A 55,006-nucleotide genomic window follows, 5' to 3' on the forward strand; every position below is an offset into this window, starting at 1 on the left:
ATGACCGCGCGCAGGCGGCGGCGACGCGCGGTCGAGGCCGCGCGGCGGCAGAGCCGCACCTGCGCCGCGCGGCGCGCGCGGTACTGGTCGAGCAGCACCTCGCGGCGCGACGGGGCGACGCCGCCCGTGCGCGGGTTCGACAGGTGGCGAAGGTGGAGATCGGTGTCGTCGTACAACATGGCAAGTCCTTTCTGACCTTGTGCTGGTGCCGGGATCGAGACTAGCCGGTTGAGCGGCGCCGACATTTCGGGTAAAACCGAAACATGAACGGACTCACCGCCATTGCCGAGGTTGCCTGGCTGATCGGGGATCCCGCACGCGCCAATATCCTTTACGCGCTGAGGGACGACGGCCATGTCTCGGCAGGCGACCTCGCGGAAGTGGCGGGACTCGCGCCCTCGACGACGAGCGGCCATCTCGCGCGGCTGGCCGAGGCCGGGCTGGTGCGGATCGACGCGCGCGGGCGCAAGCGCTTCTACAGCCTCGGCGATCCGGCAGTGGCCGAGATCCTCGAAGGCATCGAGGCGCTGGTGCGCAGGTTGTCGGACCGGGAACCAGAGCCCCTGCCCTGGGACCGGGGCCGGGTGCATTCGCGGATGTGCCTCGACCATCTCGCCGGGCGGCTCGGCGCGCAGCTCGCGGGCGCGGCGATCGGCAAGGACTATATCCGCCATTCGGCACGCGGCCTCGCGCTGACCGGGACCGGCGCGGCCTGGCTCGGTTCGCTCGGCGTCGATGTCGCCCGGATCGAGGCCGAGCCGCGGCGGTTCCTCGGGCTCTGCCCCGACTGGTCGCGGCAGATGACGCATATCGGCGGCGCGGTCGGCGCGGCGATCTACCGCGGCCTCGTCGGCACCGGCTGGCTCAGGCGCGAGCCGGGGTCGGACCGTGTGGCGGTCACGCCGAAGGGCGTGGCGGGGTTCCGGGCGGAGTTCGGGCTGGATCTGAGAGAAGCGGCGGCCGGAGGCGCGGCCTAACCCGGCATGAGGCTGGCCAAGCCACCCGGTTCCGCCTAATGCTTTAGGGACAAAGCCGGACTTCCTGCCATCGCCTGCGAGGATCGACGCCATGTATCTTGACGCCAGAGGGCTGGTTCTTTCGACCAACAGCGGAAAGGCCGCGACCGCCTTCGACCATCTTGTCGCCGGTTACCTGACCCAGCGGGCCGATGCGGGCGAGCGGCTCGAGGCGGTGCTGGCCGCCGATCCGGACTTCGCGCTGGCGCAGTGCATGAAGGGCTATTTCGCGATGCTCGCCTTCAAGGAGGCGATGGTCCCCACCGCCGCCGAGCAGGCCCGCAAGGCGGCGGCGCTCTGCACGGACGTCACCGAGCGCGAGCGCAGCCATGTCGCGGCGCTGGCCGCCTGGGCGGAGGGCGATCTCGACCGCACGCTGGCGACCTGGGAGGCGATCCTGCGCGACCACCCGCTCGACGTCGTGGCCTTCCGTCTCGCGCATTTCCTCTACTTCTGGCTCGGCCGGCCCTATGAGTTGGTGGCCTCGGTCGACCGCGTGCTTCCGGCCTGGTCGGAGGAGGTTCCGGGCTATTCGGCGATGCTCGCCTGCCATGCCTTCGCGCATGAGGAGGTCGGCGACTATGTCGCGGCGGAGCCGTCGGGGCGCAGGGCGATCGAGCTTGATCCCGGCGATCTCTGGGCGGCCCATGCCGTCGCCCATGTGATGGAGAGCCAGGGCCGCAGGAGCGAGGGCATCCGCTGGCTGACCGCGCTCGCGCCGAACTGGGAGGGCAGCCACAACATGCAGCACCACCTCTGGTGGCACTGCGCGCTCTTCAAGCTGGAGCATGGCGACCATGCCGGGGTGCTGGAGCTTTACGATACCCGGTTTCGCAACCTCAATGCGCCACTGACGGTCGCCTCGCCCGATGTCTATATCGACGTGCAGAACGCGGCCTCGATGCTGTTCCGGCTGCAGCGGCTGGGCGTTGATGTCGGCACCCGCTGGGTCGAGCTTGCCGACAAGGCCGAGGCGCGGATCGGCGACTGCGTGTCGGCCTTTACCCTGCCGCACTGGATGATGGCGCTTACGGCGACCGGCCGCACCGAGGCCGCCGGGCGCATGATCGAGGCGATGCGGGGCTTCGCCAAGGGACAGGGCACGCTGCCGCCCCTGGTGCGGGACTACGTGCTACCGATCTCGGAGGCCTTGCTGGCCCATGCCGCCGGGCACCACGACAGGGCGGTCGAGCTGATGCGCCCGGCGCTTGGCGGCATGTACCAGCTTGGCGGCAGCCATGCCCAGCAGGACGTGCTGGAACAGCTCTTCGTCGATGCCGCGCTGAAGGCCGGGAGCCTCGACGACGTCCGCCTCGTCGTCGAGCGCGTCGCCGGGCGCCGAGCGATCCCGCCGGAACGCTTCCTCGGCTGGCGCGAGGCTGCGCGGCGCGCCGACCTTGCAGCACCCCCGGCCTGACCAGGTCAGACGATGACGTCGATCGCTTCCTGCTCGCCGACGCCGAAGACCCGCTTGTAGCGGGCAATCTGGTCGGCCGGACCCATCGCCTTCAGGGGATTGTCGGAAAGCTTCACGGTCGGCCGCCCCTCCGCCGCCACCGCCTTGCAGACAAGGCTGAACGGCGCGAGCGTGTCGCCGGGCGTGAGGCCGCGGAAATCGTTGGTGAGAAGCGTGCCCCAGCCGAAGGAGACCCGGACCTTGCCAGAGAAACGGGCTTGCAGCTCCTCGATCTTCTCGACGTCGAGCCCGTCGGAGAAGATCACCAGCTTCTGGGTCGGATCCTCGCCGCGCTCCTTCCACCAGCGGATCGCGGTCTCGGCGCCGGTCGCGGGATCGCCGCTGTCGATGCGAATCCCGGTCCAGCCGGCGAGCCAGTCGGGTGCGCGCTTGAGGAAGCCCTCGGTGCCGTAGGTGTCGGGCAGGATGATCCGCAGGTTGCCGGAATGCTCCTCGTGCCAGTCGGCGAGCACCCGGTAGGGGGCCTTGGCGAGGTCTTCGTCGGTTTCGGCGAGCGCGGAATAGACCATGGGCAGTTCGTGCGCGTTGGTGCCGATCGCCTCGATGTCACGGCGCATCGCGATGCGGCAGTTCGAGGTGCCGACGAAGGCCTCGCCCAGCCCCTCGATCATCGCCTGCACGCACCAGTCCTGCCAGAGGAACGAATGCCGCCGGCGCGAGCCGAAATCGGCGATGCGGAGACCCTCGATGGGCCGGAGCCGCTCGATCTTCTCCCAGAGCCGGGTCATGGCGCGGGCATAGAGCACTTCGAGCTCGAACTTGCCCATCGCGGCGAGCACCGCGCGCGAGCGCAGCTCCATCAGGATCGCGAGCGCGGGGATCTCCCAGAGCATCACCTCGGGCCACTTGCCTTCGAAGGTCAGCTCGTACTGGTCGCCCTTGCGTTCGAGATGGTAGGGCGGCAGGCGCAGCGCCTCGAACCACTCCATGAACGCGGGCGAGAACATCTGCCGCTTGCCGTAAAAGGTATTGCCGCGGAGCCAGGTCGACTCGCCGCGCGTGAGCGAGAGCGAGCGGACATGGTCGAGCTGCTCTCTCAGCTCGCCCTCGTCGATGAGCTTGGCGAGCGGGACCGATTTGGTTCGGTTGATGAGGCTGAAGGTGACGGTGGTGTCGGGCCGGTTCCGGTGCACCGACTGGCACATCAGGAGCTTGTAGAAATCGGTGTCGATCAGTGACCGGACGATCGGGTCGATCTTGAACGCGTGGTTGTAGACGCGGGTGGCGATGTCGACCATTCAGGCCTCCAGCCGCACACCGGCGGCACGCATTTCGGCGCGCGCCTTCGCGAGCGAGCCGTCGAGGTCAATGGCGCGGCATGCGCCTTCGAGCACGGTGACGTTGAAGCCGAGCTTCGCTGCGTCGATCGCCGAATAGGCGACGCAGAAATCGGTGGCGAGGCCGACGAGCGTCAGGTCGGTGACGCCGCGCGTTCGGAGATAGCCTTCAAGGCCCGTGGGCGTGGCGTGGTCGTTCTCGAAGAAGGCGGAATAGCTGTCGATGGCGGCGCGGAAGCCCTTGCGGATCACGAGGTCGGCAAGGTCGGTGGCGAGGCCGGCATGGAAGGCGGCCCCGTCCGATCCCTGGACGCAATGGATGGGCCAGAGCACCTGCGGCCCGTAGGGCATCTCGGTCAGGCTGAAAGTTTCGGCGCCGGGATGGTTCGCGGCGAAGGAAGCGTGATCCTCGGGGTGCCAGTCCTGGGTCAGCACCTTGACCGCGAAGTCGCCCATGAGCTCGTTGATGCGGGGGATGATCGCGTCGCCGTCGGCGACGGCAAGAGCGCCGCCGGGGCAGAAGTCGTTCTGCACGTCGATGACGATCAGGGCATGGCTGGTGTCGCGCATGGTGCCTCCGCTGCTGCCATTTCGATGCGTAAGCAGCGGCGGAGCACTCGTCAACCTGCGGGTTGACTCTTTGGTACCTTGGTACCAAAGTACTGTCATGAAGAAGATCGAACGCGTCCAGACCGGCCTCAGGCTGGAAAAGCGGCTCCTCAAGGTGATGAAGGGGCTGGCGGAGCATCTGGAGATGCCGGTAGCAGAGCTGGTCGAAGGCATGGCTCTGCATGCTTTCGAGGGAAAGGCGCCCTTCTCGGAGGAGACGCTCGGCAAGATCGCGCAGCTGAAGGGGGTCTACGGTCTCGACCTGACCGCCGCCGACAGCCATCGACTGACGGAGGGCCCGGCATGACCCCCGCAGAAACCCTCGCGGCCCTCGAAGCCGGCACGCTGGACCCGGCGGGCTTCACCCATCGCGACCATGTCCTTACCGCGTGGGAGGCCCTTCGGCGGGACGATTTCTTCATCGCGGCCTACCGCTACTCGTCGGCGATACGGCGGCTGGCGCAATCCTGCGGCCGACCCGAGAAATACTCCGCCACCATAACGTTCGCCTTCCTCTGCCTCATCGCGGAGCGCATGGAGCCGGCCTCCGACGACGCCGAAAGGTTCCTTGCCGAGAACCCCGACCTTCTCGCGGCGGGGATCCTGCAGCATTACTATTCGGCCGAACGGCTGGCTTCCGCGCGTGGCAGGCAGGTCGCGCTGCTGCCCGACCGCGCGGGCCAGAGGGTTGCGCCGCAGCCGCCGCTTTGATATCGGCGCGCTCCCTCATTCGCACCAGCAGGCAGAGCCATGTCCCCCGCGATCGGCATCGATTTCGGCACCTCGAACACCGCCGCCGCGACCTTTAGCGCGGGGCAGCCCCGGATCGTGCCGCTCGAGGCGGGGCGCGAGACGCTGCCCACCGCGATCTTCCTCGATTACGCCGCGCGGCGCACGGTGTTCGGCAGCGCCGCCGTCGGCGCGATGATCGACGGACAGGAGGGGCGCTTCATGCGGGCGCTGAAGAGCGTGCTCGGCACGCCGCTCGCCCGCGAGCGGCGGCAGTTCCTGAACCGGCGGCTGTCGCTGCTCGACGTGGTGGCGGAGTTCCTCGCGGAGATCCGCAGGCGGGCCGAGACCGAGGCCGGAACCGGGTTCCGCCGCGTCGTTTCGGGGCGGCCGGTGCGGTTCCACAGCGTCGACCCCGAACGCAATGCACAGGCGGAGATCGACCTGCGGGAATGCTACCATAACGCGGGCTTCGAGGAGATCCGCTTCGTCAACGAGCCGGAGGCGGCGGCCCGCGCCGCCGGTCCCGGCGCGGGCATCGGGCTCATCGTCGATATCGGCGGCGGCACCTCCGATTTCACGCTATTCGAGAGTCGGGAGGGTGCGATGCACGCCCTCGCGAGCCACGGGCTGCGGCTTGGCGGCACCGATTTCGACAAGGCATTGAGCCTTGAGAAGGTTATGCCGCTTCTCGGCCTCGGCGGCGAGCTGCGCAACGAGATCGGGCCCGGCCGCCATTCGGTGCCGCGCGCCATCTTCCTCGACCTCGCGTCCTGGGAGAAGATCGCCTTCCTCTACGGCCCCGCGACGCTGCGCAGCGTCCAGAAGATGGCCCGGCTCGCGGTGGAGCCGCAGCGGCTCGGCCGCCTCGCACGCGTGATCGAGAACGAGGTCGGCCATGATGTCGCCTTCGCGGTCGAGGCCGCCAAGATCGGCGCGAACGGCGCGGCCGAGGCGGGCATCGACCTGGCGCTCGTGGAGCGGGGATTGCGGCCGGTCCTGACCACGGGCGAGCTCGCCAGCACGCTCTTTCCCGCCGCGCGCGCCATCAGGGAAGCCATCGCGGAAGTGCTGGGGCAAGCCGGCCTTGGCCCCAAGGCGGTCGGGCGGGTGATCTTCGTCGGCGGGTCGAGCCTTCTCGCGGTCGTCGAGGCCGAGGTGCGCGCCGCCCTTCCCCACGCCGCCGCCGAGCGGTCGGACGTCTTCACCGCCGTCGTGCGCGGTCTCGCCATCTGCACCGCCGACAAAGCCTGACTTGCCTGCGCCGCGCGCTGACCGTATCACCCCGCCATGCTGACCGTCGCCGCACTCTACCAGTTCACCGCCTTCCCCGACCCGGCCGCGCTGCGCGCGCCGCTTCTCGCCCTTTGCGAAGAGCACGGGGTAAAGGGCTCGCTCCTCCTCGCGCGCGAGGGGATCAACGGCACCATCGCGGGTTCGCGCGAGGGGATCGACGCGGTCCTCGCCCATATCCGCGCCCTGCCCGGCTGCGCCAGTCTCGACTGGAAGGAAAGCCCGGCCGGGGAGATGCCGTTCGGGCGGATGAAGGTGCGGCTCAAGCGCGAGATCGTGACGATGGGCGAGCCGGAGGTCGATCCGACCGCCGGCACCGGGCGCTATGTGGCGCCGGAGGGCTGGAACGCGCTGATTTCGGCCGAGGATGTCGTGGTGATCGACACCCGCAACGATTACGAGGTGGCGATCGGCACGTTCGAGGGCGCGGTCGATCCCGGCACGAAGAGTTTCCGCGAGTTTCCCGGCTGGTGGCGCGACAATGCGGCGCGTTTCGCCGGCAAGCGTGTCGCGATGTTCTGCACCGGCGGCATTCGCTGCGAGAAATCGACCAACTTCCTGATCCGCGAGGGAGTGGAGGAGGTCTTCCACCTCAAGGGCGGGATCCTGAAATACCTCGAGGAGGTGCCCGAGGCCGAGAGCCTCTGGCACGGCGCCTGCTTCGTCTTCGACCAGCGCGTCAGCGTCGGGCACGGGCTGGTCCCCGGCGGGCACGGCATGTGCCACGCCTGCCGCCGGCCGCTCACCGGGGAGGCCGAGCGCCATCCCGATTACGAGGAAGGCGTCTCCTGCCCGGCCTGCATCGACGAGTATTCGCCCGAGCAGCGCGCCCGGTTCCGCGAACGCCAGCGCCAGGTCGCGCTGGCCGAGGACCGCGGCGAGCGGCATCTGGGGCCGCGCTAGGTCCGGTTCAACGGCCGGGGCGCTTTGGCTTGGCGGTCTGGCTCTCGGGACCGGATTCAGGCTCGAAACGCGTGTATCGGCTGGTCTGGCGCGCAACTTGGCCCGGCGGTGCCGGCGCCTCTTCGGTCGATGCCGTCCGGAGGGATGGATCCTCGGGCGTCCCGCGAGCGCGGCTGGCTTCGATCTCGCGTGCCCAGACGGTGCGGGGCGGCGGCCCTTTAGCGGAAACGTCATCCGCTCCCTGCGTGATCGCCTCTTCCGGGATGGTCGCGATCCACAACCCCGCGCCCATGAGAAAGAAGACGAAGGAATAGAGCGAAGTCCAGATATGGACCGTGGTCAGGGTGAAGCTGAGGCCGACGAAGGTGATCATCCAGGCCAACCGCAGGTCCGCCAGCGCGGAGCCCGGTTCGAGCCGTCGCCGCCCGACCCGGAAGATCGCATCGAGGTAACCCAGCATGATCAGCACGAATCCGGGGATCCCGTAGCGCACCGCGATCACCAGCCAGAAGTTGTCCATCGTCCCGCTGCGCATATAGGCCGGGCGCACCCAGTAGTTGAAGCCGAGGCCGAAGATCGGATTGTTCCAGACGTTGAACATGCCCCAGTCGAAGATGACGAGTCGGTAATAGGCGTTGTGCGCCGAAAAGGTCGCGTAGCTCATGAACACCCGGAGCGGCGACCGGTTGGAGGCGAGATCGACGGCGACATACATCAGCGCAAAGAGCAGGCCGAGCAGCAGCCAGCGTCCGCGGACCCGGCGCAGGACGATGCTCCATCCGATCAGCATCGCCTGCAGAACCACCGACAGGACCGCGCCGCTCGACACCGAAAACACGACGCAGATGCCGACGCCGACGCTGCGCCACAGGCGCCCTCCAAGGTCGATCACGCTGCGCAGCCCGACGAAGGTCAGCGCGAAGACCGAGGCGCAGAAGAGGCCGTAGTGGATCGGGTGGGCGAAGAAGACCTGGGCGCGGAACAGCCCGAGGCGCGGGTAGCGGTTGACATCCTCGACCGCGTCGAGGCCGAGCGCGCGCACAATCTGGATCGGCACCGAGCGGTCGGTCTGCGTTTCCACGAAGGCCAGCGGCAGCGACAGCAGGACCAACAGCAGGAGCACCCGGATCAGCGCGATGAACGTGCCCGGCGTGCGGATGTAGGCGCGCGCGATCGCGTAGCCGCCGAGGAACTCGATCGCTGTCGAGCCGGTGGCTTCGGTCGCCGTCCAAGGGCTCGTGATACGGAGCGCGATCGCCATCCAGATCACGTGCAGGACGAAGATCACGTCGACCGGAAGCACCTTGCCGTAGCTGCCCCTGAACAGATTGACGAGCAACGGCAGCGTGGTGAAAAGCAAGAGGAGCCGCAGGGGCGAGAGCTTGAGCGGCCCCAGGTCCACGGTGAAGGGCGTGATCAGCAGGAGCAGGTAGACCCAGACGAGAAGCGGAAGCCGGGGAACCGCCATCCGCCACCCTGCGTCGCGGGCGGAAGTGGCGGAACTGCGCGCGCTCCGCGCGCCTGTCGTTTCCGCAACCGTCACGCCGAATAGCCCTCACATTGGACCAAAATGTCCCGCGGCCGGCGGCCGGAGCTGGTCCCGTGCCGCCATTGTGCCATGTCAGTACCCTTTCATCCAGTCGCGCCGCGCCCGCCACAGCCGCACCCAGCTGTCGGCGCGTTGCCTCATGCGCCCGCCGAGGAGCCGCGCAGCGAGGCCATATCCCGCCGCCCGCGTCGCGGACCAGGTCCACATCATCGCCAGCCCGAACGGCACCCAGGCTCGCGGCCAGTGATCGCGGATCAGCGTCACCCGCGCCTTCGCCAGGAGCACCAGCTTGTCGCCCAGCGTCTTGCTGGAGGCGCCGACGAGATGCATGATCTCGGCATCAGGCGTCACCATCGGCCGGCAGCCGAGCCGCGCCGCGCGCAGGCAGAGGTCCGCCTCCTCGCCGTAGATGTAGTAGCGCAGGTCGAAGCCGCCGAGCCGCGCCCAGAGCTCGCGCCGGATCAGCATCAGGCAGCCGACGACGATATCGACCTCGCGCACCGTGTCGCGGCGCCAACTGCCCATCGCCTCGGGATGGAAGAGCGAGGTGCGCGGGAAGAGGGTGGTGAGCCCGGAGGCGGCACAGAAGATGCTCCAGGGCGTGATCTGCTGCCAGCACGAGGCGAAATTGAGCGAGCCATCGGGAAACACCGTCCGACCGCCGTAGATGCCCGCCTCGGGATTGGCCTTGGCGAAGGCGAGGAGCCGGTCGACGGCGCCATCATGGACCTCGGTGTCGGGGTTGAGCAGGAGCAGCCATTCGGTTTCCGCCTGCGCGGCGACAATGTTGTTGGCTCGCGCGAAACCGACGTTCTCGGGGCTGCGGATCAGCTCGACCTCGGGAAAGGCCGCGGCGATCGCGTCGGCGGAGCCGTCGGAGGAGGCGTTGTCGAAGACGACGGCGCGCAGGAACGGGTTCCGGGTCTCGGCGAAGAGCGTCCGCAGCGCCGCAAGGGTGAGCGCGCGGGTGTTGTAGCTGACCATGATCACGGTCAGGCTGTCGGTCGTCTCGAACTGGCTCAACGATGTTTCGAGGGTGTTCACTGTCTCCGACCCGGCACTGACGACGCACCAGGTCGTTATAGCGCGCCCGGCCCCAGCGTGCGAGCCGCGATCGGGCTGGCGCCGATGACGGCCGCGTCCCTCGCGACATCGGGCAACGAAACCCGGCGCGTAGATTGAATATTTCCAATTTGTTAACTATCCTGTGCCCCTGTCGGAGGACCGGTCCCGCCATGGCCGGATTGCCAGTTTCGGGAGAGTCCGGTGCCAGACCGCGACGTCACAATCGCCGATCCGCCGCCGGGACAGCAGGCGGCGCCCGCCACCTCTCCGGTGAAGGCGCGACGGCGCGGGCTCAACCGGCTCAGCGGACTGCGCAACCTCCTCGTGACCTTGCGCCGGGGCGCGCTGCGGCGGCTCTGGGGCATGGACATCGACCCGACGGCGCAGTTCTCGCTCTCGGCGAAATTCGATCGGACCTTTCCGATCGGCGTCCATGTCGGCCCGTATTCCTACATCGCGTTCGAGGCGCGGATCCTCACCCATGACCGCACGCGCGGGCTTTACCTGCACACCCGGATCGGCGCGAACTGCTTCATCGGCGGGCGCAGCATGATCCTGCCGGGGGTCGAGATCGGCGACAACTGCATCGTCGGCGCTGGCGCGGTCGTGACGAAATCGGTGCCGCCGGGCTGTGTCGTCGCCGGCAACCCGGCGCGGATCCTTCGGCACGACATCGAGGTCGGTCCCTACGGCCGGTTCCTCGATGCCGACGCGACCGAAAGCGACCTCGCGTCGCGGGGCCTGACCTGAGACCACCGGCTTGACGGTTTCCTGACCGAGCGAGCGCGCGGAGCTTGCGCGCCGCAACACCTGTCAGCGCGATGGTATCGAGGTCCTGTGACCTGCCGCGCGCGGCCAGGACCGAGTCGCCGCGCCCGCGGCGATCCCGGACCGGCGACGCGACGGCGCAAGCCATCCGGACGAGCGCCGCGGATCTTGTGCCTTCCGGCCGAGCCGACGGCGCCGTCCCGCAAGACGGAACTCCGCATGATCTCGCTCTCCTCGCTTTCCATCGACCAGACCCCGCCCCGCGACGGCGCGACGCCGCCGCCCGCCGGGGCGCTGTCGCTAAACCCGTTCAGCCGCGACCGTACGATCTTCGACAGCGGCGCGGGCTTCGGCCGCGCCTCGGCCGCGGTGCCCGTCGCAGGCACCGGCACGCCCGGCGCCGTGGTCGAGGCGCGGGCCCTCTCGCTCGACGACGGCGGTGCCGCGACCACCGCCTGGACCGAGGTCGCCACGATCGACGGCGCCGGTGCCTGGCGCAGCAGCCTCGCTGTACCGCGCAGTTCCTCGTGGTTCCGGCCCGAGGCGCGGCTCAAGGACCTGCCCGGCATCGCCGCCCAGGGCGCGGCGCGGTTCGGCGTCGGCCATGTCGTCGCGATCTGGGGCCAGTCGGAGCCCGACCGGATCCTCTCGACCTTCCACGACAACACGCCGCCGCCGCCCGTCGCCGATCCCGAGGCGGTGCAGATCTTCCAGGGCCCGGCCGGCAGCCCGACGCGACAGTTCATCTCCAATGCCCAGCCGCTGACCGCCGCCGCGGCAGCGCTCGCCGCGACCCTGATCGCGGCGCGGCCCGGCGAGAAGTTCGCGGTGATCTTCCAGACCGTCCCCGGCACCGATCCGCGCGACCTCGTGGACGACACCAACCCGGCGCGGTCCTGGGCCGCCGACCGCACGCTCCACGCCTTCGCCACCGCCGACGGCCAGCATGTCGGGCTCGCCGCGATGTCGTGGTTCGCCGCCCCCGGCAATCTCGGCGCGAATTACGGTGAGGCCCTGTTCCCGCTCTTTTCCGGCCAGAAGACCGACGGCACGGCGGTGAGCTTCCCCGCGACGATCACCTACGGCAGCGGCCAGAGCTACCGCGCCGGCCACTGGTTCGGAGAGCTCTACGACTATGCCCATACCCGCTGGGTCGGCTATGGCCCGCACCGCTTCGACATCGACGCCGACATGCGCGACGCCACGCACTACGCCGGCGGCGGCGACCAGTTCAATCTTGCCAACAAGGAGGCCGCCCGGAAAAGCTGGCGGGCGATGCTGGCGCTGCCGGGGGCGACGATGTTCCTGCCCGGCGGGATCGAGCCGGTGACCTATGTCAACGGCTATGCCGACGGCGCGGGCGGCTGGACCGACCCCTCGCATCCCGCCGGCAACACGCCCGATGGCTGCCAGGCCTGGGCGCGGCTCACCGCCCATGCGATCCTGCAGGCGGCGGGGCTCTCGGGCTGGACGGCGCCGGTCTTCGACCACTGCCTCTGGGAGCCCACGGGCGCCTGGGTCGAGCTCTGGTCGTCTGCCGGGCCGGTCACCACGACGCGGCTGAAGCGGGGCGACCCGGCGCTTGGCACCGGCCAGCCGCACTGGACCGAGGTGATGGGCTTCCAGATCAACGGGCTGCCCGCCGTGAAGGCGAGCATCGTTGCCGGAAGGGTGCGGATCCTGCCCAACGCGGGCAGCTTCAGCTATGCCGACACGGTGCAGTACGGCAATGGCGGCGCCACCGGCATGATCGCCTTCCCCGAGGATCAGATCGCCGGGACCTGGAAGAACCTGCCGATCGTCGATGTCGGCGCCGCGGGGCTCGACGGGGTGCCGGTGCGGCCGCTCGCCGATGCCGCGGTCGTCGCCAACACGCTGCCGGTCGTGGCGCCGCGCTTCACCACCTCGGCCACGGGGCCTTACTTCCTCGACCCGGTCAACCTGCCCGCGGGCACCGGCGCGCTCACCTTCGCCGGGCGTTTTCGCGTGGCCGCGCTGCCCGCGACGACGGCGATCCTGTTCAGCCAGGTCTCGACCGGCTTCGACGTCGAGCTGATGAACACCGGCGCGCTGCGGTTCACGATCGAGGACGGCGCCGGGACGAAGATGCTCAACGCCCATGTCGTGGCGACCGCGCTGGCCGCCAATGTCTGGTACGACGTCGTCTGCGCCGCCGATCAGGTCGCGGCGGTCCTGCGCGTGACGGTGAACGGTGTGTTGGTGGCGACGGTTCCGTTCACCGCCTCGGGCAATGGCGTCTTCCAGAGCACCCGCGCGCTCGGCTTCCTCGCCCGCAACACGGCGACGCTGCAATTCGTCGGCGACGTCGAGTACCTGCGGGCCTGGCGGAGCGCCACGGAGACCGGTGCCGCGCCGGCGACGACACCCTACAAGCAGATTCTCGGTCCGGCCTCCGTGGCGAATGCCGATGGCTGGAAGCTTGGCGCCAACGCGACCTGACCTGGGCGCGCGAACAGGAAGAGGGCCGGCGGGTTGATGCACCCGCCGGCCCTTCCGCTTGACTCGACTTCGGGCGCACCCGCCCCCGGCTCACCAGAGCGCGACAATCCCGGCGGCCGTCGTGCCGGTCGCGTTGACCCCCCGCGCCCGCACCGCGAGCACGCTACCGGAGGGCACGTTTCGGAACAGCACCGCCTGGCCTCCGGCGAGGCGGGCGGAGATATCGCCGCTCACGCCGACATAGAGCGCACGCGGCAGCATCGGCAGATCGGCCGCATCGTTCGGCACCACCGCCGCCGCATCGCGCGCCGGTGCTGTAAGGCTTGTCGGGTAGTCGGAAAACTTGTCCATCTCTCTCTTCCTGATCGCCGGGCCGGTTCCGTCCGGCCGGGCCTGCCTGTCCTGGTCATGTCCGGGAACCGCGCGCGTCGCGCAGTGCGCCGACCGACGAGTTATGACCGGCTTGTGTTAAGATCGGCGGAAACCGAAGCGCGCCGCCCGACTGTTTCTCATTTCCGAACACGCGAAAGCGGCGGATCAGCGGAAACACGCTGCCTTTTGGGCCCCCGGATTGTGTATTTGTGCCTAACTGGCCTAATCGGGCACATCGAGACTTCAATTGCGCCCAATGTTTGCCACTTTGTCGCGCATTGTTCCTAAAACAGACACACTCGCGGCACGAAAGAACACTTCTATGCACCTCCTACGCAACTTGATGGTTCTGAGTCTCAGCGCGGCATGTTGTGCCACTGCGGTCCAGGCGACCGACTTCTACGTTCAACCGGCCAATCCCGGCCCCGTCAAAGGCACCGCCCTGTCGGCGATTTCGCTGCAAGCGATGGGGGCCAGGCTCGGCCAGACCGACTTGGCCCTCGACCCGCTGGCGCTGCCCGAGCAGTCGCTGCGGGTCCGGCATAAAGAATCCTCGACCTCCGGCACCACCGCCGGCAAGTGGCTGCGCGCCCGCCGCCCCGGCAGCAGCAGCACGGACACCCAGCTCAACTCGAATGCCTGGAGCAGTGACCCGACGGCCGGCACCAGCACGAGCACCAGCACTTCGGTGCAGGAATCGAGCAGCGGCTCGACCGGGACCGGCACCGGCGACGGCAGCACGTCCGCGGACGGCAGCACCGGGACCGATGCGTCGACTTCAGAGTCGACGACACCGGTATCCGGCGCGACGAGCGAGTCCGCCGCGACGGAACCTGCGCCGGAAACCACGACGACAACGACGAAGACGGTCACGTCGGACACATCCAGCACGCAAACCGAGCCGACGGGAACCGACACCCAGACCTCGACGACGCAGCCGACCACCGCGACCAACACCTCGACCGCGGCGCCGGCGCCGGGCAGCACTTGGCAGAGCCTGTCGACGCTTCTGTCGTCTGGCCAGGTGAAGGGCGGCGACCGGATCTTCCTGATGGACGGCTATCACGGCGCGATCCTGATCCGTGACCAGCGGTTCACCTCGCCGGTCGTCATCGCACCGGTTCCGGGCCAGACCGCCCATGCCGAGTCGATTCAGATGAGGAATACGACGAACGTCGTGGTTCAGGGGCTCAAGGTCTGGGCGACCTCGTCCTCGGCCGGCGCCGGCATCCTGGTTCGCACCTACGGCGACACCGCAGACCTGTCCTTCCTCAATCTCGACGTACGCTCGGTCGCGGATGCCGCGAACTATGTGCAGTGGGACTCCTCCACCTGGCTCGCCAATAAGCGTAATGGCTTCCTCATCGACGGCAACCGCAACACGGTCTCCGGAAGCCGGATCACCGGGCTCTACCACGGGCTTCAGGGCTTCGGCACCAATGTGCTGCTGGAGAACAACATCATCGACGGCTTCTCCGGCGACGGGCTGCGGGCGCTCGGCGACAGCTCGATCGTACGCAACAACAAGGTCCAGAACTGCTTCCAGATCGACGGCAACCATGCAGACGGTTTCCAGTCGTTCTCGCGCGGCACCGACGGCAAGGTCGGCACCGGGACGGTAAGGAACCTGGTGATCGAGAACAACAAGCTGTTCGAATGGACGTCGTCGGCGACAAATCCGCTGCGCTGCAAGCTGCAAGGCATCGGCATGTTCGACGGCATGTTCGACGGCATCCTGATCCGCAACAACCTGATTACCTCGTCGGCCTATCACGGCATCACGATTGCGGGGGCGCTCAACTCGACCGTGGTGAACAACACGGTGATCCGCCCCGACGGTGCCGCCGACAAGGCGCCGTGGATCATGATCGGCTACCACAAGAACGGCACGCCGTCGAAGAACACGACGGTGGCAAACAACCTGGTGACGCGGATCAACACCAAGCCGGATACCGCCAACAACATCGTCGTGACCAACAATATCGAGGTCACGAACAGCTCGACCGAGTTCACCTCCGTCAACACGCAGAACTTCACGCTGAAGTCCGGCGCGCAGGCGATCGACGCGGGCACATCCAAGCACGCGCCGCCATCGGACATCGTGGGCGCGACCCGGCCGAAGGGTAAGGCACCGGACGCCGGCGCCTACGAGAACTTCTGACGCCACCGGAGGCGCGGACGACCTGGACCCCGCCGGTGCGCCGGTGGGGTTTTTCGTGCCCGGACGGTCAAATCACCGCGCCCAGCGCCTGGCGCAGCATCCACCAGCTGCGCAGGAGCCGCAGCCGCACCAGCGTTCCCGCGCCACGCAGCCGCTCGCCCGCTCCGTTGAGCTTCGGCGAGAAGAGGAGCTTCGGCAGATGCACGGCGATGCTCGCCGCCATCGACAGCGCCCGGAGAAACCAGATGAGCCGGCCGGCCGCGCCGGGGCGGGCCGCAACGTGCAGCGCGAACATCTCGCGCGCGATCCGGCGCCATTTGCGCTCCAGCGCCGGCCAGTCCGCGCGGGTCGGATGCGCCACCCGAAGGTTCTCGGCGAGAACCAGCCGGTACCCCATATCCCGCGCTCGCAGGCACCATTCGGCGTCTTCCGAGACGCCGGGGGTGAAGGGGCCGACCGCCTCCATCACCGCGCGGGACGTGACAAGATTGGCTGTGACGGAGAAGCCCTTGCGCTCGATATAGTCGCGGTAGTTGAAGGCGAAGACGGTCTCGAAGGCCTCCGCGCCGCTGCGCGGTCCCGGCGTCTCGTCGAAGACCTCGATCGCGCCGCCGGCGATGTCGGAGGTTTCCCCCGCATGACGTGCAGCGGCGAGCCAGCCCGGTGCCGGAACGCAGTCGGCATCGAGAAAGCAGAGCCGCCCGCCACGGCTTTCACGGACCCCGCGGTTGCGGGCAGCCGCGGCGCCGGGCGCCGGCTCGTCGATGAAGCGGACGGCGGCGAACTCGGCCTTCAGCGCGTCGAGCGGCTCGGTCGAGCCGTTGTCGACGACGAGGATCTCCGCCCCCGCCGTGTCCCCGGCCATCAGCGCCGCGAGACACCGGCGCAGCCGCCGCGCATCGTTGTAATGCGGAATGATGACGCTGTCGGCAGGCATTTCGCCCCCCTCGCCGCACGGCACCGCGGCGCCGGAACGGACCTCACCGGTGCCGATCTCCACGCGCGCCCTCAGCCGTAGGCTTCGTAGTTGTAGCCGACCGAGTCGTCGGAATAGCGGCACTTGTTCAGAACGATGCCGAGCACGTCGGTGAGCTGGGCGAGCTCCTTCTCGCAGATGTCGATATTCGCCAGCGTCGTGCTTTCGGCCGCCGCAACGAGCAGCGCGCAGTCGACGTTGCCGAGGAAGTTCACATAGTCGTCGCCCGCGTCCATCGGCGCGAGATCGAACAGCATCAGGTCAGGTTGCCAGCTGCGTTCGATCTCATCGAGTGCCCTGCGCGTTGCGGCGCTCTGCATCAGTTCGGCGGGGTTTTGCGCCTTGCTGGTGTTCAGCGCGATCACCAGATTGGCGCCGATCCGCAGCGCCTGTTCGCCAAAGGCGACCCGGCCCTCGAGAACCTCATGGAACGAGCTTTCGGGAACATGGCCGAGCATCTTGTGCAGCGAGGGCCGCCTGAGGTCGAGATCGAGCAGCATCACCCGCAGATCGCGCTGCCGCGCCAGGCTGATCGCCAAGTTCAGCGCGATCGTCGTCTTGCCGCAGGCAGTACCGGGCGAGGTGATGGCAAGGCGGCTCCAGCCCTTCTCTTTCATGAGCCGGTAGGTGCGCGAGCGCAAAAGGTCGTAGGGCGTCGCGTCGCGGCCGCCGGACAATGCGGAGATGCGGCCGCGGGTGATGATGTCGGGGGTCAGCGTGATCTCGGGCAGCGCCAGCCAGTCGTTTCCTGGCCGATCGCGCACGCCCCTCCGGTCCCGGACCGGGTGCGACGCCGACAGCGCCGAGCGGCGCATCTCGCGGGCCTTGGCCAATGCGGCTTCAAGTTTTTCCATCGCTACTTCACCTCCGCGCCAGCGGTCGCACCGCCCGTGCGATCACAGACTCAGCCCCAGTTTTTCCGCCACCTTCGCGAAGATCGCGTCGAGCGGCTGGTAGTAGATGTGCACCGCGTAGATGATCGCCGGAATCCCGACGATCGCGACCAGAAGAACCGCCGCGAAACCGGAGCGGCGGCGCATCGTCTCGGACGGTGTGCGGATATAGGGAATCGTCACGATCGGGGTGATCCCGAACTTGTCGATCAGATCCTTCGGGCGCCGGACCGATCGGTTCAGCACCTCCAGAAGCACGATCACCGCGATGCCGAGCACGATGCCGGCGAGCATGCCGCCGGCCACGATCAGGGTGCGGTTCGGGCTCACCGGACCATCCGGGACGGTCGGCGTTTCGACCAGCGAGATGCGCTCGCCCTGTTCCAGTACCTGGATCCGTTCGCCCGCCGCGGCCTGCGAGCGGCGCGCCACCGCGGCATCATATTGCTGCTGGATGTTGGCCTGGTCGCGCACCAGCGCGTCGAGTACGACCTGGTTGGCCGGCGTCCGGTCGATCGTGTCCTGCAGGACCGCGAGTTCGTCGATCAGCTTGGCCCGCTGCTCCTCGGCCAGCGCGATCCTCGTGTCGAGATCGGCGAGCTGGACGTCGAGCATCGTTGCGGCCTGATTGGCGCTGCCGTCGCCCGGAAGCTGGGCCTTCACCACCTCTTCGAGCTGGGCGATCTTCTGCTGCAACACCCGGACCTTCGGGTTCGACGGCGCGAACACGGCGAGCATGTCGCTCAGCTGCGAGCGCAGGGCGTCGAGCTGCTGCGCCTCGGGGGTCTGACCAGCGGTCGTGGCATTGCTGATCTGCCCGGTCGACTGGAAGATCGCGATCATCCGCGCCTTCTGGTCCTTCAGCGTGGCGATGTCGTTCTCGATCGTCGCGAGCCGTCCCTGCAGGAGCGTCTGCTGCCCGAGCCGGAACGTCAGCGTCGAAGGCAGCGCGTCCGCGTTCTTCTGCTGGAAATCGAGGATCCGGGCGCTCATCCGGTCGAGTTCGGCATCGAGCCGGTTCACCTCGTTCTCGAAGAATTCGAGCGTGCTCTCGGCGCTCGCCGTGCGCGAGGCGAGGTCGTAGTCGAGGATGAACTGGACGTAGTCGCCGACCACGGCGGCGGCGATCTCTCCGCTTTCGCCCTGGAACTCGATCCACATCGTCGTGGCCTCGCCGCGCCCGGTGCTCTTGTTGATCCGCGTGTTGCCACGCATGGCGTCGGCGGTCTGGTCCGGCGACATCGTCTCGACGTTCTCGAAGACCTGGTTCCGGCGCGCGATGTCGATCAGGTTGGCCCGCGTCATCAGGCGGTTCTCGACGGTCTGGAACTTCTCCATCGCCGCGGCCTGCACGGTCGGAGCAGCCAGCGCGTCGGGGATCCGCGAGCCTTCGAGAAGCAGCAGCGCCGAACTTGAATAGACGGGGGGCAGGAGCAGGGCCGCGGCGACGGATGCCGCGGTCACCAGCGCGAAGATCACGATGAAGTAATGCAGCCGCCGCAGGAAGATCGCGAAGTAGAAAGACAGGTCCAGATTCATTTGTGCTTCTCTTCCTCTGCCGCGATCTGAGCCGCAAAGAACACGCCGTCATCGAGAACCGACTGAACGACGCTTTCGTCCACATGGTGGTTGTCGGTGCTCCAGGCGTAAAGCAGTGCCATGTCGCAGAGCTGGTTGATCAGCCGCGGGATCCCGTGGGTCACCTTGTGGACCAGCTTCGCCGCCGCCACCGTCACCTCCGCGCCGGTGCCGCCCGCCGCCCTCAGCCGGTGCGCGATAAGCTCGACCACCGAGCGCTCGTCCAGGGGAACGAGGTGGAAGCTCGCCGCGATCCGCTGGGCAAGCTGGCGCAGCGACGGATCGAGCACCATCTCGCGCAGTTCCGGCTGGCCGACGAGAACGAGCTGCAGCACCTCGTCCTTGCCGGAATTGATGTTGGTCAGCATGCGCAGCTCTTCAAGGCTTTCGCGCGACAGGTTCTGCGCCTCGTCGAAGATCAGGACGACCCGGCGCCCGGCGGCATATTCATCGATCAGGTAATCCTGGAGCTGCTGGAACAGCTGCACATAGCCCTGCCCCGCATCGAAGCGCACCCCGAGCGCGTTGAGCACCCACTGGATCAGCTCGCCGCGGTTGCCCTGGCTGTTAGAGATCAACCCGACGGTTACGCTCTCTTCGAACTGCCGCAGGAGCTCGCGCAGGAGCGTGGTCTTGCCGCAGCCGACACCGCCGGTGACGAGGGTGATCGGCGCGCGGCTCAGGATGCCGAATTCGAGCACCGAATAGGCGCGGCGATGCTGGGGCGACCAGAACAGAAAGTCGGGATCGGGAACGAGCGTGAAGGGGCGCTCGCGGAACCCGAAGAAGTTCATGTAGAAGCCGACGCCACTCGTCTCTTCCGCTCTGGTCTCCACGACCTTGTTCATCCACAAACCATTCGAAGCCGGGCTCCGTTGCGCCGTGCGGCTGCCCGCAATGCCTTTTCCAATCGTAGCAGCCCTGAACTCATCGCGTAAATGGTGCTGCGATGACTCAACCTTTGGCCGTACCTCAATTATTCATAGCAAGTCTCGCACTGGTGCGTCGATTCGCAGCGCCGTGCGGACCTCAATAATCGTAAGCCAACCTCATCAATCGACGAAATCCCGTTCACTGTATCACATTCAGAAACAGATAGCGCGGCGCTTTGGGCGAAAAGGCGCGCAACCGGGCCGGGTACAGGCATTTCGCGCGGGCTGTGGCCGACCGGCTGGCGAATTGGGAAATGCCGATTTCGAAATTAGCCATTCAATGATATGAATGACTACGGGTGGTGACCGTCTCATGGACGGAAGGCACAGGCTATTCGGGCCCTGCCGGCCGCTCGCGCGCAGAATGCGCGCGTTCCGAAACGGAGCGGTGTGGCATGACGCTTCAGGTCAATGACGTGTCGGACGAATTCGACTTGTCGGGCAACAAGCCCGACGCAGCGGTTCGCGTGATGCGGACCGGCCTTTACCGGAACGGGCTCAAACGCGTCCTCGATCTCACCCTCGTTCTGCTCACGGCCGGCTTGGCGGTGCCGCTCGTGGCGTTCCTTGCGCTGCTCGTGGCGCTCGACGGATCCGCGCCGTTCTACTTCAGTCCGCGGGTCGGCCGCAGCGGGCGCGAGTTCCGCATGCTCAAGCTGCGCACGATGGTGCCCGACGCCGAACGCCGGCTCGAGCAATACCTGTCGCGCAACGCCGAGGCGCGGCTGGAATGGAACAGCACCCAGAAACTAAAGGACGATCCGCGGATCACCTGGATCGGGCGGATCCTGCGCAAGACCTCGCTCGACGAGCTGCCGCAGCTGTGGAACGTGGTGCTGGGGCAGATGTCGCTGGTCGGCCCGCGCCCCTTCATGCCGAGCCAGCGCGTGCTCTACGACGGAACCGCCTATTACACGCTGCGCCCCGGCGTTACCGGTCCCTGGCAGGTCTCCGCCCGCAACGAGACCACGTTCGCCAAACGCTCGGATTTCGACCGGCTCTACGATGAGACCCTGTCGCTCCAGACTGACGTAAAAATCCTCCTCGCGACCGTGCGGGTCGTCCTGAAAGGCACGGGATACTGACCTGTCGCGCAATAGCCGCAGGGTTGAATCATCTAGGCTGTCAGAAAGTTAACGATTTGACCTGACGGGGTTTCCCCGTACCCTTTTGATGATTCGTACCTCAATGGATGTGAGAAATGTTCAGAACACTGTTGGGCCTTTTAGTCGCTGTTCTCCTCGTTCCCGCCGCCTGGGCGCAGAGTGGTTATCGGATTCAGGCGGGCGATCTCCTGCAGATGGAGGTGCTCGAGGATCCGAGCCTCAACCGCAGCCTGCTGGTCCTTCCGGACGGCACCGTCAGCCTGCCGCTAGTCGGAACCGTGCGCGCCACCGGCCAGACGGTCGAGGGGCTGCGCTCGTCGATCACTAGCGCGCTCGCGTCGAACTTCGCCTCTCCGCCCACGGTGTTCCTCTCGGTCGGCCAGCTCAATCCCATGACCACGGCGGTGAATGCGGCCAACGCGCAAGCCGCCGCGGCAAGCATCGCGGTTGGCCCGACGATCGCGATCTACGCGCTCGGCGAGGTCACGACCCAGGGCCGCCGCGACGTCGCAAAGGGAACGACGCTGCTGCAGTTCCTTGCCGAGACCGGCGGCCTGACCAGGTTCGCGGCGGCCAAGCGCATCCAGCTGCGCCGCGTCGACAAGGCAACCGGGACGGAAAAGGTCTATCGCTACAACTACAATGCGGTGAAAGCGGGCGCCCAAGCCCCGTCGATCGTCCTTCGTGAGGGCGACGTCATCGTGGTACCCGAGCGCAGGCTCTTCGAGTAAAGGCAGGAAAAGTGGGGACAACCAGGACGGGGATCGCAACCCTCGCGGTAACAGCAACTCTCTGGCCCGGAGCCGCGCTCCCACAGCAGGGGAGCGCGGTTGCGATTCCGGGATCGCCCGCGGTGATCGGCGTGACGCCGGCACCCGGCACGGCAACGGTGACCGCGCCTGTCGCCGGCACAGCTCCGCCGGCCGCCAGCACGGCTCCGGCCGGGGGGCTCCAGGTCGACGTCAACATCGAATCCAAGGTGACGTACGACGACAACTTCGGGCTGGATCCCGTCAGCCCAGGCGACAGCACGGTCTTCGACAACACGCTCAGGGTCGGCGTGTCGAACATCACGGCGATCGACGATTTCAGGCTCGACGCGTCGGGGGTCTACCGCTTCGCCGATTTTGCCGGAAGCTCGGCAAGCGGCTTCGAAGACCCTACCGTAAAGTTTCGGTACCGGCGCGACACCGGCAACAGCGTGCTGACGGCCTACGGTCGCTTTCGTGATGTCGACAGGGATTTTCTCGACCCGTTCCTGGTCGAGCAGGTAGATCCAATCTCCAACGTGCTGCTCGGTGGCGGCGGACAGCTCAAGACGAAGTCTTACGGCGCCGCCTTGCAGACCGGCATCAACGATCCGATCGGTTTCAACCTCTCGGTCGATCATGACGAGCAGACCTACACGAATGTCACCGATCCCGCTCTGGTCGACAACCAGACCGACCAGGCGGCAGCGGGCGTGTCGATGCGCGTGTCGCCGATGACCCAACTGCGCCTCGGCGCCTCGATAGAGGACTATACCGCCGACGACACCGTCCAGACCGATCGCCGGACGCTCGACTACACGCTGGGCGTCACGCAGGATATAAACCCGGTTCTGCTGCTCGACGCCCAGATCGGCTGGACCGACGTGGAAACCGACACGGTCTTCGGCACGACCACGCGCGATGGTATCACCGGCTCTCTGCAACTGACCAAGGTGATGTCCAACGGCACCGCCTTCGTGTCGGCCGATTCCAGCATCAACGAGAACGGCAGGACCCAGACGCTCCGCTTCGGACGCGACCTGCAACTGCCCACCGGTACGCTCTCGGCGACACTGGGCGCCGCGGATTCGCCCTCGGGCGAGGTCTTCGTGATCGGCTCGCTCGCCTATGGGCAGCAGTTGCGCAACAGCACCGTCACCCTGGCGGTCGACCGCGGGCTCTCGACCGACTCGCTCAGCAACGACGTGATCGATACCCGGGTCCGGCTCGGCTACGGTTACATCATCGACAGCGTCTCGCGGATCAACATGTCGCTGAACTGGGGCCATTCCGAGCCCGCCGGTACGAATACCGCGCCGACGGTGACGCGGACCTCGTTCAACGCCAGCTATTCGCGCGCCCTCACCCAGGACTGGGACCTGACGGGCGGCGTCGTGCTGCGCGACCTGCAGGATTCCGGGGCTTCGGGCGACGCGCGTTCCAACGCCGTGTTCCTGTCGCTCGACCGGGATTTCAGTTTCCGGCCCTGAGCCGGAAACCGCCCCACGGTCAGCGGCCGATCTTCGCGAAGATCCGGTCATAGGCGGCGAGGAGCCGGGGCGCCGAATGCGCCCAGCTCAGCCGCTCCATGACCCGCGCGCGGCCGATCCGGCCCATCCGCGCCCGCTCCTCCGGCGCGTCGATCAGCGCGGCGATCTTCGACGCGAAATCCTCCGGCTCGTTGGCGCGGGCATAGAGCGACGCCTCCCCGGCCGAGGCGCGCCCCTCCTTCAGGTCGAACTGCACAACCGGCTTCTCCAGCGTCATGTATTCCATGACCTTGTTCATGGTGGAGATGTCGTTCATCGCGTTCTTCGGGTCGGGCGAGACGCCGATATCGCAGCTGTTGAGTGCGCGCAGCAGGTCCTCGCCATAGAGCGGCCCGGTGAAGGTGAAATGCGCCCCGAGCCCGCGACGCGCGACGTCGGCCTCGACGTTGGGAAGCTCCGGCCCGAAGCCGACGATGAGGAAATGCACGTCCCGATACCCGAACCCGCGGATCAGGTGATCGGCCGCGGCAACGAGGAGGTCCATCCCCTCCTGCTGGCCGATCACGCCGACATAGCCCATCACCGTGCCCGCGCCCTTGCGCATCACCGGATCGGCGGGGCGGATCTCGAACTTCTCGACCTTCGGGGCGGAGCGGACGACGAACACGTCCTCGGCCGCCATGCCGCCCCGGCGGATCGCGATCTCGCGGAAGCTCTCGTTGGTGGCGATCGAAACGGCGGCGCAGGCGAAGGTCATCCGCTCCCAGATCCGCATGACCCGGTACAGCAGGCCGCGCTTGCCGAACTTCGCCTCGAAGAGCTCGGGGCAGACGTCGTGATGGTCGAAGAGGTAACGCACGCCGCGCGGCCGGTACCAGAGCGCGAGCAGGAAGATGAGGTCGGGCGGGTTGCAGCCCTGGATCACGTCGAAGCCGCGTTCGCGCCGGACCTCGCGCGCGAGCCGGAACCAGTGATAGATCGAATGGAGGTATTCCCTGGCGTAGGCCACAGCGCCCGAATGCGCCTCGGGCGGTTCGGGATAGCGGTAGATGTGGATGCCCTCGATCACCTCGCGGTGAAGATCCCAGCCGCGCCCGGTCGGGCAGATCACGCTGACCTCGTAGCCCGCCGCGGCGAGCGTCGTCGCCTCGAGCCAGACCCGGCGGTCCAGCGGCACCGGCAGGTTCTCGACGACGATCAGGACGCGTCGCACGGCACTCGCACTCATCACTCTCTCCCGCGTCCCGTCATTCCCTCGGTTCGTTCTCCGCGACGATCCGTTCCGGATTGCGGCCATGCTAACGTTCGACCGAGCCGCCGGCCAGAGCCGCGCACGCGGAATGCCGGGGGCGGCGCAAGAACCGGTTTACCGGCGGCGCGATTTCCGCTCTCCTGCACGGGACGCTTCGGCCGCGAGATGACCGCATGACGAGTGACAGGATCCACAAGACCCGCACGAGCCGGCTGCAGCGGCTCGGCCGGCTCATCCGCGCGGCGCTCGACCCGCGCGCCTATGCCCATGCGGTCAAAGTGCTGAACTACTACAATTACACCCATGTCGCCGAACTGCGGAAAGTCACCCGTGGCCAGGGGGTGAGCATCAGCCCGACCGCGAGCTTTTCCAACGGCCAGAACATCGTGATCGGCGACCGCGTCCATGTCGGCGCGAACACCAGCCTCTGGGCCGGACCCGGCGCGGCGCGGATCGAGATCGGCTCCGACGCGCTGATTGCGCCCTCGGTGATGGTGACGGCGGCGAGCTATCGCTACAACGACGGCAGCCCGGTCACCGACCAGGCGATGAACGAGGCGACCGTCCGCATCGGTCGCGACGTCTGGCTCGGTTACGGCGCGGTGGTGCTGGCCGGGGTCACCATCGGCGATGGCGCGATCATCGGCGCGGGCGCGGTCGTGCGCACCGACATTCCCGCGAACGCGATCGTCGCCGGCAACCCCGCCGCGATCGTCGGCCAGCGCCGCATCCAATCGTAGCGCGGCCGGGGCGGGGCATTCGCACCGCGGCGCTCAGGCGGCGCGGTTGCGGATCTGCCGGAAGATGTAGCCCCGCAACGCCTTCATGGAGGCAAGCGCGGCCAGGCCGCAGACCATGACTACCAGAAGCGGCCAACGCAGCAGGTGACCGGCGAGATCGGGCAGCGTCGGTTCGAAGCCGTCAACCGCGAGCGCCGCGGCGCAGGTCAGCGCGGCGAGCAGCGAGGGCAGCACGACCGGGCCGAGCTTGAGCCCGGTGCGCCGCGCCGCGAGATGGAGCGACAGGAGATAGCCAAGGACCTCCGCGCCAACGGCAATCCAGATCAGGAGCATCACGTCGCCGGTACGGTGCACCACGAGCCAGGAGACCGGCAGCGACGACACCCTGAGCAGGTTCGCCGCGACCGCGTTGCCGGTGCGCTCGCGCGACAGCGCGACGGTCGTGCTGCCGGTCTTGGCCATACGGACCGCCTGCAGCACCGCGACGGGCACGAGAAGCGGCAGGATCGCCGCGTATTTCTCGCCAAGCAGCAGATGGACCACGGGGCCGCCCAAGAGGACGATTCCGAGCAGAAGGACGAGCCCCGCCGCCAGCCCCGCCTCCACCGCGGCGACGCCGAGCCACTGGAACGCGGCCGGGCGCTCGCGCGCCGAACTCAGATGCGGCAGGAAGGCCGACTGGTTGGCATTGGCCATGACCAGGGTCGGCGTCAGCGTCAGCGTGACCGCCATCGAAAAGACCCCGAGCGCCGCCATGCCGAGCTCGCGCCCGACGATCACCCGCTCGCCGTAGAAGACGCCGAACAGGAGCGCCCCGTTGATGAGGAGCGGCCAGCCGAACACCGTCGCGCGCCGGATCAGCGCGAGGTCGAAGCCGATCTGGTAGCGCCGCTCGGCCGCGAGATGCGACAGGAGCGCCATCGCCCCCGCCTGCACCAGAAGCGAGATCAGCATGATCCGGTAGTCGCCATAAAGAAGCGCCAGCGGCCAGATCGCGAGCAGCGCGACCAGCGGCGGAATCGACTGCGACAGGATGAACGGCCGGAAGTTCAGGTGGCGCTTGAGCCGGTGGATGTCGAAATGCTGCAAACCATTGATCAGCGGGACCACGGCGATGACCTGGTAGGCCCAGGCGACATGCTCGATGCCGAGAAAGCGCGCGGTCGGATGGGCGATCACCAACAGGACGAGGCTCGCGAAGACGCCGCGCGCCAGCTGGAAGCCCTGCATCACGCTCTGGAACCGCGGATCGTCGCCGTCCTTGTCGACGACGATCATCTGGCTCAGCCCGAACTGCGACAGCATCTCGACGACCGACATGACGATCGCGAAGGTCGCGGCGATGCCGTAGTCCTCGGGGCTCACGAGCCGCGCGACGATCAGGTTGCGTGCCAGCAGAAGCGCCGAGCCGAGCGCGTTACCCGATACAAGCATGGCGGCCTTCTTCAGCATGTTGTCCGGTCAGTCCCGCTCGGTACGCTCACATTGCCCACATTAAACACGCTTCATCTCGCGCTGTCTGCGCCGCCGACCGCCGCAGTGCCACATGTTGCGCCATTGTGGCCGATCCGCGCGGCAGGTGGGCTTTGCCACCGGACCGGGGTCAATCCTCCTCGACCTTCCCGCGCAGCGCCTTGACCTGGCCGCGCGCGGTCTTGGCCTGGAGCCGCCGCCGCTGGCTGCCGAGCGTCGGCCTAGTCGCGATCCGCCGCTTCGGCGCGACAAGCGCGGCGCGGATCAGCTCGACCAGCCGCTCGCGGGCCAGTTCGCGGTTGCGCATCTGGCTGCGGGTCTCCTCGGCGCGGATCACGATGGCGCCGTCATTGGTCCAGCGCCGACCGGCGAGCCGCTTCAGCCGCTTCTTGACCGGCTTCGCCAGATGCGGGCTGCGCTCGGCCTCGAAGCGGAGCTCGACCGCGGTCTCGACCTTGTTGACGTTCTGTCCGCCCGGCCCGGAAGAGCGGCTGAAGCTCTCGGTCAGTTCCCAGTCGGCGATGGTGATCTCGTCGTCGATGCGCAGCATGGTTCCGGTCTTAGGTGGGCGCCCGACCCGTGTCCATGCGTCGGCGCGAAGGGATCCCGCCAGCCGATCTTGAACGCCGGCGCCGGCCTTGCCAAGATCACTGCCTTGTCCGAGCGGAGATGATACGCGTGGTATCGACACCAACGGAAGCACGAGCCCCACGTCCCGGTGCGGCACGCGTCGGCAGGCCGGGCGCGTGAAGCTCGAACCTCTCCTCGACGAACCGCTCTTCTTCATCGATCATCTCGGCGGCGAGGGGGCGATCTGGTGATCGCCTTCTCCTTGATCGGCCACGATCCGGCGCGCCGGCCCTCTCCCGAATTCGTGGCGACCGCCATTGGCCGCGGCACCGGGGCCTCACCCCGACGGGCGCTGTTCGTCATGGACGAGAGCCGCAGTTGGGGCAACGATCCCGGTTTCGCCCCGGTGCTGCGGCGCGCTCTGGATCGCGTGGCGGCGCGGGCACCGGTCACACAGATCGCCACCACAGGCCAGTCGATGGGCGCCTTCTCGGCGCTCGTTGCGGCCCGGACCCTGCCGGTGGACGTGGTGGTCGACTTCTCTCCGCAATGGTCGGTGATGCCAGGCGTGGTCCCTGGCGAAGACCGCTGGGCGCGCTGGACCGCGCGCCTGTCCCGGATCGACTGGCCGACCGCGCCACTTCCCGCAGCCGGCGGCGATCGGACCTGCCTCTTCCACGGCGCGGTCGACGATCTGCCGCATGCGAGGCACTTTCCCTGCCAGACCGGGACCGACCAGTTGCTCTTTCCCGGTCTCGGGCATTTCGACCTCGTGCCGCACCTGAAGGTGCGCGGCGTGCTCTCGGGCGTGATGGAGGCTGCGCTCGCCGGGGATCGCCAACGTATCCTGCGGCAGCGCTTTGTCGATGCTCAGGATCGGCGGGATCTCGGGTAGCGGCGACAGGCGCGTCGCGCCCCAGGCAGCGATACGGAAAGGGCCGTTCCGATTAGGAACGGCCCTCCGAGATCTACGGAGATGGGCCAGTTAGGGTGTCGAAGATCGACCGGCCCAGTCAGGGTTCTTAACCCTAGGGTTTGCCCTCAGGCCACGGCCCCCCTGACTGTCCCGACACCTCTCTCCAATATCACTCTCGACACTGGATCACCTCCTTTCGCTGCGTTGCCGTTAACAGTAGCGTGCCACAGATTTGGTGTTTGTCAAAACTTTTCACACAACTTTTTCCGTCAATCTTGCAACAATCAGCCGAAACGGCACGAGCGCAACAAGCGCGAGCGCAAGCTTGACCAGCCAGTCGGCGACCGCCAGCGACATCCAGAGCGGCGCCTCCGGTCCGATCCCGAGCATCGGCAAGACCTCTCCCGCCCAGCTCACGTCATTGCCCGGCTCGAGAAACCCCAAGGCCCCGGAGAAGGCGACCGAGAAGAAGATCGCCGTGTCGAGCGAGGATCCCGCCAGCGTCGAGACCAGCGGCGCCCGCCACCAGCGGCCCTCGCGCAGGCGGTCGAAGATCCCGACATCGACCATCTGGGCGGTGAGGAAGGCGAGCCCCGATCCGATCGCGATCCGCCAGGTCACGAGCGGGCCGAACTCGCCCGCGATCTGCGTGCCGACGAGCGAGCAGGCGAGGCCGACGAGGAAGCCCGCCACAACCACCCGGCGCGCGGCGGCGGGACCCTGCAGGCGGTTCGCGAGGTCTGTAACGAGGAAGGCGAAGGGATAGGTGAAGGCGCCCCAGGTCAGCCACTGGCCGAAGAGGAACTGCACGAGGATGTTCGAGGCGACGACGATCGCCGCCATGGCGAGGATGCCGGGGATCAATCTGCGGGTCATGCGCGCTCCGTGTGCGTGCCGAGATGCAAGGGGGTCATTCCTCGATCCGGTAGTCCGCGATCTCGGTCCGTTGCACCGGCAGGAAATTGTCGTCCGCGATCATCGTCAGCCGGGTCGCCCCGGCGGGGTCGCGCCAGACCGCGATGCCCTCGAGATTGTCATGTACCCCGGCGCTGGTCTCGAGCACCGTCTCCTCGGCCGCGATGCGGTCGTCGGCGATCGTGAAGCGGCGGACCCGGCTCTTGAATCCGAGAGCTGGCCAGAAGTCGCGTTCGAGAAGATAGAGCCGCCCATCTGGTCCGAAATCGGCGCCGACCGGCAGCCAGCCGGGATCGCGGCGGATCGCGAACGGCTGGTCCCATGCCTCGTTGCGGTAGCGGAACACCGGGAACGGACGGCCCTTCGCGCCAGACCGTTCGGGCAAGGTGTAGAGCGTGCCCTCGGCGTCGATCGCCAGAGCCTCGAGGCCGGAATTGTATTCCAGGTCGGCAAAGACCTCCGCGCGGAGTTCGCGCTCCGACGGTTGGCGCCGGCCAGGGTAGTATGCGACCCGGTCGAAAAGCTCGAACGACAGGTAGAAGCCGCCGCCAGGCGCGAGGGCCACCCCCTCTGAATCTGCCTTTGCCGAGCGCAGTCGTTCTCCGTCCGGGGCCAGCAACTTCACGACCGGTCCGGCCGAGACGGCCGTCACCCTGCCATCCGGATCACGCTGGAACTGCCCCTCCACGGTCGCGCCGCTGTCGGAAACCGCAATGAACAGGACGCCGTCCGCGGAGATGTCCAGCCCGGAGAAGCCGCCGAAACCCGCGTCCGCCACCTCCCAGTCATAGGATCCGACAAGCTGCGCCCGCGGCGCGGCGGCAGCGGCCACGGCTTGCGCCGAGACCAGAGCCAGCGTCAGTCCGAGGCGAGTACGGCGGCGCATTGGCGCGGCAGATCGGCCATCGTGTAATCCCGCGCACCCCTCTTGCGCGGTCCCTTCGGCCCCTTCGGCGGGTTCTTCAGCTCATCGAGATAGGTGGTGACCCACCAGGTCAGGGTCTCGTCGCAGCCGTCGCCGCCCTTCGAAAGCTCGGCCACGGTCGGTGTCTGGGTCCGACAGCCGGGCGAGCCCTTGGGGCATTTCAGGCGAACATGGAAATGGCTGTCATGACCGTAGAGCGGGCGGATCTTCTGCAGCCACTTGCGGTCGGAGGCGCGCGCGCCCTTGCACATCTCGATCTTCACCGCGGCGGCGACGAAGATGCGGTCGACCCGCGGGTCCGAGGCCGCGGCGGCAAGCAGCCGATGGTGCGTCGCGCTCCAGTTCCCATTCACGCGCTTCTGGTCGGCGGTGCGGACCGAGGCCGAACTGACCTTCTCGCGCTCGCCCCGGCTGAGGTCGAGCCGCGCGGGCGGCAGCATCCAGATATCGGCATCGAGCCCGATCTGGTGGCTCGAATGTCCCGAGGTCATCGGCCCGCCCCTCGGCTGGCTCATGTCGCCGATATAGAGCCCGGCCCAGCCGAGCTTGCGGGCATGGGCCGAGAGGTCGACGACGAACTGCACCAGCGCCGGATGGCCCCAGTTGCGGTTGCGGCTGAGCCGCATCGCCTGCCACGTCGGGCCGCTCTCGGGCAGTTGCACAAGCCCCGCGCCGCAGCCCTTGGCATAGGTGCCGATCGAGGCCGGCTGATGCGCCGAGGCGGTGCGCTTGGCGCCGAATAGCTGGTTCGCCCGGGGCTCGGCCGCCGCCGGCGCCGCAAGTGTGCCAAGGATTGCCAGAATGCCGAAGGCCCGTCCGATCATGCCTGCCTCTCGCGCTTTATCGTTCACCCCGGGGATTGACCCAGCTCAGGAGCAGCATGCCAAGAAGGAAGAGCGCGATCAACGGTATCGCGATGCCGATCCGCTGCGAGCCGCTGAGTGTGGTGAAGACAGCGACCGAGAACGGCCCCACAAAGGCAGTGGCCTTGCCCGAGAGCGCGTAGAGCCCGAAGGCCTCGGTCGCGCGCGCAGCCGATGTGTGAAAGACCATCATCGTGCGGCTCGACGCCTGCAGCGTGCCGCCCGCCGCGCCGATCACGATGCCGCAGATGTAGAAGATGGTGTCCGGCGCCGTCGAGCCCGCCGCGAAGGGAACCCCGTAGAACGCCTCGCGCGACATGCCGGCGATGACGAGGCAGACCGCGATCAGAACGACCATCGACAGCATGATCACCGGTTTCGGCCCCTTCGCGCTGTCCACCTTGCCGCCGAGCCAGCTGAAGAGCGCGGCCGAGACCGCGGCGACGACGCCGAAGAGGCCGATCTTGCCGATCGACCAGCCGAGCACGCCCGAGGCATAGACGCCACCGAAGGCGTAGAGCGCATTGAGCGCGTCGCGGTAGAACATCGACGAGAGGAGATAGGCGGCGAGGCTTCGGCGCACCTTGAGCGATTTCAGGAGCTGCCAGAGGTCCGACATGGCCCGGCCGATATGAATGCCTCGGGAGGCGGTCCGGGGCTCGCGCACCCAGAGGAAGAACGGCACCATGAAGACCGCGTACCAGAGCGCCGTGAAGGGTCCGACCGCGCGCGCATCCTCACGCGCCGTGTAATCGAGCAGGCCAAGGCCTGGCGCGAGCCCGGCGCGGGTCTGGCCCGACGGTTCGGCGACGAAGAAGACCAGCATGATCGCGAGCGAGATGATCCCGCCGAGATAGCCGAAGGCGAAGCCCGAGCCCGAGACCCGGCCCATCTCGGCGTCCCCCGCCAGCCCCGGCATCAGCGAGTTGGTGAAGATCGTGGCGAATTCCATGCCGATCAGGCCGATGCCGAAGAAGACCATCGCGCGCAGGAGGTCGGGCTCGCCCGGCGCCAGGTTCCACAGCATCCAGGCGCCCACCACGTAGCAGGCCGAGAAGATCCAGATCCAGAGCATGCGCCGGCCCGACTGGTCGGCCACCGCGCCGAGGATCGGGGCGAGGCAGGCGATGAGGACGCCGGAGACGGTCTGGCCCCAGCCCCAATAGGCCTGCGCCGCCGCGCCCGCGGCCTCGGCATCCATGCCCTGACCCGCGAAATGCGCCCGCGCCACCTCGGCGAAATAGGGGCCGAAGACGAAGGTGAGAAGCAATGTCGCATAGGGCTGGCTTGCCCAGTCAAAGAACCACCAGCCCCAGATCCGCTTCCGCGCCGAAACCGTCATGCCTGCCCCCGCTCGCTTTAACGGGATCAAGACGGAAAAGCCGCGCGAACGCAAGTGACCCCGCGTCAGGCGGCGCTCCGGTCCGGAGGCCCCGACAGCGCGCGCTCGGGCGGCCAGGGCCGCGTCGCGTCGGCGGCGATCCAGGCCCGGACCCAGCCGGGCAGCTCCGGGCTTTCCTCGTCGCGGCCGAGGGCTGCCAGCACCTCCGCGGGCGGCACGATGCCGGCGCGCGAGGTCACCGCCGAGCGCAGGAGCATGTGGCTCGTGCAGTCGTCGCCGCGCCACATGCTCTGCTCCATGTAAAGAAAGCGCTCGTCCCAGCCGATGCAGCGGCTGACCATTTCCACCCGGTCGAACATCCGGACCCGGCGCCGGTAGCGCAGCGAGTTGCCCGCCACCGTGATCGACCAGCCCTTGCGCCTCAGCACGTCGACGAGACCGGTCCGCATCGCCAGCGGGATCCGCCCGAGATCGAACAGCGTCAGCGTCCGGCCGTTGTTGAGCTCGACCCAGAGATCGAGATCCCAGGGCCAGCAGATGTGATGCGAGACATGCGGCTCGGTCAGGCCGAGCCGCGGCTGGCGGCGGCTGGTCCAAAGCTCCTTGGCCATGCGGACGAAGGGGTACATCGGGGCTCTCCCGGCAGGTTTCCACCAGCACCTCGGGCAACACTGCCCGCAGGTCAAGCCGCGACGTGGCGTTACGAGGTTGCACAAGCCCGGCGGGCGGCTTACCTCTGGGCCGACCCAACCGGCCGGAGCCCCTCATGCAGTCGTTGTTTCAGGCGCTGATGCTGATCCTCAACGTGATCTGGTTCATCATGATCGCCCATATCATCATGTCGTGGCTGATCAACTTCCAGGTCCTGAACATCCGCCAGCCCATGGTCTCGCAGATCTGGTACGGGCTGAGCCGCCTGCTGGAGCCGGTCTACGCCCCGATCCGCCGGATCCTGCCACAGACGCCGGGGCTCGACCTCGCGCCCCTGGTCGCCTTCATCCTGCTGATCATCATCCAGCAGACGCTCGTCAACAACGCCGGCTTCTTCTACGGCTACTGAGCCTTGCCCCTTCCCGGCTCGTGTGAGAGGGTCGGGAAATCGAGCCAACAAGAACCGCGAGCCAATGACCCGCGCCGAGGGACTGCTTTCCTCCGTCTTCGGATTTGACGCCTTCCGTCCCGGCCAGTCGGAAATCGTGGCCGCTGTCGCGGGCGGCCAGAACACGCTCGCGATCATGCCGACGGGCGGCGGCAAGTCGCTCTGCTACCAGCTGCCGGCGCTCCTGCGCGAGGGCGTGACGGTGGTGATCTCGCCCCTCATCGCGCTGATGCGCGACCAGGTCCGGGCCCTGCGCGAGGCGGGCGTCGCGGCGGGCGCGCTCACGTCGGGCAATACCGAGGAGGAGACCGAGGCGGTCTTCGCGGCCCTCGACGAGGGGCGGCTGAAGCTTCTCTACATGGCGCCGGAGCGGCTCGCCTCGGGCGGCACGCTGACGCTTCTTCGCCGCATCGGCACCAGCCTGATCGCGGTCGACGAGGCGCATTGCGTCAGCCAGTGGGGCCATGACTTCCGCCCAGACTACCTCAGGATCGGCGAGCTGCGCCGCACGCTGAACGTGCCGCTTGCCGCCTTCACCGCCACCGCCGACGAGGAGACGCGGGCCGAGATCGTCACCCGGCTCTTCGACGGGGCCGAACCCGCGACCTTCCTGCGCGGCTTCGACCGGCCCAATATCCACCTCGCCTTCGAGGTGAAGGACCAGCCGCGCCGCCAGATCCTCGCCTTCGCCGCCGCGCGGCGCGGCCAGTCGGGAATTGTCTACACCGCGACGCGGGCCAAGACCGAGACGCTGTCGCAGGCCTTGCGTGAGGAGGGCCACGCCGCCTGCCACTATCACGGCGGCATGGATCCCGACGACCGCCGCGAGGTCGAGGCGCGGTTCCAGCGCGAGGACGGGCTGATCGTCGTCGCCACCGTGGCCTTCGGCATGGGGATCGACAAGCCCGACATCCGCTGGGTCGCCCATGCCGACCTGCCGAAGTCGATCGAGGCCTATTACCAGGAGATCGGCCGCGCCGGCCGCGATGGCGCCCCGGCCGAGACGCTGACGCTCTACGGCCCCGACGACATCCGCCTCCGCCGCGCCCAGGTCGACGAGGGGCTGGCGCCCGCCGACCGCAAGGCCGCCGACCATGCGCGGCTCAACGCGCTTCTCGGCCTCGCCGAGGCGACCTCCTGCCGGCGCCAGCGGCTTCTGGGGTATTTCGGCGAAGAGGCCGGACCCTGCGGCGCCTGCGACCTCTGCGACACCGCGCCGGAGGTGTTCGACGGCACCGATGCGGTCAGGAAGGCGCTTTCCGCGATCCTCAGGACCGGCGAGAGTTTCGGCGCGGGGCATCTCATCGACATCTTGACCGGTACCGCCACCGACAAGGTGCGGCAACGCCGCCATGACGATCTGCCCACCTTCGGCGTCGGCCGCGACCTGCCGAAGCCGCAGTGGCAGGCGGTGTTCCGCCAGATGATGGGTCACGACCTGATCCGCCCCGACCCCGAGCGCCACGGCGCTTTCCGCATGACCGACGACGCCCGCCCGATCCTGCGCGGCGAGGCGCAGATCACGCTCCGCCGCGACACGATCCGCAAGGCAGCCGGCAAGCCGGTGGTGAAAACCCTCGTCTCCGAGGAGGACGCGCCGCTCCTGTCCGCTCTCAAGGCCAAGCGCCGGGCACTGGCCGAGGCGGCGCGGGTGCCGGCCTATGTGATCTTCCCCGACCGCACGCTGATCGAGATGGCCGAGACCCGGCCCGAGACGCTCGACCAGATGGCGCGGGTGAGCGGGGTCGGGGCGAAGAAGCTCGAAAGCTATGGCGCCGCGTTCCTCGCGGTCATCACCGGCGCCGCCGAGGCGATGCATCCGGCGCGGATGAAGCTCGCCGGTCGCGCCGAGGGCGACGTCTTCGACCGGCTGATGAACGCGCAGGCCGAGCTTTCGCGCGGCGAGGACGGCACCGGAAAGTACCTCACCTGCACCCCTTCGACGCTCCGGAAGATCGCCGAGACCCGGCCGCGCTGCCTCGACGACCTCGAGCGGATCGGCGGCATGGGCGCGCTCAAGGCCGAGCGGTTCGGAACCGCCTTCCTCGAGATCCTCGGGGCAGGCTGACCCTCCCCACACCTTGCCTCTTGCACCCCCCGCGCCCGCATGGCTCCATGAGTCAAAGGGCGGAGAAGGACAGCATGTACACCGTGATCGGCACAGTCGGCAGCCGCGCCATGCGGGTCCTGTGGATGCTCGAGGAACTCGGGCTGCCGTTCGAGCACATCGCCGCGCCGCCGCGCTCGAAGGGCGTCACCGCCTTCAACCCGGCGGGCAAGGTTCCGGTGCTGATCGAGGACAGTACGCCCATCACCGATTCCACCGCGATCATCCAGTATCTCGCCGACAAGCACGGCCAGCTCACCCATCCCGCCGGCACGCTCGACCGCGCCCGGCAGGACAGCCTCACGCAGTTCCTGCTCGACGAGTTCGACGCCAATCTCTGGATGGCCGCGCGCCACAGCTTCGTGCTGCCCGAGGAGCTGCGCCACGCCGCGATCAAGAACACGCTGCGCTGGGAGTTCGAGCGCAGCCAGAAGACGCTCGTCCACCGCATCGGCGAGGGGCCGTTCGTCATGGGCGACATGATGACGGTGCCCGACATCATCCTGACCCATTGCGGCAACTGGGCGCTCGGCGCCAAGTTCCCGATCACCGAGCACAGGCTGACCGAATATCTCGACCGGATGCGCGCGCGCCCGGCCTACAGGCGCGCGATGGCCCGGACCGGGGAGTGACCCGGCCGCCGTGCCGGCGGTATATTTTCTTCGCACCTCGGTTCGCCATATTTGAGAAAGCCGACCGCGCTAGAGAGGCCCCACAGAGCCGGGGATTGGACCCGGTTCCTGGAGCAAAAAAAGTCCAGCATCAGCTTCTATGCCCGCGGCGATGAATCGTCCGCCAACAACGCTTCCTTGAACATCGAGAACACGACGAAACAGCCCACCGTGCTCTTGACCTTCAACAGCAGTGGCCCGTCGGGCGACATCGTTCTCGAATACAACGCGGGCAAGGTCGACCCCGACACCACGGTGACGATCAACGGCGCGACCTACAACTTCAAGGTCGAGATGACCGGCACCCTGCCCCTGGCAAACGGCAAGGTGCCCGACCCGCTTGAGGGCCACCAGATCACGGTGATCTCGGCGGTGATCAAGGACGTCACCGAGCGGTTCTATTTCGTCACCGACGGCAGCGGCACGCAAACGCTGATGAACCAGTTCGGCAACGGCGCGGTTCCCCTGAAGAACGTCAGCTTCGCGCCGACGCCGATCCACGTCTGCTTCTGCGCCGGCACCGACATCCTGACGCCCGGCGGCTGCCGCAAGATCGAGACGCTCAAGGCCGGCGATCTCGTCCTGACCGAGACGGGCGAGGCCAAGCCGATCCTCTGGATCGCCAGCAGCACCGTCAGCTTCGACGAGATGCTGCGCGCGCCCGAATTCCGGCCGATCCGCATTCCGGCGGGTACGATCGCTCCGGGCGTGCCGAATGCCGATCTCCAGGTCTCGGCCCGGCATCGGATCGTCATCGAGGATGCCGAGGCCATGCTCCTCTTCGGCGAGGCGCGGGTGCTCGTCGCCGCCAAGGACCTGGTCGGGACCGTGGCGGAACGGGTGATGCCGCTCGGAGACGTGAGCTATTACCACCTCTTGCTCGATGGCCACCACATGGTGGTGTCGAACGGCATGGTCACCGAAAGCTTCCAGCTTGCGTAGCGCAGCTTCGACGGCCTGTCGTCCGCGGCGCGAAGCGCGCTCCTGGCCGCATTGCCTGGCGACGCCCTGGTGGCCTGTTTCGCCCGCGAAGACGCGATGCCCAGCCTCAAGGCCCATGAGGCCGGGGTTCTGGCTCAGAGGATTTTCGGGGAGCCGGTGGAATCGGCGACCGTCGCGTGTACCGAATACGTGGAGGCGGCGCTCGTCGCGTGATGCCTGCCCGAACGAATTCGCCGCGCCGACGGGTCTCGTCGGCGCGGCGGTTTCGTTCCGGTCATTCGGGCGGCGCCGCCTTTCGATGCGCCCCCCGCGAACCTTTGTGTCAACTCATCGATGTGAGGTCAGCAGGAAGCCACATACTGGTTGCCGTTGGCGTCCCGATAGACGCAGTCGCCCGGCGTGTTGGCCTTGCCGATCAGGTTGCCGGCGAGCGCGCCGGCGGCCCCGCCGATCACCGCGCCCTTGACCGCGTTGTCCGACACCGCGGCGCCGAGCGCCGCACCGGCCAGCGCGCCGGTCGCGGTGCTCCGCTGCTCGGTCGTCTGGCAGGCCGCGAGCGACAGGGCGATGGGCAGCATCAGCATCAACTTCTTCATTATATCCTCCATTTCCGGACTATCCGTCCTTGTCAAAAGCGCGAGTTCACCGCCCAAACTGCCCCAGCCGCGCATCGGTTCCCTTGACGGGCATCAAGTCCGGCTGCCATTTGCCGCCGCTCGCCCAGCCCAGAGCCCGGTCGCAAGGCAGGCCGTCAGAAGGTATCCCCCTGTCGGCGCTTCCCAATCGAGCATCTCGCCGCAGGCGAAGATACCGGGAAGCCCTTGCAACTCCAAGCCTTCGCTCAACGCCGCGCGCCGAATCCCGCCGGCAACCGAGATCGCCTCGTCGAGCGGGCGCGGCCCGGCGTGGCGGACCGGCAGCGCCTTGATGAGCCGCGCCAGCCGTTCGCCCTTCGGCAGCGGCCGCCCCCATTCCTGCAGAAGCGCGATCCGCACCGGGTCGAGCTTCAGCGCCTTCCGCAGCCAGTTCGCCGCCGTCTCCTTGCCCGGCCCCGGCGCGAGTCGTCCCGCGACCTCGGCTAGGCTCCGCTCCGGCACGAGGTCGAGCGTCAGCGTCGCGCCCTCCCGGACCGCGCGCGACACCGCGTAGATGCCGCCGCCCTCGATGCCGCGCGCCGAGATCACGAACTCGCCCCGCTCGACGTGATTGCCCGCATGCAGCGCCACGCCCTTGACCGGCGTGCCGAAGAACCGCGCCATGTGCTCCGACCACTCGACCCGGAAACCCATGTTGGCGGGCTTGAACGGCGCGATGTCGACGCCCTTCGCCGCCAGCCACGGCACCCAGGCCGCGTCCGAGCCGAGCCGGGCCCAGCTCGCGCCGCCGAGCGCCAGCACCGTCACCGCTGGGTGCAGGAACTGCCGACCTTCCGGTGTCTCGAAGGCCAGCCCGTCCTCGTCGAACCCGGACCAGCGCCAGCGGGTGCGCAGCTCCACGCCCGCGCCCGCGAGGCGGGCAAGCCAGGCGCGCAGGAGCGGCGAGGCCTTCATCTCGACCGGAAAAACCCGCCCGGTGGAGCCCGCGAAGACCTCCTGGCCGAGCCCGCGCGCCCAGCCCATCACCGCATCGGGTCCGAACGCCTCCAGCATCGGCCGGAGCCAGTCGGTGTCGTAGCGCGCCGCGAAGTCGGCGAAGGGTTCGTCCTTGGTCAGGTTCAGCCCGGACTTGCCCGCCATCAGGAACTTGCGCGCGGGCGAGGGCTTGGCCTCGCAGATCACCACCCGCCGGCCCGCCGCGGCAAGCGCCTCGGCCGCCATCAGCCCGGCCGGCCCGGCGCCGACCACCAGCGCATCCGTCACCCGCCGCATCGCCATTCCCGCTCCATCGCCGCCTTGTTCCCCCGGCCCGCATTCGCCATCCTGTCGCAGGAAGCCCGCCATGACACAAGAGCCCGACCCGCCCCTCTGCCCGCTCTGCGGCCGCCCGATTCCGGCGGACGTGGCGCAGAGCCTGCACCATCTGGTGCCTAAGCTGCGGGGTGGCAAGGGCGGCCCGACGGTACTTCTCCACGCGATCTGCCACGCCGAGATCCACGCCACGTTGAGCGCGACCGAGCTTGCCCGCGGCTATGCCACGGTCGAGGCGCTGCGCACCCATCCGCGGCTGGCGAAGTTCATCGACTGGATCGCAAAGCGCCCGCCCGGCTTCCGCTCGCGCGTGCCGGGGCCGCGGCGGGGGCGCTAGGTCAGCCGGCGACGCGCGTGCCCGCCCCGGAGGCGACAGCGCTTTCGTAGGCCAGAGCCGCCAGCGCGAAATCCCCGACCGCGAGCCCCCGGAACACGAAGGCCGCGCGCCGGTCGGGCGCGAATCCGGCGGCGATCCGCCCCCCGATCATCTCGGTCAGGTCACCGGCAATGAGGCCGGGTTCGACCATCGGCCTGGCGCTTTCCGCCTCCTGCACGCGGTCGTCGATGATCACCGTGTCGAAAGCCGGCATGCCCGCGGGCTCCCACGGAATCGCAAGGTCGGTGATCGTCGCGAAGGCGCCGGGCTTCAGCCAGCGCGCGTCGAGGAAGGGCGCGACGGAATAGTCGAGCGTGATCGAGCTCACCACCAAATCGACGCCGTCAAGCGCCTCGCGGGCGTCGAGCGCGTGCGCCTCCAGCCCGAGGCCGCGCGCCGCGTCGCAAAGCGTGTCGACCTTGGCCCGGCCACGCCCGACCGCGCGGATCTCGCGCAGCGGGAAGAGTTCGGCGAAGGCGGCGAGGTGGCTGTGCGCCTGCACCCCGCAGCCGACGAAGGCGACGCTCTGCGCCTCCGGGTCGGCGAGCCGCCTGGCGACCACCGCGCTCAGGGCGGCGGTTCGGACCGCGGTGACCCAGTTGGCGTCCATCACCGCCTTCAGGACCCCGGTCACGCTGTCGAGGATGAGGATCGCGCCGTTGATGCCGGGCAGGCCGCGCGCGGCATTGTCGGGCGCGACCATCACCGACTTCACCACGATCACGCCCGGCTCGTCGGCCGCGGCGAGCGTCGCCATCATGTAGCGCCCGTCGCCCGGCATCACCGCCGTTTTCGGCGCGGTCCAGAGCCGCTCCTCCGTCCGCGCGAGCACCGCGCGCTCGACCGCCGCGACCACGTCCGCGGTCGAGATGCCGAGCCCGTCCAGAACCCGATCCGAAAGATAGACAAGCCCGCCTGCCTCACTCACCGCGCCACTCCCATCGTGTTACTCCGCCTCGTCCGCCGGCAGTGCGTTCAGGTGGCCGTACCGCTCCTCGCCAAGCCGGTCGAAAAGACCGATCTGGGTCTCGAGGAAATCGATATGCCCTTCCTCGTCGGCCATCAACTCCTCGAAGAGGTTCTTCGAGACATGGTCGCCCACCTTCTCGCAGTGATCGCGCGCCTCTATGTAGAGCTTGCGGGCATCGTGCTCGGCGGCGAGGTCGCTGTCGAGCGCCTCGCGGACGGTTTCGCCGATCCGCAGGGGGTCGAGCTTTTGCAGGTTCGGATGACCTTCGAGGAAGATGATGCGCTGGATCAGCTTGTCGGCGTGGTGCATCTCCTCAATGCTTTCGGCGCGCGACTTCCGCGCGAGCCGGCCGAAGCCCCAGTCTTCCTGCAATCGGTAGTGAAGCCAGAACTGGCTGACCGCGGTCAGCTCACTCCGCAGCGCGGAGTTCAGGTACTCGATGACCTTCTTGTCGCCTTTCATCGGATCCTCCCTTCGGCTCGCACCGGCGAACGCCGCGCAGGGGCGCGGGAACCTCAAGGCTGTCACAGCCCCGCATCGTCTCGACGAACAGCGGCAGGCAGCCGCCACAATCGGCGCGTTTGCCGAGCGCGTGGTAGATGCGGCCGGGCGTGATCACTGTACGCGCATCGGCGGCGCGCATCCAGTCGACCGCGGCACGGATGTCATGATCGCTGATGCACATGCAGTGGCAGACGATCATCGCGCCCCGCCTCCCGGCCGCCGATTTGTCCGTTCTGCGCGCATCGGTCCCCAAGGCTCGCGACAACGCCCCGGAACCGGGGCGCGCGTACTTCCTGACAAAAACAATCGGATTAGTCAAGCCCGGTGCGCGACCCTCAGCCGACCAGCCGCTTGATCGCGCCGACCAACGCCATGTCGGCGCCGAGCGCGTCGGCGGTCAGCTCCGCGACCGTGGCCGCCAGCGCCTCGGACGCGACGATCCGGTCGACGAGGCCCCAGTCGAGCGCCTCGGCGGCGCCGACCTTTACCCCGGCCATCAGGATCATCTTGGCCCGCGCCGGCCCGACGAGCCGCGCCATCCGCACCGGGTCGGAGGGCTGGGGCAGAAAGCCAAGCTTCATCACCGGGTAGAAGAACTTCGCCTCGGGCACCGCGATCCTGAGATCGCAGGCAAGCGCCATGCCGAAGGCGCCGCCCGCGAGCGTGCCGTTCAGCGCCGCGACCGTGAGGCAGGGCAGCGCCGCGATCGCGCCCGAGAGCCGCTCCCAGACCGGATCGGTGGCAAGCCCCGCGCGCGCCTCGTCGAGATCGGCGCCGGCGGAGAAGACCCCGCCCTCGCCGGTCAAGACCAGCGCCCGCGCCTCCTCGCGCCCGGCCGCCTCGGCAATTGCGGCCAGTTCCGCGAGCATCACTCTCGTCAGCGAGTTCGCCTTGTCCGGCCGCGCGATGACCGCCCGCCACAGCCCGCCGTTCTTCTCCAGCCGGATCATCCACGCCTCCGCTCACCTGATCGTGTACCTCTAGCAGCATCCCGGGGCGGAATTCCATACCGCCCCGACCCTTGACCCGGCCCGCTCGCGGGCCGATGGTACGGCCCGAAACGGGTAATGAAACGGGCAAAGACATGAGACATTGGACAGGCCGCAGCGCCGGCGCGCTGACCGCTCTTCTTCTCGGGACCACGGCGGTCCAGGCCGATGTGACCGCGGCCGAGGTCTGGCAGGGCCTCACCGACTACTATGGCGATCTCGGCCAGACCGTCACCACGGGGTCGAGCGCCATGGACGGCGACACGCTGGTGGTCACCGATGCGGTCTTCGCCTCAGAGACGCCCGAGGGCGGTACGAAGGCAACGGTTGCCGAGATCCGGCTGAAGGAGCTTGGCGACGGGCGGGTCGAGGTCACGATGTCCGAGGAGATCCCGGTCGCGATCACGGCCAAGCCGGCGACCGGCGAGGCGGTCGACATGGCGATGAAGATCACCCAGTCCGGCCTCGCGATGGTCGTTTCGGGGCAGGCGACAGACATGACCTTCGATTTCACCGCTGACACGATCGGCATCCGCACCGAGCAGACGGAAGTCGAGGGCGACACCGTCCCCATGACGCTCGACGCCACCCTGACCGGCAACGCCGGCAACTACCGGATCGTCACCGAGGGCGCGCGCAACGTGACCTCGACGATGACGGCCGACAAGCTCGACTTCGCCGTCTCTGGCAAGGACCCCAAGGCCGAGACCGATTTTTCTGCCTCGGGCTCGCTCGCCGGGCTGAGCGGCACCTCGACCGCGACGATGCCGGACGCGGTCGACTTCGCCGACATGGGCGCAGCGCTGCAGGCCGGGCTGGCGATGGAGGGCACCTTCGACTACACCAGCGGCGGCTACGTCATCGACGGCAAGGACGGTGCCGACACGGTGAGCATCCAGTCCACCGGCGGCGCCGGCGCGCTCAAGTTCGCGATGTCGCGCGACGGGCTGAGCTATGGCGGCACCGGCAAGGCCGCTCAGATCGCGATCCAGGCTTCCGCCCTGCCGATTCCGGTCGATCTCTCGGTCGCCGAGACCGCGTTCGACATGAAGATGCCGGTCTCCAAGAGCGAGGAGGCGCAGCCCTTCGGCCTTCTCGTGAAGCTGATCGATTTCGAGGTCTCCGAGGGGATCTGGGCGATGTTCGACCCGACGACCCAACTGCCGCGCGATCCGGCGACGCTGATCGTCGATCTCTCGGGCGCGGCGAAAGTCCTGTTCGACATCTTCGACCTGCATGAGCCGGCAGCGCCCGACGCAAGCCCCGGCGAGATCGAGTCGCTCGACATCAACGAAGTCAAGCTGTCGGCCGTCGGCGCCGAACTCACCGGTTCTGGCGCGATGACCTTCGACAACTCCGCCCCGGTACCGCAGCCGCGTGGCATGGTCGATCTGCAGCTTGTCGGCGGCAACGGTCTCATCGACAAGCTCGTGGCGATGGGCTTCGTGCCCGAGGACCAGGCGGCGGGCGCGAAGATGATGATGGGCCTCTTCGCGGTACCGTCGGGCGAGGACACGCTGACCTCGAAGATCGAGTTCAAGGAGGATGGCGGCGTCTACGCCAACGGCCAGCGCATCCAGTAACCTTGGCGGCAATGACCTAAACCTAAACCGCCCGCGCCCGCCGCGGGCGGTTTCGCCTTGGTCCCGCCGTCGTCACCAGTGGATCGTCGCCGGCGGACAATAGACCCCGTATTTCGTCTCGCGGTAGCTGCCGCCCTCCTTCGAACCGGTCGAGGTCCAGTACCGCTTGAAGTCAAGTTGCGCGTGGGCAAGCCCGCGCACCGTCACCTGTCCGAAGACCGAGACGATGATCCAGTGGGCTTTCTGCCGGTGGTTGGGCAGCGGCGTGAGTGGCGCGAGCTTCGGCAGCCAGCCGCCCCAGCGCGACTTGTCGATGTTCTGGCCGCCCTCGCCGATCGCCACGGCACTGGTGTATTGCGCGTCATGGTACTTGGGCGTGGGGTAGCCGAACGGCAACAGGCAAAGTCGCGCCGCCATCGCGACGCTGGCGAAACGGCTGGTGAGGAACCAGTCGTCGCTCCAGACCCGGTAGGCGCCATGTAGCCACGGCCGCGCGCTGCAGCTCCAGTCGCCATCGCCGAAAGGGATGTGCAGGAAATACCACTGGATCTCCATCCAGTCGAAGGAGTTGTATTCCGGAATGAACGAGAAATCGTAAAGCCCGGTGCCCTTTCCCCGGATGTCGAGAAAGAACTCCTGGCGTTCGGAATAGCCGGCCATCGTCCATGCATCCGGATTGGATGAGGCCTCGGCCGTGAAGCCGGCGATCGTATCCCGGTTCCGACCCACCGCGACGACGGCATAGGGATGCGCCGGCACCGTGCCGAGAGCGGGCACCGCCCTCAGCCCGAAACCGGGATCGTCGCTCTGCCGAGCCTGCCCGTCGAGGCGTGCGCCGGCATGCTGAAGATAGGCGGTCTCCTCGGCTTCGGCCTGCATCGCCAGTTCCTCATGCGTCAACCCGAGTTTTTCCAGCACGTCGCGGTCGAGCACCTTCCGTCGCGCCTCCAGCCAGGCCGTGCGGATCTCGGCGTCGCGTCCCTCCGCATGCTCGGCCTCGACCGCACCACTCACCAACCGCCGCGCCGCGGTGAAGCCCGCATATAGCTCTTCCGGCGAGAGCCCCGACAAACTGTGCTGATCCATGATCCGCCCTTCGCTCTGCGGCCCCCTGCCGGACCCGCGTGTTCAAAGTAGCGGTCCGTCCAGCCGCCGCATTGACGGTGGTCAGCCCCGCACCATCGCGCCCTTGCGCGTGATCCCGGCCCGGACTACCTCCTAGGAAACGTTCCGCGACACAGGATCCGACCGCATGACCGACCGGCTCGCCCCCCTGACCGAGGCCCTCCTCGCCGCCGCCACCAAGGCTGGCGCCGAGGCCGCCGACGCGATCGCCGTCGACGGCACCGCGCTCTCCGTCGACGTGCGCGGCGGGCGGCTCGAACAGGCCGAAAGGGCCGAGGGGATCGAGATCGGCCTCCGCGTCCTGATCGCCAAGCGCCAGGCCTGCGTCTCGGCCTCCGACATCTCCGAACGGACCATCGCCGAGATGGCCGAGCGCGCCGTCGCGATGGCCCGCGAGGCGCCCGAGGATCCGAGCCTCGGCCTCGCCGATCCGGGCGAGCTTGCGTCCGCCTGGGATCTCGCGGCGCTCGACCTCGCCGACCCCGCCGCCGAACCCGCCGCCGCCATGCTCGAGGACGATGCCCGCCGCGCCGAGGCAGCCGCCCTCGCCGTCAAGGGCGTGAGCCAGGTCCAGTCGGCCTCGGCGAGCTATTCGCACCGCCGCCTGCACCTTGCCGCGACGAACGGCTTCGCCGGGGGCTACGCGCGGACGTCGCGCTCGACCTCCGCCGTCGCCATCACCGGCGAGGGGCTGAGGATGGAGCGCGACTGGGCCGCCGAATCCCGCGTCTATCAGTCCGACCTGCCAAGCCCGGAGGAGATCGGGCGGCTCGCCGGCGAGCGGGCGGTGGCGCGCGCAGGCGCGCGAAAGCCGAAGACCGGCGCCTATCCGGTCGTCTTCGACGAACGCATCTCGGCCGGGCTGATCGGCCATCTCCTCGGCGCGATCAACGGCAGCGCGATCGTGCGCGGCGCTTCCTGGCTCCGCGACGCGATGGGTGAACAGGTCCTGCCCCGTGGCCTCTCGGTCTTCGAGAACCCGCACCGCCCGCGCATCACCGGCTCCCGCCCCTTCGACGCCGAAGGGCTGCCGACCGAAGCCCGCGACATCGTCCGCGACGGCGTGCTGCAGACCTGGACGCTCGACCTTGGCACCGCCCGCCGGCTTGGCCTTAAATCCACCGCCTCGGCCTCGCGCGGCACCTCCTCGCCGCCCTCGCCCTCGGCCTCCAACATCGCACTGACCCAAGGCGACAAGAGCCGCGACCAGCTCCTCGAGGAGATCGGCACCGGCCTTCTCGTCACCTCGATGATCGGCTCCTCGATCAACCCCACGACCGGCGACTATTCGCGCGGCGCCTCGGGATTCTGGGTCGAGAACGGTCAGCTCGCCTACCCGGTGAACGAATGCACCATCGCCGGCAACCTGCGCGAGATGCTGCTCAGGATCACCCCCGCGAACGACGCCCGCGCCCATCTCAGCCATGTCGTCCCCTCGCTCCTCGTCGAAGGGCTCACCCTTGCCGGCGAGTGACCTCGACCTCCTGACCGAGGCGGCGCGCGCCGCCGGCGCGATCGCCCGGCGCTTCTTCCGCGCCTCGCCCGGCATCTGGCACAAGCCCGGCGGCGCCGGCCCGGTGACGGAGGCCGACCTCGAGGTGAACCGGATGCTCCATGCCGAGCTCGGCGCCGCCCGCCCCGGGTACGGCTGGCTGAGCGAGGAGACCCCCGACGACCCCGCCCGGCTCGGCACCGAACGCACCTTCATCATCGACCCGATCGACGGCACCCGCGCCTTCATCGAAGGCGACACGAGCTTCGCCCATTCACTCGCCGTGGCCGAAGACGGCCGGATCACCGCCGCCGTCGTCTACCTGCCGATGAAGGACATGCTATACGCCGCAACCGCTGCGGGCCCGGCGACGCTGAACGGCACCCCGATCCGTGCCTCCGTGAAGACCGGGGCCGAAGGCGCCACGCTCCTCACGGCAAAGCCGAACCTCGCCTCCGAGCACTGGAAGGACGGTACCCCGCCGCCCTTTCAGCGCAAGTTCCGCGCTTCGCTGGCCTGGCGGCTCTGCCTCGTCGCCGAAGGCCGTTATGACGCGATGCTGACGCTCCGGCCGAGCTGGGAATGGGACATCGCCGCGGGCGACCTGATCGCGCGGCAGGCGGGCGCCACGGTGACCGACCGTAAGGGCCTGCCGCTCCGCTTCAACGCCGCCGATCCCCGCACCGCCGGCGTCATCGCCGCACCGGCCCCGCTCTGGACGGCACTCCGCAGCGCCCTCAACGCCTGAGCACCCAGTCCGTCTTTCATCCCGCCGAAACATCCTCGGAGGGAGATTGCCCGTTCCGGGCAATCCGGGGTGGCAGACGCCCCCGCCCTGCCCGCAAGCCGCCTTGAGGCGCCCCGCCCCTTGGCATAGGGTGGCGCGCGAAACCCAACCCCAAGCCCCGGAGCCCCCCATGACCCAGCGCCTGCATCTCGTTTTCGGCGGCGAGCTGGTGGACCCGACCAGGACCGTCTTCAGGGATCCAGAGCGGATCCACGTCGTGGGCGTCTTCCCCGACTACCAATCCGCCTACAACGCCTGGAAGGCCGAAGCCCAGCGCACCGTAGACGACGCCCATACCCGCTACTTCATCGCCCATATCCACCGCCTGCGGGACGAGGCGACGGCGGCCAGCCCGACCGAGGAACTCGGCCTCTGAGCCCTCGCCGGCATGGGACGCTCACTCGCCCTCGCGCTCTACCTCCTGACGGCGTCCCGCGCCGCGCCGGGCGAGGCGCCAACGCGCGCGCCGCGCCCCGACGGCCACCTCGCCTGGCTACATGTCGGCCGTGGCGCCAACCTGCGCAGCCTCGCCCAGCTGACCCAGCGGTTGCAGCGCGCCCGGCCGAAGCTCCGGCACCTCGTCACCGGCGAAGGACCGACACCGCCCGACCTCACCGGCTTTCCGGCCAACACCCGCTCCGACCTGCTGCCGCCCGACCGGTTACCAGCGCTCAGGCCCTTCCTCGACCACTGGCGCCCCGATCTCGCGATCCTCACCGGCGCCAGCCTGCCGCCCGCGCTGATCACCGAGGCCGCGGCACGTGCGATCCCGCTCATCCTCGCCGACATCCGCCTGACCCCGCAATCGGCGGCCGCCTGGCGCTGGCGGCCCGGCATGGCGGCCTCGCTTCTCGCCCGCTTCACCCGGATCCTCGCCCAGGACGCCGAGACCGCGGCCCGGCTCCGCGCCCTCGGCGGCCGGCGCCTGCCCGTCGACGTGGCCGGCCGGATCGAGGAAACCACCGATCCGCTACCTGGCAACGAGGCCGAGCGCGCCGCCCTCGCAGACCTCCTCCAGACCCGCCCGGTCTGGCTCGCCGTGGCCTGCCCGCAGGCCGAGGAGGAGGCGGTCATCGCCGCCCAGGCCCATGCGATGCGGCTGGCGCACCGCATGCTCCTGATCCTCGTCCCGTCGGAACCAGACCGCGCCCCGGCACTGGCCGAGCGGATTGCCCGCGAAGGCTGGATCACCGCGATACGGTCGCGCGAAGAGGAACCCGACCCTGAGGTCCAGGTCTTCATCGCCGACAGCGAGGAAGAGCTCGGCCTCTGGTACCGGCTCGCGCCGGTAACTTTCATGGGCGGCACGCTTGGCGAGGGCGGGACGAGCCGCAACCCGTTCGAACCGGCGGCACTGGGCTCGGCGATCCTGCACGGCCCCCATCCCGGCCCCTACCCCCATGCCTATGCCCGCCTCGCCGAGGCCCGCGCCGCCCGCCGCATCGCCACGCCCGAGGCTCTTGCCGCCGCGGTCGGCGACCTGATCGCACCCGACAAGGCGGCGGTCTTGGCTCACAATGCCTGGGCCGCCTCCTCCGGTGGCGCCGAGGTGGCCGAGCGCGTGGTGCAGCTTGCGCTGGCAACACTCGACGCCCGGCAAAAGCCGGAGACGCCCTGATGCGCGCGCCCGGATTCTGGCACGGCGATCCCGCCCGCCCGGCCTGGCAGGCCCGGCTCCTCGCCCCGCTCGGGCGGTTCTACGCCGCCGCCACCGCGCGCCGCCTCGCCGCCGGCTCGGCCGGCGCCGCCGATCCCGGCGTGCCGGTGATCTGCGTCGGCAACCTCAATGCCGGCGGTACCGGCAAGACGCCGACGGTAATTGCGCTCGCCCAGCGGCTCGCGGGGCGCGGCCTAACCGCCCATGTCGTGAGCCGCGGTCACGGCGGCCGCCTCGCCGGGCCAGTCCGCGTCGACGAGCGTCGCCACACCGCCACCGACTGCGGTGACGAACCCCTTCTGCTGGCGGGCTTCACCCCGACCTGGATCGCCCGCGACCGGGCTGCCGGTGCCCGCGCCGCCGTGAAAGCCGGCGCCGAGGTCATCCTGCTCGACGACGGATTCCAGAACCCCACCCTCGCCAAGCACCTCTCGATTGTCGTCGTCGATGCGGCGAAGGGCTTCGGCAACGGGCGTTGCCTGCCCGCCGGCCCCTTGCGCGAACCGGTCGCGACCGGTCTTTCCCGTGCCGACTTCCTGCTCTCGATCGGTCCCTCCGCCGCGCAGCAGAGCTTCGCCGCGACCTGGGGCCACGCGATCAGGGTCCCACACCTGACCGGCCAGCTCGCGCCGCTCCGGACCGGGATGGACTGGCCCGGCCTCAGGGTCCTCGCCTTCGCCGGCATCGGCCACCCCGAGAAGTTCTTTGCCACGCTCGAAACCCTCGGCGCCGAGATCGCCCGCGCCGAACCCTTCGACGACCACCAGCCCCTCAGCCCCGCGCTGCTGCGCCGGCTCGAGGCCGATGCCCTGGCGCTCGACGCCCAGCTCGTCACCACCGAGAAGGATGCCGTGCGCCTGCCGCCCGACTTCCGGCCCAATGTGCTGACCCTCCCGGTCCGGCTTGACCTCGACGACTGGTCGCCGCTCGACGCGGCACTCGACCGGCTGCTGCCGCGCCGCTGACCCGCCCGGATTTGGCGAGGGGCCGCATCCGGGGTATCCTGCCTTCGCACATGGAGGCCGCCATGAAACCGACCGCCCTTGTCCCCGCCTTCCTCATCGCCGCGCTTCCGGCCCTCGCCTGGGAGACCGAACAGACGCCCGATTCCGCTCGCACCTGGCAGTCCGTGAGCGGCCTTGCCGCCGAGTTCGGCTGCCGTCGCGGCCAGCAGGGCTATCTCGATTTCCGCCTGACCGACGCAGCCGGCGGCGGCCGCTTCGCCGGCATCCGCTCGCTGATGCTCTGGATCGAGCTCGCCGATGGCCGCACCGCCCGCTACCCTGTCGATGTGGCCATCGCGGGTCCGTCCCTCATCGGCCGTTTCTATGTCTCGGCCGAGATCCTCGACCACTTCCAGAACGGCACCGCGATGATCATCGACAGCGCGCTGCCACGGCAGGAATTCCTGCGCACCGACATGAAGGGCACCGGCGCCGCCCGCCTCGCCTTCCGCGAACGCTGCGGCCTCTGATCTTCATCTTACCGGAAGTATCCTCCGGGGGTCCGGGGGTGGACCCCCCCGGCGCCGCCGCCCTCAGCCGCGACCGGCCTTCACTTCCGCGTCATGCTCGCCAAGCATCGGCGACGGCCGCTCGAGCGCGAGCTCGGAGCCCGAGAACCGGAACGGCGAACGCACGCCCGGCACGCCGTCCAGTTCCACCCGCATCCCCCGCGCGACGACCTGGGGATCGGCGAAGACCTCGCCCATGTCGTTGATCGGCCCCGCCGGCACGCCCTCGGCCTCGCAGGCGGAGAGCAGATCGGCCTTCTGCCACGACACCGTCTTCTCTGTGATCAGCCGCGTCAGTTCCGCCCGGTTGGCGATCCGGTCGGCATTGGTGCGGTAGTCCGGCGCCTCGGCCAGCGCATCGAGCCCGAGGATCCGGCAGAGCCGCCGGTACTGGCCGTCATTGCCGGTGGCGATGATGATCCAGCCATCGGCGCAGTCGAAGACCGAATAGGGCACGATGTTGGGATGTGCATTGCCCATCCGCATCGGCGGCGTGCCGGAGGCGAGGTAGTTCATCGCCTGGTTGGCCATCACGCTCGTCGCCACGTCGAGCAGCGCCATGTCGATCTGCTGGCCCTCGCCGGTCCGCCCCCGCTGGTGCACCGCGGCGAGGATCGCCGCCACGGCATAGATGCCGGTAAAGACATCTGTGACCGCGACGCCCACCTTCTGTGGCTGGCCATCGGGCTCGCCGGTGATGCTCATCAGCCCCGACATGCCCTGGATGATGTAGTCGTAACCCGCCCTGTGGGCATAGGGTCCGTCCTGCCCGAACCCGGTAATCGAGCAATAGATGAGCCGCGGATTGACCGCCCGCAGGCTTTCGTAGTCGAGCCCGTATTTCTTCAGCCCGCCGACCTTGAAGTTCTCGATCAGGATATCGGCGTCCTTCACCAGATCGCGGACGAAGGCCTGCCCTTCGGGCGTGCGAAAATCGGCCGTCACCGATTTCTTGCCGCGGTTCGCAGCGTGGAAATAGGCGGCCGTCCGATCGCCCTCGCGCACGATGAAGGGCGGTCCCCATTGGCGGGTGTCGTCGCCCTCGGGCGCCTCCACCTTGATCACCTCAGCGCCGAGATCGGCGAGCATCTGGCCGGCCCAGGGACCGGCCAGAATCCGCGCGAGCTCGACGACCTTCAGCCCCTGAAGCGGCGCCATCGGCTCAGTTCGCGAGCTTTTCGTCGAGGATCTTGGCGAAATCCTCGTAGGACATGTTGGAATACTTCTGACCGTCGATCACGAAGGAGGGCGTGGAGTTGATCTCGTCCTTCGTGGCATTGTCCTGGTAGGTCGCGACCATGGCCTGAGCCATGTCGTTGTCGTTGAGGCAGGCTTCGAGCGCCTCCGCCCCGATCCCTGCCTTCAGCCCGACCTTGCGCAGGTTCTCGGCTATCCCGGCCGCTTCCCCGGGGGCGAGCCACTCCTTCTGCTGATCGAAAAGCATGTCGGCGATGCCGAAATACTTCTCCGCGCCGCCGCAGCGCGCCACCATACCCGCCCAGAGCCCGAACTTGTCGAAATAGACCTCGCGGTAGACGAAGCGGACCTTGCCGGTGTCGATGTAGTTGGCCTTGAGCTGGTCGAAGACGGTCTCGTGGAAATTCGCGCAATGCGGACAGGTGAAGGAGGCATATTCGATCACCTCGACCGGCGCCTCGGCCTCACCCAGCACCATGTCGGGCACGAGCGCGGCCTGCGAGCTTGCGGTGGCCTCCTGCGCGACGGCGGCGGTCGAGAAGGTGGTGACGTTGGCCTCGGGCGCGGAGGCGGACCGGGTCATCCAGAAGGCGCCGCCCGCGGCAGCGGCGAGCGCCACGGCGCCGGCAATCAGATAGGTCTTCGACATGGGATCAGCCTTTCCTCTTTCCGGGCCGAGATAAGACCTTTTCGCCCAGAGCTTCAAGCGCCGCCCGGAGCGTCGGGTCGCCGATCTCACCGGAAAGTGTACGCGCCGCGGCCACGCATCCTGGATCGGGCGGCGCGGGCGGCGCCTTCGGTGCGGGGCGGAACGCGACCTGGCCCTCGGCAAACCCCGTGGGCGCGGTCTGGGTGATCACCACCTTGGAGATCGCGTTGTAGCCGTAGCAGGCATTCACCCGCTCGCGGATCTTCGGAAGCTGCATCTGCAGGACCGGCGCGGCGGCGCCCGTCGTCAGGAGCGTCAGCGTCGCCCCGATCCCCTCACGCCCATAGCCGATCTTGACCGGCAAGGCCATCGCCGCGATCTCCTCGCCCACGACCTCGGCCCAATGGGTGAGAAGCCGCGACACCGCGAAGCCGCGCGATTCGCCGGCCACGCGGATCCGCTCCTTGAGAAGCCGCGCCGCCGACTGAAAGCCGCGCCCGCGCCGATCCGGAGTCGCAACGCTCATCCCTGTCCTTTCCCGTGCCCGTCGCTATTCTAGGCGCAGGGCGCGGGCTTGCCCACCGGATTGACGGCAACAGGAGAGAAAACTTGCGCGAAAGGGAGATCGGAACGGCCCTCCTGGCCTGGTACGACAGCCATGCCCGGGCGCTGCCCTGGCGCATCGGCCCGGCGGAGCGCCGCGCCGGCCACCGCCCCGATCCCTACCGGGTCTGGCTCTCGGAGGTCATGCTCCAGCAGACGACCGTCGCCGCCGTGCGCGACTATTTCCACCGCTTCACCAGCCGCTGGCCCGATGTCGCGGCGCTCGCCGAGGCCGACGACGGCGAGGTCATGGCCGAGTGGGCGGGGCTTGGCTACTACGCCCGCGCCCGCAATCTCCTGAAATGCGCCCGCGCCGTGGTCGCGGACCACGATGGTCGCTTCCCCGAGACGAGTGCCGCGCTCCTCACGCTGCCTGGCATCGGCCCCTATACCGCCGCCGCGATCGCCGCCATCGCCTGCGACGAGCCCGCGACCGTCGTCGACGGCAATGTCGAACGCGTCACCGCCCGTCTCTTTGCCGTCGAAACCCCGCTTCCCAACGCGAAGCCCGAGCTGACCGCGCTTGCCCGCCGCCTGACGCCGGAGACGCGCCCCGGCGACCACGCCCAGGCAATGATGGATCTCGGAGCCACGATCTGCACCCCGAGAAACCCTGCCTGCGGCATCTGCCCGCTCCGCCTCTTCTGCGCAGGGCACGCCTCAGGCATTGCGACCGAGCTGCCCCGCAAGCTTGCCAAGAAACCGAAACCCACCCGTTTCGGCATCGCCTATGTCGGCACCCGCGAGGATGGCGCGGCACTCCTCGAACGCCGGCCCGAGCGCGGCCTTCTCGGCGGCACGCTCGGCTGGCCCGGCAGCGCCTGGACCGAGGCCACGCCCGCCCCCGCCCCGCCCGCCGCCGCCGACTGGCGGGAGAGCCCGGGCGCGGTGCGCCACACCTTCACCCATTTCCACCTCGTCCTCACCGTCCTGACCGCCCGCCTGCCCGCCGGCTCCAATCCCGAGCGAGGCCATTTCGTCTCCCGCGACAACTTCCGCCCCGGCGACCTGCCGACCGTCATGCGCAAGGTCCATGACCTCGCGTCCCGCGCGCTTCTGACCGATTGAGCCGCCCCGCGCCCGCCCCTAGACTGCCGGCGATGACAGCGAGCGGAACACCCATGTCACAACCGATCTCCCGCTTCACTTCGGCGGCGCCGTTCTGGCTGTCGCTCGTCCTCGTGCCGCTCGCCGCGACCGGCGCGGGGATCGGCGGCTGGACCGTCTGGCTGTTGCCGATCTACGGCTGGATCGGCACGACGATCCTCGACCTGCTCGCCGGAAACGAGACCCGCAACCCGGATCCCGACACGCCCGAGGCCGATCTCTTCTGGTACCGCCTGATCACGATGATCTGGTTCCCGATACAGGCGGCCACGCTCTACGGCCTCATCTGGTACGTCACCCGCGCGGATCACCTCGCCACATGGGAAAAGATCGCGCTCTTCTTCGGTCTTGGCGTGATCTCGGGCTCGATCGGCATCACCTATGCCCATGAGCTCATGCACCAGAAGAACCGGCTCGAACGCTGGCTCGGCGACCTCCTCCTTGCCACCGTGCTCTACAGCCATTTCCGGACCGAGCACCTCCTCGTCCATCACCGCTATGTCGGCACCCCCCGCGACGCGGTCACGGCGCGCTACAACGAGGGCTTCCACCGCGCCTTCTTCCGGGTGCTGAAGGACGGCCCCGGCTCCGCCTGGCGGGCGGAGAGGCAGCTTCTGTCCCGCGCCGGCCGCACGGTGCTGCACCCGTCGAACCCGTTCTGGCGCTACGGCGCGCTGCAGCTCGCCGCCCTCGCGCTCGCCTATGCGGTGGGTGGCTGGGCGGGGCTCGCGCTCTTCGCATGGCAGGCCTTTGTCGCGGTCTGGCAGCTCGAACTTGTCAACTATGTCGAGCATTACGGCCTGACCCGCCGCCACCTCGGCGAGAGCAAGTACGAGCGCGTCCTGCCGCGCCACTCCTGGAATGCCGACCACAAGGTCACCAACTGGATGTTGATCAACCTGCAGCGCCATTCAGACCACCACTACAAGCCCGACCGCCGCTTCCCGCTGCTCCAGACCTACGGCGCCGACGAAGCTCCGCAGCTTCCCTTCGGCTACCCGGCGATGACAGCGCTGGCGATGGTTCCGCCGCTCTGGCGCAGACGCATGAACCCGCGCGTCCGGGCCTGGCGCAAGACCTACTATCCCGACATAACCGATTGGTCCGACTACAATTCCGGCCGCCTGCCGATGCCCTCGGGCGCGAGCTGACGCGCGCCGTCAGCGGGCTTCCGCGTGTCCGAACTGGTGGTCGTAGAGGGTTCGGAAGAGGCCGTCCCTGGCGAGGAGGCTGTCCGGGGCGCCCTCCTCGTCGACCTGGCCGTCCTTGATCACGACGATGCGGTCGGCGCTCATCACGGTCGAGAGCCGGTGCGCGATGACGATCGTG

The 55,006-nt window shown here is 68.5% G+C and carries 56 protein-coding genes (1 of these 56 cut by a window edge); 28 read left to right on the forward strand and 28 right to left on the reverse strand.

Features of this window, described 5'->3' with window-relative positions:
* Positions 1-263 precede the first annotated feature (263 nt).
* Together OM960_RS19850 and OM960_RS19855 are read left to right on the forward strand one after the other, a co-directional pair.
* The gene (locus OM960_RS19850) at positions 264-977 is read left to right on the forward strand and encodes an ArsR/SmtB family transcription factor (protein ID WP_263334930.1); all 714 of its coding nucleotides are present in this window, start codon (positions 264-266) and stop codon (positions 975-977) included.
* A gap of 91 nt (positions 978-1,068) precedes the next feature.
* Entirely contained in the window at positions 1,069-2,433 is a 1,365-nt protein-coding gene (locus OM960_RS19855) for a tetratricopeptide repeat protein (RefSeq protein WP_264773178.1), read from the forward strand.
* A gap of 5 nt (positions 2,434-2,438) precedes the next feature.
* Here the strand turns inward: OM960_RS19855 and pncB are convergent, their stop codons facing one another.
* A complete protein-coding gene (gene pncB, locus OM960_RS19860) occupies positions 2,439-3,731 on the reverse strand; it encodes a nicotinate phosphoribosyltransferase (protein ID WP_264773179.1) in 1,293 nt (430 codons plus the stop codon).
* Positions 3,732-4,340 carry a bifunctional nicotinamidase/pyrazinamidase gene (gene pncA / locus OM960_RS19865; protein WP_264773180.1) on the reverse strand — a complete coding sequence of 203 codons (609 nt, stop codon included), beginning with the start codon at positions 4,338-4,340 and terminating at the stop codon, positions 3,732-3,734. It lies immediately after the preceding gene.
* A gap of 97 nt (positions 4,341-4,437) precedes the next feature.
* Between pncA and OM960_RS19870 the strand changes: the two genes are divergently transcribed.
* Genes OM960_RS19870 through trhO form a run of 4 tightly spaced genes read left to right on the forward strand, consistent with a single transcriptional unit; the run spans position 4,438 to position 7,304 of the window.
* Entirely contained in the window at positions 4,438-4,686 is a 249-nt protein-coding gene (locus tag OM960_RS19870; protein WP_264773181.1) for a hypothetical protein, read from the forward strand.
* Positions 4,683-5,090, forward strand: coding sequence for a hypothetical protein (locus OM960_RS19875; RefSeq protein WP_264773182.1), 408 nt, complete (start codon positions 4,683-4,685; stop codon positions 5,088-5,090). Before OM960_RS19870 ends, OM960_RS19875 begins: the two co-directional genes overlap by 4 nt.
* Before the next feature lie 39 nt (positions 5,091-5,129).
* A complete protein-coding gene (locus OM960_RS19880) occupies positions 5,130-6,362 on the forward strand; it encodes an Hsp70 family protein (RefSeq protein ID WP_264773183.1) in 1,233 nt (410 codons plus the stop codon).
* Positions 6,363-6,398: 36 nt separating this feature from the next.
* Positions 6,399-7,304, forward strand: a complete 906-nt coding sequence (trhO, locus tag OM960_RS19885) for an oxygen-dependent tRNA uridine(34) hydroxylase TrhO (RefSeq protein ID WP_264773184.1) — start codon at positions 6,399-6,401, stop codon at positions 7,302-7,304.
* 7 nt (positions 7,305-7,311) lie between these two features.
* Here the strand turns inward: trhO and OM960_RS19890 are convergent, their stop codons facing one another.
* Positions 7,312-8,772 carry an O-antigen ligase family protein gene (locus tag OM960_RS19890; protein ID WP_263334944.1) on the reverse strand — a complete coding sequence of 487 codons (1,461 nt, stop codon included), beginning with the start codon at positions 8,770-8,772 and terminating at the stop codon, positions 7,312-7,314.
* Positions 8,773-8,925: 153 nt separating this feature from the next.
* On the reverse strand, positions 8,926-9,897 hold the full coding sequence (locus OM960_RS19895) for a glycosyltransferase family 2 protein (protein ID WP_263334946.1): 972 nt from the start codon (positions 9,895-9,897) through the stop codon (positions 8,926-8,928).
* A 222-nt stretch (positions 9,898-10,119) separates the two neighbouring features.
* Between OM960_RS19895 and OM960_RS25580 the strand changes: the two genes are divergently transcribed.
* Positions 10,120-10,668: an acyltransferase gene (locus tag OM960_RS25580; protein WP_317852826.1), complete on the forward strand. Its 549-nt coding sequence runs from the start codon at positions 10,120-10,122 to the stop codon at positions 10,666-10,668.
* A 237-nt stretch (positions 10,669-10,905) separates the two neighbouring features.
* Positions 10,906-13,146 (forward strand): LamG-like jellyroll fold domain-containing protein, encoded by a 2,241-nt coding sequence (locus OM960_RS19905; RefSeq protein ID WP_264773185.1) that lies wholly within the window; start codon positions 10,906-10,908, stop codon positions 13,144-13,146.
* 90 nt (positions 13,147-13,236) lie between these two features.
* On the opposite strand, the gene OM960_RS19910 is transcribed toward OM960_RS19905, so the two are convergent.
* Positions 13,237-13,497 (reverse strand): spike base protein, RCAP_Rcc01079 family, encoded by a 261-nt coding sequence (locus OM960_RS19910; RefSeq protein ID WP_264773186.1) that lies wholly within the window; start codon positions 13,495-13,497, stop codon positions 13,237-13,239.
* 277 nt (positions 13,498-13,774) lie between these two features.
* Here OM960_RS19910 and OM960_RS19915 point away from each other — a divergent pair, with 277 nt between their 5' ends.
* Positions 13,775-15,679, forward strand: a complete 1,905-nt coding sequence (locus OM960_RS19915) for a choice-of-anchor Q domain-containing protein (RefSeq protein ID WP_264773187.1) — start codon at positions 13,775-13,777, stop codon at positions 15,677-15,679.
* 67 nt (positions 15,680-15,746) lie between these two features.
* Here OM960_RS19915 and OM960_RS19920 read toward each other — a convergent pair whose 3' ends face one another.
* From OM960_RS19920 to OM960_RS19935, 4 genes are all read right to left on the reverse strand, one after another.
* Positions 15,747-16,616: a glycosyltransferase family 2 protein gene (locus OM960_RS19920; protein ID WP_263334953.1), complete on the reverse strand. Its 870-nt coding sequence runs from the start codon at positions 16,614-16,616 to the stop codon at positions 15,747-15,749.
* Positions 16,617-16,687: 71 nt separating this feature from the next.
* Positions 16,688-17,509, reverse strand: coding sequence for a tyrosine-protein kinase family protein (locus OM960_RS19925; protein WP_264773188.1), 822 nt, complete (start codon positions 17,507-17,509; stop codon positions 16,688-16,690).
* A 42-nt stretch (positions 17,510-17,551) separates the two neighbouring features.
* Positions 17,552-19,087 (reverse strand): GumC family protein, encoded by a 1,536-nt coding sequence (locus tag OM960_RS19930; RefSeq protein WP_264773189.1) that lies wholly within the window; start codon positions 19,085-19,087, stop codon positions 17,552-17,554.
* Positions 19,084-19,974, reverse strand: a complete 891-nt coding sequence (locus OM960_RS19935) for an ExeA family protein (protein ID WP_263334959.1) — start codon at positions 19,972-19,974, stop codon at positions 19,084-19,086. Before OM960_RS19935 ends, OM960_RS19930 begins: the two co-directional genes overlap by 4 nt.
* Before the next feature lie 479 nt (positions 19,975-20,453).
* Between OM960_RS19935 and OM960_RS19940 the strand changes: the two genes are divergently transcribed.
* The 3 genes from OM960_RS19940 (at position 20,454) to OM960_RS19950 (ending at position 23,403) form a co-directional block, all read left to right on the forward strand.
* Positions 20,454-21,143 carry a sugar transferase gene (locus tag OM960_RS19940; RefSeq protein ID WP_264773190.1) on the forward strand — a complete coding sequence of 230 codons (690 nt, stop codon included), beginning with the start codon at positions 20,454-20,456 and terminating at the stop codon, positions 21,141-21,143.
* A gap of 116 nt (positions 21,144-21,259) precedes the next feature.
* The gene (locus tag OM960_RS19945; protein ID WP_263334962.1) at positions 21,260-21,895 is read left to right on the forward strand and encodes a polysaccharide biosynthesis/export family protein; all 636 of its coding nucleotides are present in this window, start codon (positions 21,260-21,262) and stop codon (positions 21,893-21,895) included.
* A 122-nt stretch (positions 21,896-22,017) separates the two neighbouring features.
* Positions 22,018-23,403: a hypothetical protein gene (locus OM960_RS19950; protein ID WP_264773191.1), complete on the forward strand. Its 1,386-nt coding sequence runs from the start codon at positions 22,018-22,020 to the stop codon at positions 23,401-23,403.
* A 19-nt stretch (positions 23,404-23,422) separates the two neighbouring features.
* Here OM960_RS19950 and OM960_RS19955 read toward each other — a convergent pair whose 3' ends face one another.
* The gene (locus tag OM960_RS19955) at positions 23,423-24,631 is read right to left on the reverse strand and encodes a glycosyltransferase family 4 protein (protein ID WP_264773192.1); all 1,209 of its coding nucleotides are present in this window, start codon (positions 24,629-24,631) and stop codon (positions 23,423-23,425) included.
* A 197-nt stretch (positions 24,632-24,828) separates the two neighbouring features.
* Here OM960_RS19955 and OM960_RS19960 point away from each other — a divergent pair, with 197 nt between their 5' ends.
* Positions 24,829-25,395: an acyltransferase gene (locus OM960_RS19960; protein ID WP_263334967.1), complete on the forward strand. Its 567-nt coding sequence runs from the start codon at positions 24,829-24,831 to the stop codon at positions 25,393-25,395.
* A 33-nt stretch (positions 25,396-25,428) separates the two neighbouring features.
* Here the strand turns inward: OM960_RS19960 and OM960_RS19965 are convergent, their stop codons facing one another.
* Together OM960_RS19965 and arfB are read right to left on the reverse strand one after the other, a co-directional pair.
* The gene (locus tag OM960_RS19965; RefSeq protein WP_264773193.1) at positions 25,429-26,847 is read right to left on the reverse strand and encodes an oligosaccharide flippase family protein; all 1,419 of its coding nucleotides are present in this window, start codon (positions 26,845-26,847) and stop codon (positions 25,429-25,431) included.
* Positions 26,848-26,998: 151 nt separating this feature from the next.
* Positions 26,999-27,418, reverse strand: a complete 420-nt coding sequence (arfB, locus tag OM960_RS19970; RefSeq protein WP_264773194.1) for an alternative ribosome rescue aminoacyl-tRNA hydrolase ArfB — start codon at positions 27,416-27,418, stop codon at positions 26,999-27,001.
* A 267-nt stretch (positions 27,419-27,685) separates the two neighbouring features.
* On the opposite strand from arfB, the gene OM960_RS19975 reads away from it, so the two are divergent.
* On the forward strand, positions 27,686-28,333 hold the full coding sequence (locus OM960_RS19975) for a hypothetical protein (RefSeq protein ID WP_264773195.1): 648 nt from the start codon (positions 27,686-27,688) through the stop codon (positions 28,331-28,333).
* Positions 28,334-28,606: 273 nt separating this feature from the next.
* Here the strand turns inward: OM960_RS19975 and OM960_RS19980 are convergent, their stop codons facing one another.
* The 5 genes from OM960_RS19980 to OM960_RS20000 form a co-directional block, all read right to left on the reverse strand.
* Positions 28,607-29,230, reverse strand: a complete 624-nt coding sequence (locus OM960_RS19980) for a queuosine precursor transporter (RefSeq protein ID WP_263334974.1) — start codon at positions 29,228-29,230, stop codon at positions 28,607-28,609.
* A gap of 34 nt (positions 29,231-29,264) precedes the next feature.
* Positions 29,265-30,155, reverse strand: coding sequence for an esterase-like activity of phytase family protein (locus OM960_RS19985; RefSeq protein ID WP_263334976.1), 891 nt, complete (start codon positions 30,153-30,155; stop codon positions 29,265-29,267).
* Positions 30,128-31,018 carry a penicillin-insensitive murein endopeptidase gene (mepA, locus tag OM960_RS19990; protein ID WP_263334978.1) on the reverse strand — a complete coding sequence of 297 codons (891 nt, stop codon included), beginning with the start codon at positions 31,016-31,018 and terminating at the stop codon, positions 30,128-30,130. Before mepA ends, OM960_RS19985 begins: the two co-directional genes overlap by 28 nt.
* A 16-nt stretch (positions 31,019-31,034) precedes the next feature.
* The gene (locus OM960_RS19995; protein WP_264773196.1) at positions 31,035-32,399 is read right to left on the reverse strand and encodes an MFS transporter; all 1,365 of its coding nucleotides are present in this window, start codon (positions 32,397-32,399) and stop codon (positions 31,035-31,037) included.
* Positions 32,400-32,464: 65 nt separating this feature from the next.
* Positions 32,465-33,028 carry an acyl-CoA thioesterase gene (locus OM960_RS20000; protein ID WP_264773197.1) on the reverse strand — a complete coding sequence of 188 codons (564 nt, stop codon included), beginning with the start codon at positions 33,026-33,028 and terminating at the stop codon, positions 32,465-32,467.
* Between the two features lie 137 nt (positions 33,029-33,165).
* On the opposite strand from OM960_RS20000, the gene OM960_RS20005 reads away from it, so the two are divergent.
* The 4 genes from OM960_RS20005 to OM960_RS20020 all read left to right on the forward strand — a co-directional run bounded on the left by OM960_RS20005 (position 33,166) and on the right by OM960_RS20020 (position 37,218).
* Positions 33,166-33,459: a YggT family protein gene (locus OM960_RS20005; RefSeq protein WP_263335008.1), complete on the forward strand. Its 294-nt coding sequence runs from the start codon at positions 33,166-33,168 to the stop codon at positions 33,457-33,459.
* Positions 33,460-33,523: 64 nt separating this feature from the next.
* On the forward strand, positions 33,524-35,566 hold the full coding sequence (gene recQ, locus OM960_RS20010; protein WP_264773198.1) for a DNA helicase RecQ: 2,043 nt from the start codon (positions 33,524-33,526) through the stop codon (positions 35,564-35,566).
* A 74-nt stretch (positions 35,567-35,640) separates the two neighbouring features.
* On the forward strand, positions 35,641-36,237 hold the full coding sequence (locus tag OM960_RS20015; protein WP_264773199.1) for a glutathione S-transferase family protein: 597 nt from the start codon (positions 35,641-35,643) through the stop codon (positions 36,235-36,237).
* 177 nt (positions 36,238-36,414) lie between these two features.
* Positions 36,415-37,218, forward strand: a complete 804-nt coding sequence (locus OM960_RS20020) for a Hint domain-containing protein (RefSeq protein WP_264773200.1) — start codon at positions 36,415-36,417, stop codon at positions 37,216-37,218.
* A gap of 341 nt (positions 37,219-37,559) precedes the next feature.
* On the opposite strand, the gene OM960_RS20025 is transcribed toward OM960_RS20020, so the two are convergent.
* Together OM960_RS20025 and OM960_RS20030 are read right to left on the reverse strand one after the other, a co-directional pair.
* Positions 37,560-37,814 carry a YMGG-like glycine zipper-containing protein gene (locus OM960_RS20025; RefSeq protein ID WP_263335015.1) on the reverse strand — a complete coding sequence of 85 codons (255 nt, stop codon included), beginning with the start codon at positions 37,812-37,814 and terminating at the stop codon, positions 37,560-37,562.
* Between the two features lie 93 nt (positions 37,815-37,907).
* On the reverse strand, positions 37,908-39,086 hold the full coding sequence (locus tag OM960_RS20030; protein ID WP_432759532.1) for a TIGR03862 family flavoprotein: 1,179 nt from the start codon (positions 39,084-39,086) through the stop codon (positions 37,908-37,910).
* A gap of 70 nt (positions 39,087-39,156) precedes the next feature.
* On the opposite strand from OM960_RS20030, the gene OM960_RS20035 reads away from it, so the two are divergent.
* On the forward strand, positions 39,157-39,462 hold the full coding sequence (locus tag OM960_RS20035) for an HNH endonuclease (RefSeq protein ID WP_264773202.1): 306 nt from the start codon (positions 39,157-39,159) through the stop codon (positions 39,460-39,462).
* 1 nt (position 39,463) lies between these two features.
* Here OM960_RS20035 and OM960_RS20040 read toward each other — a convergent pair whose 3' ends face one another.
* The 4 genes from OM960_RS20040 to OM960_RS20055 all read right to left on the reverse strand — a co-directional run bounded on the left by OM960_RS20040 (position 39,464) and on the right by OM960_RS20055 (position 41,925).
* Positions 39,464-40,429: an ornithine cyclodeaminase family protein gene (locus OM960_RS20040; RefSeq protein WP_264773203.1), complete on the reverse strand. Its 966-nt coding sequence runs from the start codon at positions 40,427-40,429 to the stop codon at positions 39,464-39,466.
* Positions 40,430-40,447: 18 nt separating this feature from the next.
* A complete protein-coding gene (bfr, locus tag OM960_RS20045; protein ID WP_264773204.1) occupies positions 40,448-40,933 on the reverse strand; it encodes a bacterioferritin in 486 nt (161 codons plus the stop codon).
* Entirely contained in the window at positions 40,881-41,174 is a 294-nt protein-coding gene (locus tag OM960_RS20050; RefSeq protein ID WP_263335023.1) for a (2Fe-2S)-binding protein, read from the reverse strand. Before OM960_RS20050 ends, bfr begins: the two co-directional genes overlap by 53 nt.
* A gap of 136 nt (positions 41,175-41,310) precedes the next feature.
* Positions 41,311-41,925, reverse strand: a complete 615-nt coding sequence (locus OM960_RS20055; protein ID WP_264773205.1) for an enoyl-CoA hydratase/isomerase family protein — start codon at positions 41,923-41,925, stop codon at positions 41,311-41,313.
* A gap of 134 nt (positions 41,926-42,059) precedes the next feature.
* On the opposite strand from OM960_RS20055, the gene OM960_RS20060 reads away from it, so the two are divergent.
* Positions 42,060-43,547 (forward strand): DUF2125 domain-containing protein, encoded by a 1,488-nt coding sequence (locus OM960_RS20060; RefSeq protein WP_264773206.1) that lies wholly within the window; start codon positions 42,060-42,062, stop codon positions 43,545-43,547.
* 72 nt (positions 43,548-43,619) lie between these two features.
* On the opposite strand, the gene OM960_RS20065 is transcribed toward OM960_RS20060, so the two are convergent.
* On the reverse strand, positions 43,620-44,633 hold the full coding sequence (locus OM960_RS20065; protein ID WP_264773207.1) for a hypothetical protein: 1,014 nt from the start codon (positions 44,631-44,633) through the stop codon (positions 43,620-43,622).
* 166 nt (positions 44,634-44,799) lie between these two features.
* Here OM960_RS20065 and OM960_RS20070 point away from each other — a divergent pair, with 166 nt between their 5' ends.
* The 6 genes from OM960_RS20070 to OM960_RS20095 all read left to right on the forward strand — a co-directional run bounded on the left by OM960_RS20070 (position 44,800) and on the right by OM960_RS20095 (position 50,082).
* On the forward strand, positions 44,800-46,146 hold the full coding sequence (locus OM960_RS20070) for a TldD/PmbA family protein (protein ID WP_264773208.1): 1,347 nt from the start codon (positions 44,800-44,802) through the stop codon (positions 46,144-46,146).
* Entirely contained in the window at positions 46,133-46,912 is a 780-nt protein-coding gene (locus OM960_RS20075) for a 3'(2'),5'-bisphosphate nucleotidase CysQ (protein ID WP_264773209.1), read from the forward strand. The genes OM960_RS20070 and OM960_RS20075 overlap by 14 nt, the downstream gene beginning before the upstream one ends.
* Before the next feature lie 169 nt (positions 46,913-47,081).
* Positions 47,082-47,327 (forward strand): DUF4170 domain-containing protein, encoded by a 246-nt coding sequence (locus tag OM960_RS20080; RefSeq protein WP_264773210.1) that lies wholly within the window; start codon positions 47,082-47,084, stop codon positions 47,325-47,327.
* Between the two features lie 12 nt (positions 47,328-47,339).
* The gene (locus OM960_RS20085; protein ID WP_264773211.1) at positions 47,340-48,569 is read left to right on the forward strand and encodes a 3-deoxy-D-manno-octulosonic acid transferase; all 1,230 of its coding nucleotides are present in this window, start codon (positions 47,340-47,342) and stop codon (positions 48,567-48,569) included.
* Entirely contained in the window at positions 48,569-49,573 is a 1,005-nt protein-coding gene (gene lpxK / locus OM960_RS20090; protein ID WP_264773212.1) for a tetraacyldisaccharide 4'-kinase, read from the forward strand. The genes OM960_RS20085 and lpxK overlap by 1 nt, the downstream gene beginning before the upstream one ends.
* Before the next feature lie 62 nt (positions 49,574-49,635).
* The gene (locus OM960_RS20095) at positions 49,636-50,082 is read left to right on the forward strand and encodes a hypothetical protein (protein WP_263335039.1); all 447 of its coding nucleotides are present in this window, start codon (positions 49,636-49,638) and stop codon (positions 50,080-50,082) included.
* Positions 50,083-50,145: 63 nt separating this feature from the next.
* Here OM960_RS20095 and OM960_RS20100 read toward each other — a convergent pair whose 3' ends face one another.
* Genes OM960_RS20100 through OM960_RS20110 form a run of 3 tightly spaced genes read right to left on the reverse strand, consistent with a single transcriptional unit; the run spans position 50,146 to position 52,493 of the window.
* Positions 50,146-51,279 carry a CaiB/BaiF CoA transferase family protein gene (locus OM960_RS20100; RefSeq protein WP_264773213.1) on the reverse strand — a complete coding sequence of 378 codons (1,134 nt, stop codon included), beginning with the start codon at positions 51,277-51,279 and terminating at the stop codon, positions 50,146-50,148.
* A gap of 4 nt (positions 51,280-51,283) precedes the next feature.
* Positions 51,284-51,967 (reverse strand): DsbA family protein, encoded by a 684-nt coding sequence (locus OM960_RS20105; protein ID WP_263335043.1) that lies wholly within the window; start codon positions 51,965-51,967, stop codon positions 51,284-51,286.
* Between the two features lie 4 nt (positions 51,968-51,971).
* Entirely contained in the window at positions 51,972-52,493 is a 522-nt protein-coding gene (locus OM960_RS20110; protein WP_263335044.1) for a DUF721 domain-containing protein, read from the reverse strand.
* An 83-nt stretch (positions 52,494-52,576) separates the two neighbouring features.
* On the opposite strand from OM960_RS20110, the gene OM960_RS20115 reads away from it, so the two are divergent.
* Together OM960_RS20115 and OM960_RS20120 are read left to right on the forward strand one after the other, a co-directional pair.
* Positions 52,577-53,638, forward strand: a complete 1,062-nt coding sequence (locus OM960_RS20115) for an A/G-specific adenine glycosylase (RefSeq protein WP_264773214.1) — start codon at positions 52,577-52,579, stop codon at positions 53,636-53,638.
* Positions 53,639-53,691: 53 nt separating this feature from the next.
* The gene (locus OM960_RS20120) at positions 53,692-54,828 is read left to right on the forward strand and encodes an alkane 1-monooxygenase (RefSeq protein ID WP_264773215.1); all 1,137 of its coding nucleotides are present in this window, start codon (positions 53,692-53,694) and stop codon (positions 54,826-54,828) included.
* 9 nt (positions 54,829-54,837) lie between these two features.
* Here OM960_RS20120 and OM960_RS20125 read toward each other — a convergent pair.
* On the reverse strand, positions 54,838-55,006 hold part of the coding region annotated (locus OM960_RS20125; protein ID WP_264773216.1) for an ABC transporter ATP-binding protein (this coding region is incomplete at its 5' end). 1,067 nt of the annotated region lie beyond the right edge of the window; 169 of 1,236 annotated nt are visible.

The organism is Defluviimonas salinarum (assembly GCF_026013545.1).
In the GTDB taxonomy this organism is placed as follows: Bacteria; Pseudomonadota; Alphaproteobacteria; order Rhodobacterales; family Rhodobacteraceae; genus Albidovulum; species Albidovulum salinarum.

What these genes read in the sequence shown, in the direction of transcription:
- lpxK (WP_264773212.1), top strand. Translation starts at nt 48,569, where the DNA reads ATGCGCGCGCCCGGATTCTGGCACGGCGATCCCGCCCGCCCGGCCTGG.
- OM960_RS20055 (WP_264773205.1), bottom strand. Translation starts at nt 41,925, where the DNA reads ATGATCCGGCTGGAGAAGAACGGCGGGCTGTGGCGGGCGGTCATCGCG.
- OM960_RS20100 (WP_264773213.1), bottom strand. Translation starts at nt 51,279, where the DNA reads ATGGCGCCGCTTCAGGGGCTGAAGGTCGTCGAGCTCGCGCGGATTCTG.
- OM960_RS19925 (WP_264773188.1), bottom strand. Translation starts at nt 17,509, where the DNA reads ATGGAAAAACTTGAAGCCGCATTGGCCAAGGCCCGCGAGATGCGCCGC.
- OM960_RS20065 (WP_264773207.1), bottom strand. Translation starts at nt 44,633, where the DNA reads ATGGATCAGCACAGTTTGTCGGGGCTCTCGCCGGAAGAGCTATATGCG.
- OM960_RS20070 (WP_264773208.1), top strand. Translation starts at nt 44,800, where the DNA reads ATGACCGACCGGCTCGCCCCCCTGACCGAGGCCCTCCTCGCCGCCGCC.
- OM960_RS20015 (WP_264773199.1), top strand. Translation starts at nt 35,641, where the DNA reads ATGTACACCGTGATCGGCACAGTCGGCAGCCGCGCCATGCGGGTCCTG.
- OM960_RS19995 (WP_264773196.1), bottom strand. Translation starts at nt 32,399, where the DNA reads ATGACGGTTTCGGCGCGGAAGCGGATCTGGGGCTGGTGGTTCTTTGAC.
- mepA (WP_263334978.1), bottom strand. Translation starts at nt 31,018, where the DNA reads ATGATCGGACGGGCCTTCGGCATTCTGGCAATCCTTGGCACACTTGCG.
- OM960_RS19875 (WP_264773182.1), top strand. Translation starts at nt 4,683, where the DNA reads ATGACCCCCGCAGAAACCCTCGCGGCCCTCGAAGCCGGCACGCTGGAC.
- OM960_RS20030 (WP_432759532.1), bottom strand. Translation starts at nt 39,086, where the DNA reads ATGCGGCGGGTGACGGATGCGCTGGTGGTCGGCGCCGGGCCGGCCGGG.
- pncB (WP_264773179.1), bottom strand. Translation starts at nt 3,731, where the DNA reads ATGGTCGACATCGCCACCCGCGTCTACAACCACGCGTTCAAGATCGAC.
- OM960_RS20110 (WP_263335044.1), bottom strand. Translation starts at nt 52,493, where the DNA reads ATGAGCGTTGCGACTCCGGATCGGCGCGGGCGCGGCTTTCAGTCGGCG.
- OM960_RS20000 (WP_264773197.1), bottom strand. Translation starts at nt 33,028, where the DNA reads ATGTACCCCTTCGTCCGCATGGCCAAGGAGCTTTGGACCAGCCGCCGC.
- OM960_RS19880 (WP_264773183.1), top strand. Translation starts at nt 5,130, where the DNA reads ATGTCCCCCGCGATCGGCATCGATTTCGGCACCTCGAACACCGCCGCC.
- OM960_RS20095 (WP_263335039.1), top strand. Translation starts at nt 49,636, where the DNA reads ATGAAACCGACCGCCCTTGTCCCCGCCTTCCTCATCGCCGCGCTTCCG.
- pncA (WP_264773180.1), bottom strand. Translation starts at nt 4,340, where the DNA reads ATGCGCGACACCAGCCATGCCCTGATCGTCATCGACGTGCAGAACGAC.
- OM960_RS19980 (WP_263334974.1), bottom strand. Translation starts at nt 29,230, where the DNA reads ATGACCCGCAGATTGATCCCCGGCATCCTCGCCATGGCGGCGATCGTC.
- trhO (WP_264773184.1), top strand. Translation starts at nt 6,399, where the DNA reads ATGCTGACCGTCGCCGCACTCTACCAGTTCACCGCCTTCCCCGACCCG.
- OM960_RS19855 (WP_264773178.1), top strand. Translation starts at nt 1,069, where the DNA reads ATGTATCTTGACGCCAGAGGGCTGGTTCTTTCGACCAACAGCGGAAAG.
- OM960_RS19920 (WP_263334953.1), bottom strand. Translation starts at nt 16,616, where the DNA reads ATGCCTGCCGACAGCGTCATCATTCCGCATTACAACGATGCGCGGCGG.
- OM960_RS19905 (WP_264773185.1), top strand. Translation starts at nt 10,906, where the DNA reads ATGATCTCGCTCTCCTCGCTTTCCATCGACCAGACCCCGCCCCGCGAC.
- OM960_RS19890 (WP_263334944.1), bottom strand. Translation starts at nt 8,772, where the DNA reads ATGGCGGTTCCCCGGCTTCCGCTTCTCGTCTGGGTCTACCTGCTCCTG.
- OM960_RS20120 (WP_264773215.1), top strand. Translation starts at nt 53,692, where the DNA reads ATGTCACAACCGATCTCCCGCTTCACTTCGGCGGCGCCGTTCTGGCTG.
- OM960_RS20085 (WP_264773211.1), top strand. Translation starts at nt 47,340, where the DNA reads ATGGGACGCTCACTCGCCCTCGCGCTCTACCTCCTGACGGCGTCCCGC.
- OM960_RS19910 (WP_264773186.1), bottom strand. Translation starts at nt 13,497, where the DNA reads ATGGACAAGTTTTCCGACTACCCGACAAGCCTTACAGCACCGGCGCGC.
- OM960_RS19870 (WP_264773181.1), top strand. Translation starts at nt 4,438, where the DNA reads ATGAAGAAGATCGAACGCGTCCAGACCGGCCTCAGGCTGGAAAAGCGG.
- OM960_RS20105 (WP_263335043.1), bottom strand. Translation starts at nt 51,967, where the DNA reads ATGTCGAAGACCTATCTGATTGCCGGCGCCGTGGCGCTCGCCGCTGCC.
- OM960_RS20080 (WP_264773210.1), top strand. Translation starts at nt 47,082, where the DNA reads ATGACCCAGCGCCTGCATCTCGTTTTCGGCGGCGAGCTGGTGGACCCG.
- OM960_RS19945 (WP_263334962.1), top strand. Translation starts at nt 21,260, where the DNA reads ATGTTCAGAACACTGTTGGGCCTTTTAGTCGCTGTTCTCCTCGTTCCC.
- OM960_RS19960 (WP_263334967.1), top strand. Translation starts at nt 24,829, where the DNA reads ATGACGAGTGACAGGATCCACAAGACCCGCACGAGCCGGCTGCAGCGG.
- OM960_RS19850 (WP_263334930.1), top strand. Translation starts at nt 264, where the DNA reads ATGAACGGACTCACCGCCATTGCCGAGGTTGCCTGGCTGATCGGGGAT.
- bfr (WP_264773204.1), bottom strand. Translation starts at nt 40,933, where the DNA reads ATGAAAGGCGACAAGAAGGTCATCGAGTACCTGAACTCCGCGCTGCGG.
- OM960_RS20050 (WP_263335023.1), bottom strand. Translation starts at nt 41,174, where the DNA reads ATGATCGTCTGCCACTGCATGTGCATCAGCGATCATGACATCCGTGCC.
- OM960_RS20005 (WP_263335008.1), top strand. Translation starts at nt 33,166, where the DNA reads ATGCAGTCGTTGTTTCAGGCGCTGATGCTGATCCTCAACGTGATCTGG.
- OM960_RS19930 (WP_264773189.1), bottom strand. Translation starts at nt 19,087, where the DNA reads ATGAATCTGGACCTGTCTTTCTACTTCGCGATCTTCCTGCGGCGGCTG.
- OM960_RS20025 (WP_263335015.1), bottom strand. Translation starts at nt 37,814, where the DNA reads ATGAAGAAGTTGATGCTGATGCTGCCCATCGCCCTGTCGCTCGCGGCC.
- recQ (WP_264773198.1), top strand. Translation starts at nt 33,524, where the DNA reads ATGACCCGCGCCGAGGGACTGCTTTCCTCCGTCTTCGGATTTGACGCC.
- OM960_RS19965 (WP_264773193.1), bottom strand. Translation starts at nt 26,847, where the DNA reads ATGCTGAAGAAGGCCGCCATGCTTGTATCGGGTAACGCGCTCGGCTCG.
- OM960_RS19915 (WP_264773187.1), top strand. Translation starts at nt 13,775, where the DNA reads ATGTTTGCCACTTTGTCGCGCATTGTTCCTAAAACAGACACACTCGCG.
- OM960_RS20060 (WP_264773206.1), top strand. Translation starts at nt 42,060, where the DNA reads ATGAGACATTGGACAGGCCGCAGCGCCGGCGCGCTGACCGCTCTTCTT.
- OM960_RS20035 (WP_264773202.1), top strand. Translation starts at nt 39,157, where the DNA reads ATGACACAAGAGCCCGACCCGCCCCTCTGCCCGCTCTGCGGCCGCCCG.
- OM960_RS19935 (WP_263334959.1), bottom strand. Translation starts at nt 19,974, where the DNA reads ATGAACAAGGTCGTGGAGACCAGAGCGGAAGAGACGAGTGGCGTCGGC.
- OM960_RS19940 (WP_264773190.1), top strand. Translation starts at nt 20,454, where the DNA reads ATGACGCTTCAGGTCAATGACGTGTCGGACGAATTCGACTTGTCGGGC.
- arfB (WP_264773194.1), bottom strand. Translation starts at nt 27,418, where the DNA reads ATGCTGCGCATCGACGACGAGATCACCATCGCCGACTGGGAACTGACC.
- OM960_RS19955 (WP_264773192.1), bottom strand. Translation starts at nt 24,631, where the DNA reads ATGAGTGCGAGTGCCGTGCGACGCGTCCTGATCGTCGTCGAGAACCTG.
- OM960_RS19985 (WP_263334976.1), bottom strand. Translation starts at nt 30,155, where the DNA reads ATGCGCCGCCGTACTCGCCTCGGACTGACGCTGGCTCTGGTCTCGGCG.